At 74.1% G+C, this 56180-nt stretch carries 51 protein-coding genes, 1 tRNA gene and 1 other RNA gene (1 of these 53 running past the window's edge); 39 read left to right on the top strand and 14 right to left on the bottom strand.

Annotation, left to right across the window (positions count from 1 at the left end):
• Window positions 1–175, top strand: the end of a protein-coding gene (locus tag ACFVQZ_RS31845) for a hypothetical protein (protein ID WP_383628240.1). It extends 908 nt beyond the left edge of the window; the window shows 175 of its 1083 coding nt (coding positions 909–1083); the start codon falls outside the window, past its left edge; it ends in the stop codon at window positions 173–175.
• An 80-nt stretch (window positions 176–255) separates the two neighbouring features.
• On the opposite strand, the gene ACFVQZ_RS31840 is transcribed toward ACFVQZ_RS31845, so the two are convergent.
• Complete coding sequence (locus tag ACFVQZ_RS31840; RefSeq protein WP_030496929.1) at window positions 256–438, bottom strand: hypothetical protein; 183 nt, start codon at window positions 436–438, stop codon at window positions 256–258.
• Between the two features lie 235 nt (window positions 439–673).
• Here ACFVQZ_RS31840 and ftsE point away from each other — a divergent pair, with 235 nt between their 5' ends.
• From ftsE to ssrA, 5 genes are all read left to right on the top strand, one after another.
• Window positions 674–1363 (top strand): cell division ATP-binding protein FtsE, encoded by a 690-nt coding sequence (gene ftsE / locus ACFVQZ_RS31835; protein ID WP_030496928.1) that lies wholly within the window; start codon window positions 674–676, stop codon window positions 1361–1363.
• Window positions 1364–1384: 21 nt separating this feature from the next.
• Window positions 1385–2302, top strand: a complete 918-nt coding sequence (ftsX, locus tag ACFVQZ_RS31830) for a permease-like cell division protein FtsX (RefSeq protein ID WP_030496927.1) — start codon at window positions 1385–1387, stop codon at window positions 2300–2302.
• A 78-nt stretch (window positions 2303–2380) separates the two neighbouring features.
• Window positions 2381–3550, top strand: a complete 1170-nt coding sequence (locus ACFVQZ_RS31825; protein ID WP_383628237.1) for a S41 family peptidase — start codon at window positions 2381–2383, stop codon at window positions 3548–3550.
• Between the two features lie 18 nt (window positions 3551–3568).
• Window positions 3569–4105 carry an SsrA-binding protein SmpB gene (gene smpB / locus ACFVQZ_RS31820; protein ID WP_051716858.1) on the top strand — a complete coding sequence of 179 codons (537 nt, stop codon included), beginning with the start codon at window positions 3569–3571 and terminating at the stop codon, window positions 4103–4105.
• 95 nt (window positions 4106–4200) lie between these two features.
• Window positions 4201–4569, top strand: a transfer-messenger RNA (tmRNA) gene (gene ssrA / locus ACFVQZ_RS31815).
• Window positions 4570–4621: 52 nt separating this feature from the next.
• On the opposite strand, the gene ACFVQZ_RS31810 is transcribed toward ssrA, so the two are convergent.
• Window positions 4622–5863 carry an MFS transporter gene (locus ACFVQZ_RS31810; RefSeq protein ID WP_383628235.1) on the bottom strand — a complete coding sequence of 414 codons (1242 nt, stop codon included), beginning with the start codon at window positions 5861–5863 and terminating at the stop codon, window positions 4622–4624.
• An 84-nt stretch (window positions 5864–5947) separates the two neighbouring features.
• On the opposite strand from ACFVQZ_RS31810, the gene ACFVQZ_RS31805 reads away from it, so the two are divergent.
• From ACFVQZ_RS31805 to ACFVQZ_RS31775, 7 genes are all read left to right on the top strand, one after another.
• Window positions 5948–6931: a LysR family transcriptional regulator gene (locus tag ACFVQZ_RS31805; protein WP_383628234.1), complete on the top strand. Its 984-nt coding sequence runs from the start codon at window positions 5948–5950 to the stop codon at window positions 6929–6931.
• Between the two features lie 109 nt (window positions 6932–7040).
• Entirely contained in the window at window positions 7041–8396 is a 1356-nt protein-coding gene (locus ACFVQZ_RS31800; RefSeq protein WP_383628232.1) for a nitrate/nitrite transporter, read from the top strand.
• An 84-nt stretch (window positions 8397–8480) separates the two neighbouring features.
• On the top strand, window positions 8481–9617 hold the full coding sequence (locus ACFVQZ_RS31795; protein WP_383628230.1) for a uroporphyrinogen-III synthase: 1137 nt from the start codon (window positions 8481–8483) through the stop codon (window positions 9615–9617).
• A gap of 31 nt (window positions 9618–9648) precedes the next feature.
• Window positions 9649–10179, top strand: a complete 531-nt coding sequence (locus tag ACFVQZ_RS31790; protein WP_030496920.1) for a GNAT family N-acetyltransferase — start codon at window positions 9649–9651, stop codon at window positions 10177–10179.
• A gap of 62 nt (window positions 10180–10241) precedes the next feature.
• Window positions 10242–12521 carry a HelD family protein gene (locus tag ACFVQZ_RS31785; protein ID WP_383628228.1) on the top strand — a complete coding sequence of 760 codons (2280 nt, stop codon included), beginning with the start codon at window positions 10242–10244 and terminating at the stop codon, window positions 12519–12521.
• Window positions 12522–12887: 366 nt separating this feature from the next.
• On the top strand, window positions 12888–14303 hold the full coding sequence (locus ACFVQZ_RS31780; RefSeq protein ID WP_030496918.1) for an NAD-dependent malic enzyme: 1416 nt from the start codon (window positions 12888–12890) through the stop codon (window positions 14301–14303).
• A gap of 338 nt (window positions 14304–14641) precedes the next feature.
• Window positions 14642–14923: an HU family DNA-binding protein gene (locus tag ACFVQZ_RS31775; protein ID WP_017237029.1), complete on the top strand. Its 282-nt coding sequence runs from the start codon at window positions 14642–14644 to the stop codon at window positions 14921–14923.
• Window positions 14924–15022: 99 nt separating this feature from the next.
• Here ACFVQZ_RS31775 and murA read toward each other — a convergent pair whose 3' ends face one another.
• Window positions 15023–16369 (bottom strand): UDP-N-acetylglucosamine 1-carboxyvinyltransferase, encoded by a 1347-nt coding sequence (murA, locus tag ACFVQZ_RS31770; RefSeq protein WP_030496917.1) that lies wholly within the window; start codon window positions 16367–16369, stop codon window positions 15023–15025.
• Between the two features lie 288 nt (window positions 16370–16657).
• Between murA and ACFVQZ_RS31765 the strand changes: the two genes are divergently transcribed.
• From ACFVQZ_RS31765 to ACFVQZ_RS31725, 9 genes are all read left to right on the top strand, one after another.
• Entirely contained in the window at window positions 16658–17242 is a 585-nt protein-coding gene (locus ACFVQZ_RS31765; protein ID WP_383628225.1) for a YqgE/AlgH family protein, read from the top strand.
• Between the two features lie 30 nt (window positions 17243–17272).
• Entirely contained in the window at window positions 17273–17572 is a 300-nt protein-coding gene (locus tag ACFVQZ_RS31760; protein ID WP_030496915.1) for a DUF3039 domain-containing protein, read from the top strand.
• A 247-nt stretch (window positions 17573–17819) separates the two neighbouring features.
• Entirely contained in the window at window positions 17820–19124 is a 1305-nt protein-coding gene (locus ACFVQZ_RS31755; RefSeq protein ID WP_383628223.1) for an extracellular solute-binding protein, read from the top strand.
• Window positions 19125–19129: 5 nt separating this feature from the next.
• Entirely contained in the window at window positions 19130–20098 is a 969-nt protein-coding gene (locus tag ACFVQZ_RS31750; protein ID WP_383628221.1) for a carbohydrate ABC transporter permease, read from the top strand.
• Window positions 20095–20943, top strand: a complete 849-nt coding sequence (locus ACFVQZ_RS31745) for a carbohydrate ABC transporter permease (protein WP_030496912.1) — start codon at window positions 20095–20097, stop codon at window positions 20941–20943. Before ACFVQZ_RS31750 ends, ACFVQZ_RS31745 begins: the two co-directional genes overlap by 4 nt.
• Window positions 20944–20947: 4 nt before the next feature.
• Window positions 20948–22576, top strand: coding sequence for a beta-N-acetylhexosaminidase (locus tag ACFVQZ_RS31740; RefSeq protein ID WP_383628218.1), 1629 nt, complete (start codon window positions 20948–20950; stop codon window positions 22574–22576).
• 308 nt (window positions 22577–22884) lie between these two features.
• Complete coding sequence (locus tag ACFVQZ_RS31735) at window positions 22885–23760, top strand: FAD binding domain-containing protein (RefSeq protein WP_030496910.1); 876 nt, start codon at window positions 22885–22887, stop codon at window positions 23758–23760.
• Complete coding sequence (locus ACFVQZ_RS31730) at window positions 23757–25205, top strand: (2Fe-2S)-binding protein (RefSeq protein WP_383628216.1); 1449 nt, start codon at window positions 23757–23759, stop codon at window positions 25203–25205. The genes ACFVQZ_RS31735 and ACFVQZ_RS31730 overlap by 4 nt, the downstream gene beginning before the upstream one ends.
• The gene (locus tag ACFVQZ_RS31725) at window positions 25202–27529 is read left to right on the top strand and encodes a molybdopterin cofactor-binding domain-containing protein (RefSeq protein ID WP_030496908.1); all 2328 of its coding nucleotides are present in this window, start codon (window positions 25202–25204) and stop codon (window positions 27527–27529) included. The genes ACFVQZ_RS31730 and ACFVQZ_RS31725 overlap by 4 nt, the downstream gene beginning before the upstream one ends.
• Window positions 27530–27535: 6 nt before the next feature.
• Here the strand turns inward: ACFVQZ_RS31725 and ACFVQZ_RS31720 are convergent, their stop codons facing one another.
• The 4 genes from ACFVQZ_RS31720 to ACFVQZ_RS31705 form a co-directional block, all read right to left on the bottom strand.
• Window positions 27536–29617 carry a PQQ-binding-like beta-propeller repeat protein gene (locus tag ACFVQZ_RS31720; RefSeq protein ID WP_030496907.1) on the bottom strand — a complete coding sequence of 694 codons (2082 nt, stop codon included), beginning with the start codon at window positions 29615–29617 and terminating at the stop codon, window positions 27536–27538.
• Between the two features lie 40 nt (window positions 29618–29657).
• On the bottom strand, window positions 29658–31829 hold the full coding sequence (locus ACFVQZ_RS31715; protein WP_383628213.1) for a protein kinase: 2172 nt from the start codon (window positions 31827–31829) through the stop codon (window positions 29658–29660).
• A 5-nt stretch (window positions 31830–31834) separates the two neighbouring features.
• Window positions 31835–32809: a serine/threonine protein kinase gene (locus ACFVQZ_RS31710; RefSeq protein WP_383628211.1), complete on the bottom strand. Its 975-nt coding sequence runs from the start codon at window positions 32807–32809 to the stop codon at window positions 31835–31837.
• Between the two features lie 82 nt (window positions 32810–32891).
• Complete coding sequence (locus ACFVQZ_RS31705; RefSeq protein WP_321193280.1) at window positions 32892–33275, bottom strand: hypothetical protein; 384 nt, start codon at window positions 33273–33275, stop codon at window positions 32892–32894.
• A gap of 86 nt (window positions 33276–33361) precedes the next feature.
• On the opposite strand from ACFVQZ_RS31705, the gene ACFVQZ_RS31700 reads away from it, so the two are divergent.
• The 3 genes from ACFVQZ_RS31700 (at window position 33362) to ACFVQZ_RS31690 (ending at window position 35324) form a co-directional block, all read left to right on the top strand.
• Window positions 33362–34576 carry a helix-turn-helix domain-containing protein gene (locus ACFVQZ_RS31700; RefSeq protein ID WP_383628209.1) on the top strand — a complete coding sequence of 405 codons (1215 nt, stop codon included), beginning with the start codon at window positions 33362–33364 and terminating at the stop codon, window positions 34574–34576.
• Between the two features lie 122 nt (window positions 34577–34698).
• Window positions 34699–35094: a DUF6415 family natural product biosynthesis protein gene (locus ACFVQZ_RS31695; protein WP_383628207.1), complete on the top strand. Its 396-nt coding sequence runs from the start codon at window positions 34699–34701 to the stop codon at window positions 35092–35094.
• Window positions 35091–35324, top strand: coding sequence for a hypothetical protein (locus tag ACFVQZ_RS31690; protein ID WP_383628205.1), 234 nt, complete (start codon window positions 35091–35093; stop codon window positions 35322–35324). Before ACFVQZ_RS31695 ends, ACFVQZ_RS31690 begins: the two co-directional genes overlap by 4 nt.
• Window positions 35325–35392: 68 nt before the next feature.
• On the opposite strand, the gene ACFVQZ_RS31685 is transcribed toward ACFVQZ_RS31690, so the two are convergent.
• Window positions 35393–35464 (bottom strand) — tRNA-Cys (locus ACFVQZ_RS31685).
• Window positions 35465–35749: 285 nt separating this feature from the next.
• Here ACFVQZ_RS31685 and ACFVQZ_RS31680 point away from each other — a divergent pair.
• From ACFVQZ_RS31680 to ACFVQZ_RS31640, 9 genes are all read left to right on the top strand, one after another.
• Window positions 35750–36163 (top strand): hypothetical protein, encoded by a 414-nt coding sequence (locus ACFVQZ_RS31680; protein WP_383628203.1) that lies wholly within the window; start codon window positions 35750–35752, stop codon window positions 36161–36163.
• Between the two features lie 37 nt (window positions 36164–36200).
• Window positions 36201–38567: a hypothetical protein gene (locus tag ACFVQZ_RS31675; RefSeq protein WP_383628201.1), complete on the top strand. Its 2367-nt coding sequence runs from the start codon at window positions 36201–36203 to the stop codon at window positions 38565–38567.
• A gap of 4 nt (window positions 38568–38571) precedes the next feature.
• Window positions 38572–39243 (top strand): hypothetical protein, encoded by a 672-nt coding sequence (locus tag ACFVQZ_RS31670; protein ID WP_051788179.1) that lies wholly within the window; start codon window positions 38572–38574, stop codon window positions 39241–39243.
• A gap of 41 nt (window positions 39244–39284) precedes the next feature.
• Entirely contained in the window at window positions 39285–39899 is a 615-nt protein-coding gene (locus tag ACFVQZ_RS31665; protein ID WP_383628199.1) for a hypothetical protein, read from the top strand.
• An 80-nt stretch (window positions 39900–39979) separates the two neighbouring features.
• Window positions 39980–41434: an MFS transporter gene (locus ACFVQZ_RS31660; protein WP_383628197.1), complete on the top strand. Its 1455-nt coding sequence runs from the start codon at window positions 39980–39982 to the stop codon at window positions 41432–41434.
• A 38-nt stretch (window positions 41435–41472) separates the two neighbouring features.
• Window positions 41473–41673 (top strand): ribbon-helix-helix protein, CopG family, encoded by a 201-nt coding sequence (locus tag ACFVQZ_RS31655; RefSeq protein WP_030496898.1) that lies wholly within the window; start codon window positions 41473–41475, stop codon window positions 41671–41673.
• Complete coding sequence (locus ACFVQZ_RS31650; protein ID WP_383628194.1) at window positions 41670–42068, top strand: type II toxin-antitoxin system death-on-curing family toxin; 399 nt, start codon at window positions 41670–41672, stop codon at window positions 42066–42068. Before ACFVQZ_RS31655 ends, ACFVQZ_RS31650 begins: the two co-directional genes overlap by 4 nt.
• Window positions 42069–42205: 137 nt before the next feature.
• Window positions 42206–43999: a DEAD/DEAH box helicase gene (locus ACFVQZ_RS31645; protein ID WP_321193278.1), complete on the top strand. Its 1794-nt coding sequence runs from the start codon at window positions 42206–42208 to the stop codon at window positions 43997–43999.
• 417 nt (window positions 44000–44416) lie between these two features.
• Window positions 44417–45058: a helix-turn-helix domain-containing protein gene (locus tag ACFVQZ_RS31640; RefSeq protein WP_030496895.1), complete on the top strand. Its 642-nt coding sequence runs from the start codon at window positions 44417–44419 to the stop codon at window positions 45056–45058.
• Between the two features lie 39 nt (window positions 45059–45097).
• Here ACFVQZ_RS31640 and ACFVQZ_RS31635 read toward each other — a convergent pair whose 3' ends face one another.
• Window positions 45098–46051 (bottom strand): helix-turn-helix domain-containing protein, encoded by a 954-nt coding sequence (locus ACFVQZ_RS31635; RefSeq protein ID WP_383628192.1) that lies wholly within the window; start codon window positions 46049–46051, stop codon window positions 45098–45100.
• Between the two features lie 157 nt (window positions 46052–46208).
• Between ACFVQZ_RS31635 and ACFVQZ_RS31630 the strand changes: the two genes are divergently transcribed.
• Together ACFVQZ_RS31630 and ACFVQZ_RS31625 are read left to right on the top strand one after the other, a co-directional pair.
• Window positions 46209–47306 carry an acetylhydrolase gene (locus ACFVQZ_RS31630; protein WP_383628190.1) on the top strand — a complete coding sequence of 366 codons (1098 nt, stop codon included), beginning with the start codon at window positions 46209–46211 and terminating at the stop codon, window positions 47304–47306.
• Window positions 47307–47362: 56 nt separating this feature from the next.
• Complete coding sequence (locus ACFVQZ_RS31625; RefSeq protein ID WP_030496892.1) at window positions 47363–48145, top strand: S16 family serine protease; 783 nt, start codon at window positions 47363–47365, stop codon at window positions 48143–48145.
• Here ACFVQZ_RS31625 and ACFVQZ_RS31620 read toward each other — a convergent pair.
• From ACFVQZ_RS31620 to ACFVQZ_RS31610, 3 genes are all read right to left on the bottom strand, one after another.
• Window positions 48078–49388, bottom strand: a complete 1311-nt coding sequence (locus ACFVQZ_RS31620) for an MFS transporter (protein WP_383628188.1) — start codon at window positions 49386–49388, stop codon at window positions 48078–48080. The genes ACFVQZ_RS31625 and ACFVQZ_RS31620 overlap by 68 nt on opposite strands.
• The gene (locus ACFVQZ_RS31615; protein WP_383628186.1) at window positions 49385–49942 is read right to left on the bottom strand and encodes an ArsR/SmtB family transcription factor; all 558 of its coding nucleotides are present in this window, start codon (window positions 49940–49942) and stop codon (window positions 49385–49387) included. The genes ACFVQZ_RS31620 and ACFVQZ_RS31615 overlap by 4 nt, the downstream gene beginning before the upstream one ends.
• A 150-nt stretch (window positions 49943–50092) precedes the next feature.
• Complete coding sequence (locus ACFVQZ_RS31610; protein ID WP_030496889.1) at window positions 50093–50572, bottom strand: Lrp/AsnC family transcriptional regulator; 480 nt, start codon at window positions 50570–50572, stop codon at window positions 50093–50095.
• A 121-nt stretch (window positions 50573–50693) separates the two neighbouring features.
• On the opposite strand from ACFVQZ_RS31610, the gene hppD reads away from it, so the two are divergent.
• Window positions 50694–51839: a 4-hydroxyphenylpyruvate dioxygenase gene (hppD, locus tag ACFVQZ_RS31605; RefSeq protein ID WP_030496888.1), complete on the top strand. Its 1146-nt coding sequence runs from the start codon at window positions 50694–50696 to the stop codon at window positions 51837–51839.
• A 51-nt stretch (window positions 51840–51890) separates the two neighbouring features.
• Here the strand turns inward: hppD and ACFVQZ_RS31600 are convergent, their stop codons facing one another.
• On the bottom strand, window positions 51891–53375 hold the full coding sequence (locus ACFVQZ_RS31600; RefSeq protein WP_383628183.1) for a tetratricopeptide repeat protein: 1485 nt from the start codon (window positions 53373–53375) through the stop codon (window positions 51891–51893).
• A 98-nt stretch (window positions 53376–53473) separates the two neighbouring features.
• Between ACFVQZ_RS31600 and ACFVQZ_RS31595 the strand changes: the two genes are divergently transcribed.
• Entirely contained in the window at window positions 53474–54850 is a 1377-nt protein-coding gene (locus ACFVQZ_RS31595) for an FAD-binding oxidoreductase (RefSeq protein ID WP_383628181.1), read from the top strand.
• Between the two features lie 28 nt (window positions 54851–54878).
• Here the strand turns inward: ACFVQZ_RS31595 and ACFVQZ_RS31590 are convergent, their stop codons facing one another.
• Window positions 54879–55370 (bottom strand): SsgA family sporulation/cell division regulator, encoded by a 492-nt coding sequence (locus ACFVQZ_RS31590; protein WP_030496885.1) that lies wholly within the window; start codon window positions 55368–55370, stop codon window positions 54879–54881.
• Window positions 55371–55654: 284 nt separating this feature from the next.
• Here ACFVQZ_RS31590 and ACFVQZ_RS31585 point away from each other — a divergent pair.
• A partial coding sequence (locus ACFVQZ_RS31585) for a DUF2510 domain-containing protein (RefSeq protein WP_383628179.1) occupies window positions 55655–56180 on the top strand: 526 nt, incomplete at its 3' end.

The following is a 56180-nucleotide window of genomic DNA, read 5'->3' as shown; positions in this document are numbered from 1 at the left end:
CCAGCAGGCCGGCTCGCAGCCGGTCCAGCAGGGCGAGGCCAAGGAGGAGCTCGCCGAGACCGGTGCGGCCGAGACCTCGTTCCTCATCATCGGCGCCGCCACCATGATCGCCGGTGGCATCGGCTTCCGCTTCCTGCCGCGCCTGGTCGCGGGCGGGCGCGGCGCCGCCGCCTGAGCGCGACGTGACGTGATGCCGTAGGGCATGCGAGAAGGGCCGGGGAGGCAGTCGCCTCCCCGGCCCTTCCGACGTTCCGGCTACACCGTGCGGACGGCCGCCAGGAGCGCCAGCGTCGCCAGCAGGGCGATCACCAGCGTCAGGACCATCGCGGGGGACAGTCCCTGCGGTGCCAGGCGCTCGCGGCTGGCCCGGCAGACGGGGCAGCGACCCTCGGCGACCGGAGCCGCGCAGCTGGCGCACACCAGTCGGTCGTAGGTCATACGCTCTCCTCCTCCCGCAGGGGGCTCACAGGGACAACGCCCGGCACCGTCCGGACGTTCCCCCTACCACTGTGCCAGCTCCGCGAGGTTCCGGCGCGCCCCCGCCGCGAACGCCCCCGCCCGCCCCGAGAGGGCGAAAAAGGATAAAGGGCGCAAGCCAGGAGCGCGACTGCGCGGGGCTTCCCGGTTCGCGTAAGGTCACGCACACCTACTCCCGGCCGACCGTGGTGCATCCGTGATCCGATTCGACAACGTCTCCAAGTCCTATCCGAAGCAGAACCGCCCCGCGCTCCGGGAAGTCTCCCTGGAGATCGAGAAGGGGGAGTTCGTCTTCCTCGTCGGTTCGTCCGGCTCCGGAAAGTCGACCTTCCTCCGGTTGATCCTGCGGGAGGAGCGCGCCAGCCACGGGCAGGTGCACGTGCTCGGCAAGGACCTCGCCCGCCTGTCCAACTGGAAGGTGCCGCACATGCGGCGCCAGCTCGGCACCGTCTTCCAGGACTTCCGCCTGCTGCCGAACAAGACGGTGGCGCAGAACGTGGCCTTCGCCCAGGAGGTCATCGGCAAGCCGCGCGGCGAGATCCGCAAGGCCGTGCCGCAGGTGCTCGACCTGGTCGGCCTCGGCGGCAAGGAGGACCGCATGCCGGGCGAGCTGTCCGGTGGTGAGCAGCAGCGCGTCGCGATCGCCCGCGCGTTCGTCAACCGCCCGATGCTGCTGATCGCCGACGAGCCGACCGGCAACCTCGACCCGCAGACCTCCGTCGGCATCATGAAGCTGCTCGACCGCATCAACAGGACAGGGACCACCGTCGTCATGGCGACCCACGACCAGAACATCGTCGACCAGATGCGCAAGCGCGTCATCGAGCTGGAGAAGGGCCGCCTCGTCCGCGACCAGGCGCGCGGCGTCTACGGCTACCAGCACTGACGGCGGGGGAACCAGAACACCATGCGCGCCCAGTTCGTGCTCTCCGAGATCGGCGTCGGTCTCCGGCGCAACCTGACGATGACCTTCGCGGTGATCGTCTCCGTGGCCCTGTCGCTGGCCCTCTTCGGCGGTGCCCTGCTCATGCGCGAGCAGGTCAACACGATGAAGGACTACTGGTACGACAAGGTCAACGTCTCGATCTACCTCTGCACCAAGGCCGACGCGGCCAACGGCGACAAGTGCGCCAAGGGCGCCGTCACCGCGGACCAGAAGAAGCAGATCGAAGCCGACCTGAAGAAGATGACGATCGTCGAGAACGTCTACTACGAGTCGGCCGAGGAAGCCTTCAAGCACTACAAGGAGCAGTACGGCGACACCGCCATCGCCTCCGTCATCACGCCGGACCAGATGCCGGAGTCGTTCCGGGTGAAGCTGAAGGACCCGGAGAAGTACAAGGTGATCGCGACCGCCTTCGAGGGGCGGGACGGCATCGAGTCGGTCCAGGACCAGCGGAACATCCTGGAGACGCTGTTCAACATGATGCGCAGCGTGAACTATGCGGCGGTGGCGCTGATGCTGCTGATGCTGGTGATCGCGCTGATGCTGATCATCAACACGGTCCGGGTCTCGGCGTTCAGCCGCCGCCGCGAGACCGGCATCATGCGGCTGGTCGGCGCCTCCAGCTTCTACATCCAGATGCCGTTCATCATGGAGGCCGCCTTCTCCGGCCTGATCGGCGGCGCCTTCGCCTGTGTGCTGCTGGTGGCCGGCCGGTACTTCCTCGTCGACCACGGCCTGAACCTGGCCGAGCAGATGCCGCTGGTGAACTTCATCGGCTGGGACGTGGTCCTCGCGCAGCTGCCGCTGGTGGTCGTCATCGGCCTGCTGATGCCCTCCGTGGCGGCCTTCGTCGCGTTGCGCAAGTACCTGAAGGTGTGAGAAGAGACCACTGACGGCGGATGGCGTCCTGGGGGCAAAGCCCCTGGGGCGCCATCGCCTTGTCCTAGAGTGGGCGCCATGTCGGCCGGCCCCGTGCCCCTCTGTCCCCGGCCCCGCGGTGTCGTCCGCGGGGCCGTTCTCACGCTGGTCTTCGCCGGAGTCCTCGCCACCGCCGCCGCGACCGGCGCGCTGCCGCGGGACGACGAGCCGGGGCCGGAGGCCCGGGCGGGCGGCGACCGCGCCGTCTTCGACCGGGCGGCGCTCCACCGCGCCGCCGCCGAGGCCGCCGCCGACGGCAAGTCCGGCAAGCAGGCCGCCGAGGAGTTCGTCAGCCGCAGCGGCGACCGCTGGGGCGCGGTCTACGACCGGCGGGAGTACGCCGAGTTCGAGCGGTCCCTCGACGGCGCGTACACCGGCGTCGGCCTCACCGCGCGCCGTACGTCCCAGGAGGGCGGTGTGGAGGTCGCCCGGGTGCGGAAGGGCGGGCCGGCCGAGCGGGCCGGGCTCCGGTCCGGCGACCGGCTGCTCGCGGTCGGCGGACGCGCCACCGCCGGCCTCTCCGTCTCCGAGGTGGTGTCCCTGCTGCGCGGCGACGGCGTGCCCGGCTCGACGGTGGCGCTGCGGATCCGGCGGTCCGGGATGACCTGGACGCAGACGCTGGTCCGGGAGCGGCTGGCGACCGACCCCGTCACCGTCAGCCGCCCCGACCCGCGGACCGTCGTCATCCGGGTCTCCGCCTTCAGCAAGGGCGCCGGGACGCGGGTGCGGGAGGCGGTCCGCGCGGCGCCGCCCGGCGCAGGCGTCCTGCTCGACCTGCGGGGCAACTCCGGCGGCCTGGTCGCCGAGGCCGCCGTCGCCGCCTCCGCCTTCCTGGACGGCGGCCTGGTCGCCACGTACGACGTCGAGGGCGAGCAGCGGTCGCTGTACGCGGAGCGGGGCGGCGACACCGGCCGGCCGCTGGTCGCGCTGGTCGACGGCGGCACCATGAGCGCGGCGGAGCTGCTGACCGGCGCGCTCCAGGACCGGGGCCGGGCGGTCACGGTCGGCTCCAACACCTTCGGCAAGGGGTCGGTGCAGATGCCGAGCACCCTGCCCGACGGTTCGGTCGCCGAGCTCACCGTGGGCCACTACCGCACCCCGGCCGGGCACGACGTGGACGGGCGCGGCATCGTCCCCGACGTGCCGGCGAAGGAGGGCGCGGAGGAGCGGGCCCGCACGGTATTGAGTGGCCTCGGAGGGGGCTCGTAGTGCGAAAATGACCGCACTATGGCTAAGGGACTCGTCAACGTGCAGGGCAAGCCTGCCAAGAAGGCCCAGGACAAGGGGCCGGAGCGCAAGCTCATCGCGCAGAACAAGAAGGCGCGCCACGACTATCTGATCCTCGACACGTACGAGGCGGGCGTGGCGCTCATGGGCACGGAGGTGAAGTCGCTCCGGATGGGGCGGGCCTCGCTGGTGGACGGCTTCGTCCAGATCGAGGGCCACGAGGCGTGGCTGTACAACATCCACGTCCCCGAGTACATGCAGGGCAGCTGGACCAACCACTCGGCGAAGCGGAAGCGGAAGCTGCTGCTGCACCGGGCGGAGATCGACAAGCTGGAGCAGAAGGCGTCGGAGACCGGTCACACGATCGTGCCCCTGGCGCTGTACTTCCTGGGCGGCCGGGTGAAGTGCGAGATCGCGCTCGCCAAGGGCAAGAAGGAGTACGACAAGCGGCAGACGCTCCGGGAGAAGCAGGACACCCGGGAGACCGCGCGGGCGATCGCGGCGGCGAAGCGGCGCCAGCGCGCCCAGGAGCGCTGAGCGGCTCGGCGTCAATCCGCTGGCAACCGTGCCCACGGTTCCCGTACCATGGGCAGCGCACCCCACCGAGGGTGCGCGGTTTGAAAAATCAACATGGGGATGATCGGTTTCGACAGCGGATGTCGAAGCAGGGGAAGCGTGTCGAGGAAGCGGCAATGATCTCGTAAACCACGCGCCGAAACCAATAATCGCCAACACCAAGCGCGATTCCTTCGCCCTCGCTGCCTAAGTAGCGACTTGCGAAGTGTCAGCCCGGGGCTGTTCCCGACCCGGATCCTGGCATCAGCTAGGGAACTAAACCTCGATCCCGGTCACGGGGTGAAGAGGGAAATCAAACAGTGACTGAGCCCGTTCCGGACTTGTCTGGGTGATCCGGAGGGCTGAGAAACTCGTACCAGACTGCACACGGAGAAGCCCTGGTTCCGCACCGTTGGACGCGGGTTCGATTCCCGCCATCTCCACTCATCCCATGTGGGCGCAGGCCCGGTGGTCCTTCCCAGGACCACCGGGCCTTCGTCATGCCCGCGGCCCCGTGCGGAGCGTCAGCACGGACAGGGTCAGGGCCAGGGCCGCCGACAGCACCGGGAGGGTGAAGCCCAGGACGGGGGTGGGGGCGTGGTCGGCGGTCCAGCCGGCGGTCGCCGAACCCGCCGCGATGCCCGCCAGCAGGGCCGTCACCGCCAGGGTCATGCCCTCGTTCAGCCGGGACGGCGGGACGATCCGCTGGACCAGGGCCATGCCCGTGACCATCGTCGGGGCCGTCGCCATGCCCGCCACCAGCAGGCCGGCCGCCAGCGCGAGCAGCGAGCCGGTCAGCGCCGCCAGCAGCGGGGCCGCCATCAGGACCGTCATCGCCGCCAGGCAGGTCCGCAGGGACGCGGTGCGGCGGGCCCGGCCGTAGAGGAGGCCGGCCGCGCAGGAGCCCGCCGCCTGGAGCGCCAGCACCGGGCCGGCGACCGGGCCGTCCACGTACGCGAGGGCCGTCACCTCCATCGCGCCGAAGACCGCGCCCGTGGCGGCGAACACCGCCAGCAGCGGCACCGTCCCCGGCAGCCGCAGCGGCGAGCCCGCGGACGTGCGCGGGGCCACCGGCGGCTCGGTCGACCGCTGCGCCGCGAACAGCACCACCCCGGTCAGCAGCAGCACCGCCGCCACCAGCGTGCCCGCCTCCGGGAACAGCGCCGAGCAGAGCACCGCCGCCACCACCGGGCCCAGCATGAAGCACAGCTCGTCGGCGGCCTGCTCGAACGAGTTCGCCGTGTGCAGCGCCGCCGCGTCCCCGCGCAGCAGGTGCGCCCAGCGGGCCCGGGACATGCCGCCCGTGTTCGGCGCCGCCCCGGTCAGCGGGACCGCGCAGAACAGCGCCCACGCGGGCGCGTGCCCCCGGACGCACAGCAGCAGCGCCACATGGCCCAGGACCGCGACGGCCGCCGCCGGGACGGCGACCCGGGCCTGGCCGTGCCGGTCGACGAGACGGGCCACCCACGGCGCCGTCAGCGCGCCCGCCACCAGCCCGGTCGCGCTGACCGCGCCGGCCAGCGCGTACGAGTCGTACGCCGCCGAGACCATCAGCACCGCGCTGATCCCGAACATCCCCGACGGCAGCCGGGCGACCAGGTTCCCGGCGGTGAACGCGCGCGTGCCGGGCAGCGCGAAGAGACGCAGGTACGGGTTGCGGGGGAGCGCGGCGGGGCGCTCCCGGTAGCGGGGGGCGAGGCCGGGGCCCGCGGGGGTGGGGACGAGGTGCTGCGAGGACATGCCGCAAGGCTCCGGCCGCGGGGCCCGGACCGTCCAACACCTGTCCGGTTCCGATTCACGCACCCGTGTTGTTGAATGCGGCGGGTGGCCACACCGCACGACATCGACCCCCGGCTGCTCCGCGCCTTCACCGCCGTCGCCGAGGAGCTGCACTTCACCCGCGCCGCCGGTCGGCTCTTCGTCGCCCAGCAGGCGCTCAGCCGGGACGTCCGGCGCCTGGAGCGCGAGCTCGGCACCCCGCTGTTCGTCCGCACCACCCGGCAGGTCGCCCTCACCCCGGACGGCGAACGGCTCCTTCCGTACGCCCGCCGGGTCCTCGACGCCCACGACGCGCTCCGCGACGCCTTCCGCGCCGAGGCCCGCCCGCTGCTCGTCGACCTCAACACGCCCGGCCTCGTCCAGGACCGGATCCTGCGCCGCGCCCGCGAGCTGGCCCCCGAGCACGAGCTGATGGCCCGCTTCGAGTCCGGGCTCACCGGTGCCGTCCGCGAGATCCTGGCCGGCCGGCTCGACGCCTCCTTCGGCCGGTACGGCGGCCTCCCGCCCGCCCTGCGCGACCGGCTCGACTCCTGCCTCGTCCGGTACGAGCCGATGGCCGTGCTGCTGCCCGACGGCCACCCGCTCGCCGCACTGCCCGAGGTGCCGCTCGGCCGGCTCGCCGGCGAACACCTCTACGCCGGCGCCGGGAACGACCGCACCACCGAGTGGACCGACCTCGCCGCCCGGCTCTTCGCCGGCCGCGGCATCCACCTCGCGCCGCCCGCCCCGCTCGCCGTCGGCAAGGAGGAGTTCCAGCGGATCATGGCCAAGCACCGGCACCCGGTCCTCGCCGTCACCGGCTTCCCGCCGATGCCCGGCTGCGTCCTGCGCCCGCTCGTCGACCCCGTCCCCCTCTCGCCCGTCAGCCTCGTCTGGCGCCGCGGCCTGCGCCACCCCGCCCTCGACGCCCTCCGCGCCGCCGCCGCCGAACTCGGCGCCCACGAGGGCTGGCTGCGCCGCCCGCCCGGCTCCTGGCTCCCCGACGGCGAACCCGGCCTGCCACTCACAGCGGGCGCCGGTCCCGGGTGAGAGCAAGGTTCCGCCGACGTCACCTCACGGCACCGTCCTGAAACGCGGTCTTCCTAGCGTCGGGGGCACCAGGATCCGGAACCGGATCCGGACACCGTGGAGGTGCGAGATGGGCGGGCGCTGGATCGACGTGTGGGAGCCCGAGGACGAGACGTTCTGGCGGGAGAAGGGCGAGCGGATCGCCCGGCGCAACCTCGCCTTCTCCGTCCTCTCCGAACACATCGGCTTCTCCGTGTGGAGCCTGTGGTCCGTGATGGTCCTCTTCATGGGGCCGCAGTACGGCATCGACGCCGCCGGCAAGTTCTTCCTCATCGCGACCGCCACCTTCGTCGGCGCGCTGATCCGCATCCCGTACACCTTCGCCGTCGCCCGCTTCGGCGGCCGCAACTGGACCGTCTTCAGCGCCCTGCTGCTCCTGCTGCCGACCGGCTTCGCGTACGCCGTGATGGAACCCGGCACCTCCTACGGGACCTTCGTGCTGGTGGCCGCCCTCACCGGCGTCGGCGGCGGCAACTTCGCCTCCTCCATGACCAACATCAACGCCTTCTTCCCGCTGCGGAAGAAGGGCTGGGCGCTCGGCCTCAACGCGGGCGGCGGCAACATCGGCGTCCCCGTCGTCCAGCTCGTCGGCCTCCTCGTCATCGGCACCGCCGGCGCGATGCACCCGAGGATCGTCCTCGGCGTCTACCTGCCGCTGATCGTCGTCGCCGCCGTCTGCTCCGCGCTCTTCATGGACAACCTCACGCCCGTGAAGAACGACACCGGAGCCGTCCGCGAGGCGCTGCGGGCCCGCCACACCTGGATCATGGCCTTCCTGTACGTCGGCACCTTCGGCTCCTTCATCGGCTACAGCTTCGCCTTCGGCCTCGTCCTCCAGACCCAGTTCGGCCGCACCCCGCTCCAGGCCGCCTCGCTCACCTTCATCGGCCCGCTGCTCGGCTCCCTCATCCGCCCCTTCGGCGGCTCCCTCGCCGACCGGCACGGCGGCGCCCGCATCACCCTCGGCACCTTCGCCGCCATGTCCGCCGCCACCGGCGTGGTCATCTACGCCTCGCTCGCCGCGTCCCTGCCGGTCTTCCTCGTCGGCTTCATCGCCCTCTTCGTCCTCAGCGGCCTCGGCAACGGCTCCACGTACAAGATGATCCCGGCGATCTTCCTCGCCCAGGGCCACCGCAAGGGCCTGAGCGGCGAGCCCGCCGAGGCGTACGGGCGGCGGCTCTCCGGCGCCTCCATGGGCCTCATCGGAGCCGTCGGCGCCCTCGGCGGCCTCGGCATCAACCTCGCCTTCCGCCAGTCCTTCCAGACCGCCGGCACCGGCACCGGCGCATTCGTCGCCTTCCTCGCCTTCTACGCCGCCTGCATGGCCGTCACCTGGGCGGTATACCTTCGGCGCCCGCCCGTCGTCCCCGACACCGCCGCCCCCGCCGAGGAGCCGGAGCACCGCCCCGGATACGCGAAGGTGTGAGCCGCGGTGCCGGACGCGTACCGTAACGGGCAGGAAATACGCGTGAACCCCGACCGTCACGCGTCCGCGCCACCCTCGATGACCATGGACCAGCACGAACACGGACCCCTGGCCGGCTTCACCGTCGGCGTCACCGCGGCCCGGCGCGCGGACGAACTCATCGCCCTGCTGCGCCGGCGCGGAGCGGCCGTCGTGCACGGCCCCGCCCTGCGGATCGTCCCGCTCGCCGACGACACCGAACTCCTCGCCGCCACCCGGGAGATCATCGACGCCACGCCGGACGTCGTCGTCGCCACCACCGCGATCGGCTTCCGCGGCTGGGTCGAGGCGGCCGAGGGCTGGGGACACGGCACCGCCCTCCTCGACGCCCTGCGCGGCGCCGAACTCCTCGCCCGCGGGCCCAAGGTGAAGGGGGCCGTACGGGCCGCCGGGCTCACCGAGTCCTGGTCGCCGTCCTCCGAGTCGATGGCCGAGGTCCTCGACCGGCTCCTCGCCGAAGGCGTCGCCGGGCGGCGGATCGCCGTCCAGCTCCACGGCGAACCGCTCCCCGGCTTCGTCGAGGCGCTCACCGCCGCCGGCGCGACCGTCCTCGGCGTCCCCGTCTACCGGTGGATGCCGCCCGAGGACCTCGGACCGCTCGACCGGCTCGTCGACGCCGTCGTCGCCCGCTCCGTCGACGCCGTCGCCTTCACCAGCGCCCCCGCCGCCGCCTCGCTCCTCGCCCGGGCCGGCGAACGGGGCGTGCGCGAACGGGTCGTCGACGCGCTGCGGCACGACGTCCTCGCGGTCTGCGTGGGACCCGTCACGGCGCTCCCGCTCCAGGCCGAGGCCGTCCCCACCCACCAGCCCGAACGCTTCCGCCTCGGACCGCTCGTTCAGCTGCTCTGCACCGAACTGCCCGCCCGGTCACGGACGCTGCCCGTCGCCGGGCACCGGCTGGAGATCCGCGGGCACGCCGTCCTCGTCGACGGCGCGCTGCGGCCCGTACCGCCCGCCGGGATGGCACTCCTCGGCCTGCTGGCCCGGCGGCCCGGCTGGGTCGTGTCCCGCGCCGACCTGCTGCGGGCCCTGCCCGGCGCCGGACGGGACGAGCACGCCGTCGAGACGGCGATGGCGCGGCTCCGGGCCGCCCTCGGCACGCCCAAGCTCATCCAGACGGTCGTCAAGCGCGGCTACCGCCTCTCCCTCGACCCGCTCGCCGAGGAGCCCCCGGCCCCGTGACGGCCCCCGCGCGGCGGGCTACCGTACCGGCATGGATCACCAGGTGGAGGTCAGGGAGGCGCGCGCGGACGACGCCGGCGCGCTGGCCCGCGCGCTGCTGCGGAACCGGGACCACATGCGGGCCACCGAGCCGTACCGCGCTGAGCGGTACTACACCGCCCAGGGACAGGCCGAGCGGCTGGCCGACGGCGGCCGGCGGTGGTTCGCCGTCGAGCAGGACGGCGACGGCGAGCGGATCGTCGGGACCGCGATCCTCTCCGGCATCGTGCTCGGACCGTTCCGCAGCGCGTCCCTCGGCTACTGGGTGGACGGGGAGCGCACCGGCCGCGGCATCGCCTCCCTCCTCGTCGCCGAGGTGCTGCGCGCCTCCCGCGACAAGCTCGGACTGCACCGGATCGAGGCGTCCACGCTGCTCGACAACCACGCCTCCCAGCGCGTCCTCGCCAAGGCCGGGTTCGAGCGGATCGGCACCGCGCCCCGCTACCTGCACATCGCCGGCGCCTGGCGCGACCACCACCTCTTCCAGCGGATCCTGCACGACGAGCCGCCGCCCCGCGCCTGACACGGCGGCCCCCGGTCGCGTACCTTTGACGGCTGCCCAGTGCACGTCAGAAGGGGGCCTCAGTGGCCGCGCAGGAAGCCGTCGACACGGTCAGAGACCGTGAGATCGGCATCGAGCAGGAACATCTGGACCAGGTCTACCGCCGCCTGGAGGAGAAGATCCACGAGGCGGAGTTCCTGATGAACGACGCCGCGCGGAAGGGCCACGTCGGCACGCCCGGCGCGCTCGCCGAGCGCGACGCCCAGGTCTTCCGCGCCGGGATCCACCTGAACCGGCTCAACAACGAGTTCGAGGACTTCCTGTTCGGCCGGATCGACCTCCTGTACGGCAAGGACGGCGTCAAGGGCCCCGACGGCGCGTACACCTCCGTCGAGCCCGCGGACGACGCCATCCGGCCCGACAACACCGCCGACATCGGCGAGACCCTGCACATCGGCCGCATCGGCGTCCTCGACGCCGACTACTCCCCGCTCGTCATCGACTGGCGCGCCCCCGCCGCCGCCCCCTTCTACCGCTCCACGCCCGTCGAGCCGGGCCGGGTCGTCCGCCGCCGGGTCATCCGCTCCAAGGGCCGCCGGGTCCTCGGCGTCGAGGACGACCTGATGCGTCCCGAGCTGAAGGCCACCCTCGGCGGCGCCGAACTGCCCGTCATCGGCGACGGCGCCCTGATGGCCGCCCTCGGGCAGGCCCGTTCCCACTCGATGCGGGACATCGTCGCGTCCATCCAGGCCGAGCAGGACCTCGTCATCCGCGCCCCCGCCGCCTCCGTCACCTACGTCGAGGGCGGGCCGGGCACCGGGAAGACCGCCGTGGCGCTGCACCGCGCCGCGTACCTGCTCTACCAGGACCGCAGGCGGTACGCCGGCGGCATCCTCATCGTCTCGCCGACCCCGCTGCTCGTCTCGTACACCGAAGGCGTGCTGCCCTCGCTCGGCGAGGAGGGGCAGGTCGCCATCCGGGCGCTCGGCAACCTCGTCGACGGCGCCGAGGCCGACGCGTACGACGAGCCCGCCGTCTCCCGGGTCAAGGGCTCCTCCCGGATGCTCGCCGTGCTCCGCAAGGCCGCCCGCGGCGCCCTGGAGGGCCCGGACACGCCGAAGCTGCTCCGGGTCGTCGCCTTCGGGCGCCGGCTGGAGCTGGAGGAGGCCGAGCTGCGGCGGATCCGGCAGAACGTGCTCTCCGGCACCGCCCCCGTCAACCTGCTCCGGCCCCGCGCCCGCCGGCTCCTCCTCGACGCCCTCTACGCCAGGTCGGGCGCCGCCGGCCGGCACAGCGACCCCGAGCTCGCCGCCGAGCTGCGCTCCTCCTTCGACGAGGACGTCTCCACCGAGGACTCCTTCACCGGCTTCCTCGACGCCTGGTGGCCGGAACTGGCCCCCCGCCAGGTCCTGGACGCCATGGCCGACGAGAAGCGGCTCGGCCGCTGGGCCCGCCGGGTCCTCAACCCCGGCGAGGTCCGCCGGGTCGCCCGCTCGCTGCGCCGCCCGGGCCTCTCGGTCCACGACGTCGCGCTCCTGGACGAGCTGCACACCCTGCTCGGCGCCCCGGCCCGGCCGAAGCGGAAGCGGGAGTACGACCCGCTGGACCAGCTCACCGGCCTGGAGGAGCTGATGCCGGTACGGGAGGAGACCCAGCGCGAGCGGGCCGAGCGGCTGGCGGCGGAGCGCACCGAGTACGCCCACGTCATCGTGGACGAGGCGCAGGACCTCACGCCCCTGCAGTGGCGGATGGTCGGCCGCCGCGGCCGGCACGCCACCTGGACGATCGTCGGGGACCCGGCGCAGTCGTCCTGGTCCGACCCGGACGAGGCCGCCGCCGCCCGCGACGAGGCGCTGGGCTCCCGGCCGCGCCGCCGCTTCGAGCTGACCGTGAACTACCGCAACCCGGCGGAGATCGCCGAGCTCGCCGCCAGGGTGCTCGCCCTCGCCATGCCGGGCAAGGAGGCGCCGAGGGCGGTCCGCTCGACCGGCGTCGAGCCCCGGTTCGTCGCCGTCGGCAAGGGCGACGACCTGGCCGGAACCGTGCGGTCGGAGGCGGAGCGGCTGCTCGCCGGGGTCGAGGGCACGGTCGGCGTGGTCGTCGCCATGGACCGGCGCGCGGAGGCGGCCCGCTGGCTCGACGGGCTGGGGGACCGGGTGGTCGCGCTCGGCTCGCTGGAGGCGAAGGGCCTGGAGTACGACGCCACCCTCGTCGTCTCGCCGGCCGAGATCGCCGACGAGTCGCCGGCCGGGCTGCGGGTGCTGTACGTGGCCCTCACCCGTTCGACGCAGGCGCTGACGGTGCTCTCGGGCGCCCGGGACCTGCCGGACGAGGCGGGGGTTCCGGACCTGCTGCGGGACTGACCGAAAGTCGGCCCGCGCCGGGGGAATCGCGTCCGGGGGGTGTTTGTTAGCCTTGTCGTGACACCGGCTCGATCCAAGCCCCCGGGCCCAACCTTCGTCCCTCAGAGGGACCACTTGCCGCGAGGCGAGCATGGCGGGTCGGTGTCACTTAGACGTACATACGAAGTTGAGGCCCCGGTCGTCTTCCGATGACCGGGGCCTCTTCTGTTGGTCCGCCATCTCTCGTATGGTGGAAACTACTTTCCGAAAACAAAATGACCGCATTACCTGCTACCGGTGGGTAGGTGCGACGATCGGAGGGCGCCGCCGGGGCAACCAGCCGGGGCGGCGTAGCAACGAAGCTAGGGAAAGCAGAGGAACCCGGCCATGGCAACGGCGCCCAGCGTCTCGTACTCGATGACGGTCCGCCTGGAGGTGCCCGCGAGCGGCACCGCGGTCTCGCAGCTCACGGCGGCGGTCGAGTCCCACGGAGGCTCCGTCACCGGCCTCGACGTCACCGCCTCGGGCCACGAGAAGCTCCGGATCGACGTCACCGTCGCCGCGACCTCCACCGCCCACGCCGACGAGATCGTCGAGCGGCTGCGGGACATCGAGGGCGTCGTCCTCGGCAAGGTCTCCGACCGTACGTTCCTGATGCACCTCGGCGGCAAGATCGAGATGGCGTCCAAGCACCCCATCCGGAACCGTGACGACCTCTCGATGATCTACACCCCGGGCGTCGCCCGCGTGTGCATGGCGATCGCCGAGAACCCCGAGGACGCCCGCCGCCTCACCATCAAGCGCAACGCGGTCGCGGTCGTCACGGACGGCTCCGCCGTCCTCGGCCTCGGCAACATCGGCCCGAAGGCCGCGCTGCCCGTCATGGAGGGCAAGGCGGCCCTCTTCAAGCGCTTCGCCGGCATCGACGCCTGGCCGATCTGCCTGGACACCCAGGACACCGACGCGATCGTCGAGATCGTCAAGGCCATCGCCCCCGGCTTCGCGGGCATCAACCTGGAGGACATCTCGGCGCCGCGCTGCTTCGAGATCGAGGCCCGGCTCCGCGAGGCCCTGGACATCCCGGTCTTCCACGACGACCAGCACGGCACCGCCATCGTCGTCCTCGCCGCCCTCACCAACGCGCTCCGCGTGGTCGGCAAGGGCATCGGCGACGTCCGGGTCGTCATGTCGGGCGCCGGCGCGGCCGGCACCGCCATCCTGAAGCTGCTGCTCGCCGCCGGCGTGAAGCACGCGGTCGTCGCCGACATCCACGGCGTCGTGCACGCCGGCCGGGCGGACCTGGTGGACGCCACCCCGGACTCGCCGCTGCGCTGGATCGCCGACAACACCAACCCGGAGGGCGTCACCGGCACCCTCAAGGAGGCCGTGGTCGGCGCGGACGTCTTCATCGGCGTCTCGGCCCCGAACCTGCTGGGCGCCGAGGACGTGGCCGCGATGGCCGAGGACTCCATCGTGTTCGCGCTCGCGAACCCCGACCCGGAGGTCGACCCGGCCGCCGCGCGGCAGACCGCCGCCGTCGTCGCCACCGGCCGCTCGGACTTCCCGAACCAGATCAACAACGTGCTGGTCTTCCCGGGCGTCTTCCGCGGCCTGCTGGACGCCCAGTCCCGCACGGTGAACACCGACATGATGCTGGCCGCCGCCGCGGCCCTCGCGGACGTCGTCACCGAGGACGAACTGAACCCGAACTACATCATCCCGTCGGTCTTCAACGACAAGGTCGCCGGCGCCGTCGCGGGCGCCGTCCGGACCGCCGCCAAGGCCGCGGGCGCGGGCGCCTGACGTCACCGGCGAGCGGTACCCGGAGCGTGTCGCGATTCGCGGAGCCGTAAACCCGCCTTTAGGGTGGCTTTTCGGCTCCGCACCGTTTGCGGGGAGTCGACGCTACGTCACCACCAGGGGGCTCCGGCGCTTTCCGTGTGACCCGAGGGGGTGCCGGATTGGCGTTCCCGCCGCTGGTGGGGGCAGGATGCTCCCCCGAGGACTTCGTCCAGGGGGGAACCCCCAGGGCGCGAGGGATCCACGAGAGACAGACCCGGTTCCGGGGACTGTCCGAGGCCCCTGGCAGCATCGGCTTCGATCTCACGCCTCACAGGCAAGAAGAACACGGGAGTAACAACATGAACCGCAGTGAGCTGGTGGCCGCGCTGGCCGACCGCGCCGAGGTGACCCGCAAGGACGCCGACGCCGTGCTGGCCGCCCTCGCCGAGACCGTCGGTGAGGTCGTCGCCAAGGGCGACGAGAAGGTCACCATCCCCGGCTTCCTGACCTTCGAGCGCACCCACCGTGCCGCTCGCACCGCTCGTAACCCGCAGACCGGCGACCCGATCAACATCCCGGCCGGCTACAGCGTGAAGGTCTCCGCGGGCTCCAAGCTCAAGGAAGCCGCCAAGGGCAAGTAAGCGGCCTGTAGGCGCACACGAAGGGCGGCCACCCCCCAGGGGGTGGCCGCCCTTCCGTTCGTTCGGCAGAAGGCCCCGCAGGGCCTCCCGCGGGGGGTCCTAGACCAGCGCGCCGCCCGGCAGCTCGACCTTCGCGCCCAGCTCCACGAGCTTCTCCATGAAGTTCTCGTAGCCGCGGTTGATCAGCTCGATGCCGTGCACCCGGCTGGTGCCCTGGGCGGCGAGCGCCGCGATCAGGTACGAGAAGCCGCCGCGCAGGTCCGGGATGACCAGGTCGGCGCCCTGGAGGCGGGTGGGGCCGCTGACGACCGCCGAGTGCAGGAAGTTCCGCTGGCCGAAGCGGCAGTCGGAGCCGCCCAGGCACTCGCGGTACAGCTGGATGTGGGCGCCCATCTGGTTGAGCGCCGAGGTGAAGCCGAGCCGGGACTCGTACACCGTCTCGTGGACGATGGACAGGCCCGACGCCTGCGTGAGGGCGACGACCAGCGGCTGCTGCCAGTCGGTCTGGAAGCCCGGGTGGACGTCGGTCTCCAGGTGGATCGCGTTGAGCGAGCCGCCCGGGTGCCAGAAGCGGATGCCCTCGTCGTCGATCTCGAAGGCGCCGCCGACCTTCCGGTAGGTGTTGAGGAAGGTCATCATCGAGCGCTGCTGGGCGCCGCGCACGTAGATGTTGCCCTCGGTGGCGAGCGCCGCGGACGCCCAGGAGGCCGCCTCCAGGCGGTCCGGGATCGCCCGGTGGGTGTAGCCGTCGAGCTTGTCGACACCGGTGATCCGGATGGTCCGGTCGGTGTCCATGGAGATGATCGCGCCCATCTTCTGCAGGACGCAGATCAGGTCCTCGATCTCCGGCTCCACGGCCGCGTTCGACAGCTCGGTGACGCCGTCCGCGAGCACCGCCGTCAGCAACACCTGCTCGGTCGAGCCGACCGAGGGGTACGGGAGGCGGATCTTGCAGCCGCGAAGGCGCTGCGGGGCCTCCAGGTACTGCCCGTCGGCCCGCTTCTCGATGGTCGCGCCGAACTGGCGGAGCACGTCGAAGTGGAAGTCGATCGGCCGGCCGCCGATGTCGCAGCCGCCGAGGCCGGGGATGAAGGCGTGGCCGAGGCGGTGCAGCAGCGGGCCGCAGAAGAGGATCGGGATGCGCGACGAGCCGGCGTGGGCGTCGATGTCGGCGACGTTGGCGGACTCGACGTGCGTCGGGTCGAGCACCAGCTCGCCGGGCTCCTCGCCGGGGCGGACCGTCACGCCGTGCAGCTGGAGCAGTCCGCGGACGACGCGGACGTCGCGGATGTCCGGCACGTTGCGCAGTCTGCTGGGGCCGCTGCCGAGGAGGGCGGCGACCATCGCCTTGGGCACGAGGTTCTTCGCGCCGCGAACGCGGATCTCGCCTTCCAGCGGGGTTCCGCCATGGACGAGCAGTACATCATGGCTGTCTGTGCCGGTCATGAATCTCGCGTTCCGGAGTCGTCGGTCGGGTGGCCAGAGAAAAGGGTAAGGGGCCATGGAACCCCGATCGGGCCCCTCGGGGTGCCTGGCAGATGTAATGAATTCGGCACAACACCCTCCGTTTCCGCGATCTTGCGGACTGTCACCGTCCGGTTGTCTCCGCAGGGCGGTCCGGCCCGTCCTGTCCCGCCCCTCCCGACCTGCGCGGCTCGTCTCGGCTTCCGCGGGTTTCCCGGCATTGCGCCCGAGAACCCCCGCCCGCGCCGAAGATGCGGGATCATGTGTCGCATGACCGAGGTGTCCTCGCTCACAGGACGGCTGCTCGTGGCCACCCCCGCCCTCGCGGACCCGAACTTCGACCGCGCGGTGGTGCTGCTGCTCGACCACGACGACGAGGGCTCCCTCGGCGTCGTGCTCAACCGGCCCACCCCCGTGACCGTCGGCGACGTGCTCGCGCCCTGGGCGGAGCTGGCCGGCGAGCCGGGCGTCGTCTTCCAGGGCGGCCCCGTCTCCCTCGACGCGGCCCTCGGGCTCGCCGTCGTCCCCGGCGACGGCGGCCCGGCCCGCCCGGACCGGGAGGACCCCGTCGGCTGGCGGCGGGTCCACGGCGCCATCGGCCTGGTCGACCTGGAGACCCCGCCCGAACTGCTCGGCCCCGCCCTCAGCGCGCTCCGCATCTTCGCCGGCTACGCGGGCTGGGGCCCCGGCCAGCTGGAGACCGAACTGACCGAGGGCGCCTGGTACGTCGTCGAGTCCGAGCCCGGCGACGTCTCCTCGCCGACCCCCGAGACGCTCTGGCGGCAGGTGCTGCGCCGGCAGCGCGGCGACCTCGCGATGGTCGCGACCTACCCGGACGACCCGTCGCTCAACTGAGTCCCGCCGCTCCCAGTACCCTTGGGTGCCATGAGCACTCTCGAGCCCGAGCGCGGGGCAGGTACGGGGACCCTCGTCGAGCCGACGCCGCAGGTGTCCCACGGTGACGGCGACCACGAGCGCTACGCCCATTACGTCCAGAAGGACAAGATCATGGCGAGTGCCCTCGACGGCACTCCCGTCGTCGCCCTGTGCGGGAAGGTCTGGGTGCCGGGGCGCGACCCCAAGAAGTACCCCGTCTGCCCCATGTGCAAGGAGATCTACGAGTCCATGGGCTCGGGCGGCGACAAGAACGGCAAGGACGGCAAGGGCGGCGGCAAGGGCAAGTAAGCCCCTGGCGCGAAGAAGCGGCCCCGGCCGGGAACGGCCCCTGCGGCGCGCACCTCTGGTGCGCTCCACAGGGGCCGTTCGGCGTTTCCGGAGACGCTTCCGCGGCGTGCCCGGGACCGGCCGGCCGCCGGGAAGTGGTCGAGACCTCTTGTCGTGATCGGCGGGCGCGCCTAACCTCACCGCTGTTGTTGTGCAGCACGAAACGCCCGTTGCGCATGCTGCAACGCCCGCTCGGAGGGGAACCGCCATGAAGCTTCCTGCCCGATTCACCGCCCCCGTCGCCCTGCCGCTCGCCGCCCTCGTCCTCGCCGCCTGCGCCCCCCAGACCTCCGCCCCCGCCGCCGGCGGCGACGCGAAGAACGGCACCCTGCGCGTCTGGCTCTTCCAGGAGGTCGCCAACCAGCCCAAGGAGAAGGTCGTCGACGAGGCCGTCGCCGCCTTCGAGAAGAAGCACCCCGGCACCGAGGTCGAGGTCGAGTACATCCCCGTCGAGACCCGCGCCCAGCGCGTCAAGGCGGCCTTCAACGACCCGAAGTCCGCCCCCGACGTCATCGAGTACGGCAACACCGACACCGCCGGCTACGTCAAGGACGGCGGACTCGCCGACATCACCGCCGAGTTCAGCGCCTGGGACGAGGCCGCCGCCACCGACCCCACCGCCAAGGAGTCCGTCACCGTCGGCGGCAAGGTCTACGGCGCCCCCTTCTTCGTCGGCGTACGCGCCCTCTACTACCGCACCGACGTCTTCCGCGACCTCGGCCTCACCGCCCCCAAGACCCAGGACGAACTCGCCGCGACCGCCCGGAAGATCCGCAAGGCCAGGCCCGAGCTGTACGGCATCGCCGTCGGCGGCGCCTACACCTACGGCGCCCTCCCGTTCGTCTGGGCCGCCGGCGGCGACCTCGCCGCCAAGGACGCCTCCGGCGCCTACAAGGCCGCCCTGAACAGCGACGCCGCCGTCCGCGGCCTCACCGCCTACACCTCGCTCCTGCGCGACGACAACTGCCCCGCCGCCACCTGCGCCCAGATGGGCGGCAACGCCACCGTCACCGCCTTCGCCGCCGGCAAGGCCGGCATGGCCATCGGCGGCGACTTCAGCCACGCCGCCGTCGAGGCCGGCAAGGTCAAGGGCAAGTACGCCGTCGTCCCGCTGCCCGGCACCACCCCCGGCTCCGTCGCCCCCGCCTTCGCCGGCGGCAACAACATCGGCGTCCTCCGCTCCACCGGCCACCGCACCCTCGCCGTCGAACTGACGAAGACCCTCGCCGGCAAGGACACCCAGGCCAGGCTGTTCGACGCGATGGGCTTCCTGCCCACCTTCACCGACGTCCGCGCCGACGCCGCCCGGCGCAAGCCGTTCGTCAAGCCCTTCATCGACACCCTGGCCGCCGGCGCCCGGTTCGTGCCCGCCACCGCCGCCTGGGGCCGCATCGACTCCTCGCTCGTCGTCCCCACGATGCTCCAGGAGATCGCCAGCGGCCGGAAGGACGTGAAGACCGCCGCCACCGACGCCGCGCGCAAGATGGACGCGGCCTTCGCCGAGGCGGGCTGAACCGGATGACCGCCACCGCCACCGCGCCGCCCGCACCCGCCGGCGCCGCGAAACAGCCCGCCCGCCGGCCCCGGAGCCGTACCGCCGGGGCCCGCACCGGCACCTCCGCCTGGACCCCCTGGCTCTACCTCCTGCCCGCCCTCGCCGTCCTCGGCGCCCTCCTCGTCTACCCCGTCTACCAGCTCGGCCTCATCTCCTTCCTGGAGTACACCCAGGCCCAGGTCAGCGGCGGCGAACCCACCTCCTTCCAGGGCCTCGGCAACTACACCGCCCTCGTCACCGACCCCCAGTTCCGCCAGGTCCTGCTCGCCACCGTCGTCTTCGCCGCCGCCTGCGTCGCCGGCACCCTCGCCGTCGGCTGCGCCCTCGCCGTCCTCCTCACCCGGGTGCGGGCGCTGCCCCGCCTCGCCCTGATGCTGGCCGCGCTCGGCGCCTGGGCCACCCCCGCCGTCACCGGCTCCACCGTCTGGGTCTTCCTCTTCGACGCCGACTTCGGCCCCGTCAACAAACTCCTCGGCCTCGGCGACTTCTCCTGGACCTACGGGCGGTACAGCGCCTTCGCGCTCGTCCTCCTCGAAGTCGTCTGGTGCTCGTTCCCGTTCGTGATGGTCACCGTCTACGCCGGGATCCGGGCCGTCCCCACCGAGGTCCTGGAGGCCGCCGCCCTCGACGGCGCCTCCCAGTGGCGGATCTGGCGCACCGTGACCGCGCCACTGCTCCGCCCGATCCTCGCCGTCGTCACCATCCAGTCCGTCATCTGGGACTTCAAGGTCTTCACCCAGATCTACGTGATGACGAACGGCGGCGGCATCGCCGGCCAGAACCTCGTCCTCAACGTCTACGCCTACCAGCAGGCGTTCGCCTCCTCCCAGTACAGCCTGGGAGCCGCCATCGGCGTCGTCATGCTGCTCATCCTGCTCGCGGTCACCCTGGTGTACCTGCGGCTGCTGCGCCGTCAGGGGGAGGACCTGTGACCGGCCTCCGCCTTCCCCGGGTACGCCGTCCCGGGCGGCTGCTCGCCGAGGCGGCGGCCCTGCTCACCGCCGTCGTCGTCGCCTTCCCGCTCTACTGGATGGTCCTCTCCGCCCTCAAGCCTGCCGGCGAGATCCAGTCCACCGAACCCCGCCCGTGGACGCTGTCGCCGTCCCTCGACTCCTTCCGGCGCGTCTTCGAACAGCAGGACTTCGGGCGCTACTTCCTCAACAGCCTCGCGGTGGCGACGGCCGTCGTGCTCGCCTCCGCCGTCATCGCCTTCCTCGCCGCGACCGCCGTCACCCGCTTCCGCTTCCGGTTCCGCACCACGATCCTGGTCATGTTCCTGATCGCCCAGATGGTGCCGGTCGAGGCCCTGACCATCCCGCTGTTCTTCCTCATGCGCGACGCCGGACTCCTCAACACCCTCGGCTCGCTCGTCCTCCCGCACATCGCCTTCTCGCTGCCCTTCGCCATCTGGATGCTGCGCGGCTTCGTGCGGGCCGTGCCGGAGGCACTGGAGGAGCAGGCCCGGATCGACGGGGCGAGCCACACCCGCTTCCTGTGGACGATCCTCTTCCCGCTGGTCCTCCCCGGCCTCGTCGCCACCAGCGTCTTCTCGTTCATCTCCACCTGGAACGACTTCCTCTTCGCCAAGTCGTTCCTCATCAGCGACACCTCGCAGTCCACCCTCCCGATGGCGCTGCTGGTCTTCTTCAAGCCCGACGAGAACGACTGGGGAGGCATCATGGCCGGCTCGACCGTGATGACCCTGCCGGTGCTCGTCTTCTTCGTACTCGTACAGCGCCGCCTGGTCTCCGGACTGGGCGGGGCGGTGAAGGACTGACGTCATGACAGAGACGGACCTGATCCCGGCGCCCCTGACGGCCCACCGGCCCGGCGGCACCCTCCCGCTCGGCGCCGCCACCGCCCTCGACGCCGGACCCGGCACCGAGGGCACCGCCCACTGGCTCCGCTCCGTGCTCGGCGCCGCCACCGGCCTCCCCCTGCCCGACGGCACCGGCCCCGGCGCGATCCGGCTCCGGATCTCCCCGGAGACCGCGAAGGAGCACGGCCCCGAGGGCTACCGCCTCTCCGTCACCGGCGACGGCGTCCTCCTCGACGGCGGCGGCCCCGCCGGGCTCTTCTGGGGCGCCCAGACCCTCCGCCAGCTCCTCGGCCCCGACGCCCACCGCCGCGCCCCCGTCCGCCCCGGCGCGGCCTGGGAGCTGCCGTACCTGACCGTCGCCGACCGGCCCCGCTTCGGCTGGCGCGGCCTCCTCCTCGACGTCGCCCGCCACTTCACCGCCAAGGACGACGTGCTGCGGCTCATCGACCTGATGGCCGCCCACAAGCTGAACGTCCTCCACCTCCACCTCACCGACGACCAGGGCTGGCGGATCGAGATCCGGCGGCACCCGCGCCTCACCGAGGTCGGCGCCTGGCGCGCCCGCACCAAGCGCGGCCACCGGGCCTCGCCGCTCTGGGACGACACCCCGCACGGCGGCTTCTACACCCAGGACGACATCCGCGAGATCGTCGCCCACGCCGCCGCCCGGCACATCTCCGTCGTCCCCGAGATCGACCTCCCCGGCCACGCGCAGGCCGCCATCGCCGCGTACCCCTGGCTCGGCAACACCGACGTCGTCGACACCTCCGCCCTCACCGTCTGGGACACCTGGGGCGTGAACCCGAACGTCCTCGCCCCCACCGAGGAGGTGCTGCGCTTCTACGAGGGCGTTCTGGAGGAGGTCCTGGAGCTGTTCCCCGGCACCTTCGTGCACATCGGCGGCGACGAGTGCCCCAAGGACCAGTGGAAGGCGTCCCCGGCCGCCCAGGCCCGGATCGCCGAGCTCGGCGTCGGCGACGAGGACGGCCTCCAGTCCTGGTTCATCCGCCACTTCGACCGCTGGCTCACCGCACGCGGCCGCCGCCTCATCGGCTGGGACGAGATCCTGGAGGGCGGCCTCGCCGACGGCGCGGCCGTCTCCTCCTGGCGCGGCTACGCCGGCGGGATCGCCGCCGCCGAGGCGGGACACGACGTCGTCATGTGCCCCGAGCAGCACGTCTACCTCGACCACCGGCAGCACGGCGGCGACGACGAACCCGTGCCGATCGGCTTCGTCCGCACCCTGGAGGACGTCTACCGCTTCGAGCCCGTCCCGCCCGGCCTCTCCGAGGCGGCGGCCCGTCACGTCCTCGGCACCCAGGCCAACGTGTGGACCGAGGTGATGGAGAACCGCGACCGCGTCGACTACCAGGTCTTCCCCCGCCTCGCCGCCTTCGCCGAGGTCGCCTGGTCCGCGCTGCCCGCCCCCGGCGAGCGCGACACGGCCGGCTTCCTGCGCCGCATGGAGACCCACTACCGGCGCCTCGACGCCCTCGGCGTCGCCTACCGCCCGCCCGCCGGCCCCGCCCCCTGGCAGCGCCGCCCCGGTCTCCTCGGCCGCCCCATCGACGGACCGCCCCCGATCGTGTGAGCCACCTCGCTCCCCGGGGTCACCCGGGAGCGGCGAAACGGGAGTTACCTTCTCTGTCGGGGCGTCCCCGGGCGACCCGGGGGGTCTCCGGACATCCCGGGCGTCCCGGGAACCCCCGGGCGGCCCGGAGGAACGGGGCACGCGCGGCCCCTCGCTCCGGACGGCTCGGAAGATGTGCCAGAGTTGCCACGTCCGGCCTGTGAGCACGTACGGTACGCCCACACACAGGCGCGCCGTGCGCCCGCTCGCAGGCGCGGCGGCCGGGCACAGTCGGGGACGGACCGGGACAACCGGGAAGGGGCAGCGGGTTGACCACGCACGCACCACAGACGGCGCAGTCCGTGACGCTGCCCGCCTCGCTCGACGAGGCCGTGGCCGCGCTGACCGCCATGCCGGCCGCCGTGCCCGTCGCCGGCGGCACCGACCTGATGGCCGCCGTCAACCGCGGCCAGCTCCGCCCCGCCGGACTCGTCGGCCTCGGCCGCATCAACGAGATCCGCGGCTGGCAGTACCAGGACGGCCACGCCCTCCTCGGCGCCGGCCTCACCCACGCCCGGATGGGCCGCCCCGACTTCTCCGCGCTCATCCCGGCCCTCGCCGCCGCGTCCCGCGCCGCCGGCCCGCCCCAGATCCGCAACGCCGGCACCCTCGGCGGCAACGTCGTCACGGCCGCCCCCACCGGCGACTCGCTGCCCGTGCTCGCCGCGCTGGAGGCCGACCTCGTCGTCGCCGGCCCGCTCGGCAGCCGCGAGATCCCCGTCTCGCACCTCCTCGCCGGCCGCGACCTGCTGGCCCCCGGCGAACTCGTCGCCTTCGTCCGCGTGCCGCTGCTGCACGCCCCCCAGGTCTTCCTCAAGGCCACCGGCCGCACCGGCCCGGCCCGCGCCACCGCCTCCGTCGCCGTCGTCCTCGACCCGGCCCGGCGCGGCGTCCGCTGCGCGGTCGGCGCGGTCGCCCCGATGCCGCTGCGGCCCCTGGAGGCCGAGCGCTGGATCGCCTCCCTGATCGACTGGGACAACGACCGGGCGCTCGCGCCCGAGGCGCTGACCGCCTTCGGCGAGTACGTGGCCGCCGCCTGCGTCCCGGACCCGCCGGACGGCGCACCGCTGCCGCCCGCCGTACAGCACCTGCGGCGCACCGTCGCCACTCTCGCCCGCCGGGCACTGGGGAGGGCCCTGTCGTGAACACCGGCAACCACGAGCAGAACGAGACCGCGGTCCCGGCCGCGCCGGGCGGCTGGGAGCCGATCCCGCAGAGCGAGGGGTACGACGAGGGCGCGACCGCCTTCGTGCACCTGCCGCCGGAGTTCATGCTGGACGGCGTCCCGCTGGAGGCCCCGGGCCACGGCTACACGCCGCCGATGATCGTGCCGCTCCAGCCGCTGGCGCAGCCCCCCGAGGGCGTGGAGCCGTTCGCCCCGGAGCAGGGGCCCGAGCCGCTGCCGCACGGGTACGGAGACGAGAGCGCGGGGGCGCCGGTGGCCCGCCCGTACGTGGAGCACGACCCGAACGCCACGGCGGAGTGGCACTTCGGCGGCACCGGCCAGTGGGAGATCCCGGCCGACGAGCCCGCCGGCTACCCGGCGGCGCCGCCGGTGGCCCCGGGGCTCCCGGAGGTCCCGGCGCACCCGGAGGCCGCGGGGCTGCCGGTGACGCCCGAGGTGCCGGTGGTGCCCGAGGTACCGGGGGTGCCGGTGGGGCTTGAGGCTCCCGCCGCGCCGGAGGCCGCCGCGCTGCCGGTGGCGCCCGAGGTCCCCGTCGCGCCCGAGGCTCCCGTCGTGCCCGGCGTGCCCGTCGCTCCCGATGTGCCCGTCGGCCCGGAAGCCGTCGACGCCGGTGTCCCCCTCGACGTGCCCGAGGCCGTCTCGTACGAGCAGGCCCCGCCGACGCTGCCGGGCGGCGCGCCGGCGCCCTGGGCCGTCGCCGAGCCGGAGGCCGCGCCCGCCGCCGGGGAGCCGGAGCCCGACCACGCGCACGAGGCCGGACACCCCGACGGGGCGGACGCGGGCCCCGCCGGGCCCGCCGCCGTGCCGGACGCCCCGGTGCCCTCGTACACCTCCGTCGACAGCGACGAGCACCCGCACACCTCGTACGTGCTGCGGGTCAACGGCGCCGACCGGCCCGTCACCGACTCCTGGATCGGGGAGTCGCTGCTGTACGTGCTCCGCGAGCGGCTCGGGCTCGCCGGGGCCAAGGACGGCTGCTCGCAGGGCGAGTGCGGGGCCTGCAACGTCCAGGTGGACGGGCGGCTCGTGGCGTCCTGCCTGGTCCCCGCCGCGACCGCCGCCGGGTCCGAGGTGCGGACCGTCGAGGGGCTCGCGGTCGACGGCGAGCCGTCCGACGTGCAGCGGGCGCTCTCCCGCTGCGGCACCGTCCAGTGCGGCTTCTGCATCCCGGGCATGTGCATGACCGTGCACGACCTGCTCGAAGGCAACCACGCCCCCACCCCCCTGGAGGCCCGCCAGGCCCTCGCCGGCAACCTCTGCCGCTGCTCCGGCTACAAGGGCGTCCTCCAGGCCGTCGAGGACGTCGTCGCCGAGCGCGCCGCCACCGCCGCCGAGCACGCGACCGCCGGCGAGGACGACGCCTCCGCCCGTATCCCGCACCAGCACGACGGAGGCCCGGCGTGAGCAGCGACGCGACGACCGCCATCCCCACCCTCCCCTTCGCGGAGGCCGCCGGGGCCGCACCGGAGACCGAGGCCCCGCGCCAGGGGCTCGGCGCCTCCCTCCCGCAGGCCGACGCGCGGGCCAAGGCCGAGGGCACCTTCCCGTACGCCTCCGACCTGTGGGCCGAGGGCCTGCTGTGGGCCGCCCTCCTGCGCTCCCCGCACGCCCACGCCCGGATCGTCTCCGTCGACACCTCCGCCGCCGAGGCCATGCCCGGCGTCCGGGCCGTGGTGACGGCCGCCGACGTGCCCGGCGCGGCCACCTACGGCCGGCGCGTCGCCGACCGGCCCGTCTTCGCCGACGGGCTCGTCCGGCACCACGGCGAGGCCATCGCCGCCGTCGCCGCCGACCACCCCGACACCGCCCGGCTCGCCACCGCCGCCATCCACGTCGAGTACGAGCTCCTGGAGCCCGTCACCGACCCGGAGAAGGCGTTCGAGGCCGAACCCCTCCACCCCGACGGCAACCTGATCCGGCACATCCCGCTCCGCTTCGGCGACCCGGAGGCCACCGGCGAGGTCGTCGTCGAGGGCCTGTACCGGATCGGCCGCCAGGACCCCGCCCCCATCGGTGCCGAGGCCGGCCTCGCCGTGCCCCGCCCGGACGGCGGCGTCGAGCTGTACACCGCCTCCACCGACCCGCACACCGACCGCGACCTCGCCGCCGCCTGCTTCGGCCTCACCCCCGACCAGGTCAAGGTCGTCGTCACCGGCGTCCCCGGCGCCACCGGCGACCGCGACGACCCCGGCTTCCAGATCCCGCTCGGCCTCCTCGCGCTGCGCACCGGCTGCCCGGTGAAGCTCACCGCCACCCGCGAGGAGTCCTTCCTCGGCCACGCCCACCGCCACCCCACCCTGCTGCGCTACCGGCACCACGCCGACGCCGAGGGCCGGCTGGTGAAGGTCGAGGCGCAGATCCTCCTCGACGCCGGCGCCTACGCCGACTCCTCCTCCGAGTCCCTGGCCGCCGCCGTCGCCTTCGCCTGCGGCCCGTACGTCGTCCCGCACGCCTTCGTCGAGGGCTGGGCCGTCCGCACCAACAACCCGCCCTCCGGGCACGTCCGCGGCGAGGGCGCGATGCAGGTGTGCGCCGCGTACGAGGCCCAGATGGACAAGCTCGCGGGCCGCCTCGGCCTCGACCCCGCCGAGCTGCGCATGCGCAACGTCATGTCCACCGGCGACCTGCTGCCCACCGGCCAGACCGTCACCTGCCCCGCGCCCGTCGCCGAACTCCTCGCTGCCGTACGGGACTTCCCGCTGCCCGCCCTCCCCAAGGACACCCCGGAGGAGGACTGGCTGCTGCCCGGCGGACCCGAGGGCGCCGGCGAACCGGGCGCCGTGCGGCGGGGCGTGGGCTACGCGCTCGGCATGGTGCACATGCTCGGCGCCGAGGGCACCGACGAGGTCTCCACGGCCACCGTCCGCGTCCTCGACGGCGTCGCCACCGTCATCTGCTCGGCGGTGGACACCGGTTCGGGCTTCACCACCCTCGCCCGCCAGATCGTCCAGGAGACCCTGGGCGTCGACGAGGTCCACGTGGCCCCCGTCGACACCGACCAGCCGCCCGCCGGCGCCGCCACCCACGGCCGGCACACCTGGGTCTCCGGCGGCGCCGTCGAACGCGCCGCGAAGATGGTCCGCACCCAGCTCCTCCAGCCGCTGGCCCACAAGTTCGGCATGTCGACGGAGCTGCTGCAGATCAGCGACGGCCGGATCACCTCGTACGACGGCGTCCTGTCGACCACCGTCGCCGAGGAGATGAACGGCAAGGAGCTGTGGGCCACCGCCCAGTGCCGCCCGCACCCGACCGAGCCGCTGGACGGGTCCGGGCAGGGCGACGCCTTCGTCGGCCTCGCCTTCTGCGCGATCCGCGCGGTCGTCGACGTCGACGTCGAACTCGGCGCCGTCCGGGTCGTGGAGATGGCCGTCGCCCAGGACGTCGGCCGGATCCTCAACCCCGCCCAGCTCGCCACCCGCATCGAGGCCGGCGTCACCCAGGGCGTCGGCGCGGCCCTCACCGAGAACCTGCGCACCGCCCGCGGCCTGGTCCGCCACCCGGACCTCACCGGCTACGCGCTGCCGACCTCGCTGGACGCCCCGGACATCCGGATCGTGAAGCTCGTCGAGGAACGGGACGTCGTCGCCCCCTTCGGGGCGAAGGCGGCCAGCGCCGTCCCCGTCGTCACCTCGCCGGCGGCGGTCGCGGCGGCGGTCCGCGCGGCCACCGGCCGCCCGGTCAACCGGCTGCCGATCCGGCCCCAGGCGGCGGTCGCGGCGACCCCCTAGCGGGCGTCAGGCCGTCGGCATCGCCACGATCCTGCCCCGGCTGAGGAGGAAGACCCGGTTCCCGGCGGCGGCCACCGCCCACGGGCCCGGGTTGTCCCGCTCGTACGTCCAGACCCGGTCCTTCCCGGACCGGGACAGCGCCGAGACGCCCGCCTCCGTGTGGTTGCCCTCGACCACCCAGATCCAGTCGCCCTGCGTCACCGGCGGCTGCATCGACGGGTACGGGCTGACCAGCGTGACGATCCACAGGTCGGTGCGGGTGCCGTCCTTGCGGTAGCGGTACGCCAGCCCGCCGCTGGTCACCGTCAGGCCGTCCGCGTCGGGCACCGGCGGTCCCCAGTCGCCGTACCCCTTCTCCTCCCAGCGGCGCCTCCCGTCCGGGAGGGCGAACGCGCTCAGCACCTCGCCGCCCGCGTACACGGTGTCGCCCTCGATCGCCGGCTGGAGCGCCTTCGACGACTTGCCCGGCACCCGCCACGCCGTCCGCCCGTCCGCCGTGTCCACGGCGGTGAGGTCGCCGTTCGTGCCGGAGACGACGAGCCGCCCGCCGCCCGCCGCGGCGAGCGGCACGGAGGCGCCCGCCGGGTCCTCCGCCGAGTCCACCGTCCAGCGGATCCGCCGCCCCGCCGTGTCCACGGCCCGCAGCCGCCCCGCCGAGGTGAGGAAGTAGACGCCCTCCGGCGTCGCGGCGAGCAGCAGCGCCGCCTCGGCGCCGTCCACCGCCCACGCCTCCTCGCCCGTCGACGCGTTCCGCACCGACAGCCGGCCCGACGCGTCCGCGCACGCGAACTCGTCCTCGTTCACCGCCACCTGGCCGGCGCGGGCGGCGAGCTGCCGGTGCGTCCACTTCGCCGTGCCGTCGACCACCCGCAGCGCGGTGAGGCCGCCGTCCCGGGCCGCGAAGACCACCACGTCCCGCAGCACCACCGGCGTCGGCAGCGGCCCCGAGGCGGCGGCCTCCAGCGGCCCCCACAGCGGCTTCGGCAGGATGCCGGCGCTCGTGCCCTCCAGGAGCGCCGCGTCCGGCGCGTCGCCCGCCGCCGGCGGCGCCGCCTCCCCCGGACCGGCCAGCCACCAGGCCGTGCCGCCGCCCCCGGCGAGCAGCAGCGCGCCGCCCGCGCCCCACGCGGCGAGGAACCGCCGCCGGCTCGGCCCGGCCGGCCCGTCGCCGCCGGCGCGCGGCACGACGGTGGCCGCCGTCAGCCGCCGGATCTCCGCCTCCCGGGCCTTCGCCTCCGCGTGCAGCGGGCCCTGCCGCCACACCGCCTTCGCCTGCCGGCCGCCGGTGCCGCCCGGCGCGAACGCCGCCGCGATCCGCGCGGGCGCCGGGCGCAGCGCCGGATCGTGCTGGAAGCAGGGGGCGATCAGCGGGTGCAGCGCGGGCGGCAGCCCGCCGAGGTCCGGCCGCTCGTGGACCACCGCGTACTGCACGGCCGCCACGTGCGACCCGGTGTAGGCGCGCCGGCCGGTCGCCGCGTACACGAGCACCGCGCCGAGCGAGAACACGTCGGCGGCGCCCGTCACCCGCTGCCCGAGGACCTGCTCGGGCGCCCCGTAGCCGGGCGTGACGGGGATCTGGCCGGTGGTGGTGAGGGTGAGGCCGTGCTCGGGGCGGGCGATGCCGAAGTCGATGAGCCGGGGCCCGCCGGCGGTGAGCACGATGTTCGCCGGCTTCACGTCCCGGTGCACGAGCCCGGCCGCGTGCACGTCCCGCAGCGTCTCGCCGAGCGCCGCCGCCAGCAGCCGTACCGCCGTCTCGTCCAGCGGCCCGTACCGGGCGACGGCCTCCTCCAGCGTCGGCCCGGACAGGAACTCGGTGGCGATCCACGGCCGTCCGCCCTCCACCTCGGCCGCGAGGACCCGCGCCACCCCGGGACTGTCGACGGCCGCCGCGGTGTGCGCCTCGCGGACGAACCGGCGGGCCAGGTCCTGGTCGTGGGCGAGTTCGGGGCGCAGCACCTTCACGGCGGCGGGCCGGCCGTCCCGCCCGGCCGCGAGGTACACCTTGCCCATGCCGCCCTCGCCCAGCACGCCGACGAGGCGGTACGGCCCGAGCCGGAGCGGGTCGCCGTAGCCGAGGGGGTTCATGGTCGGGTCACGTCCTTGTCGCGGGGCCGGGAGAGGCGGATCAGTCGAGGGGGAGGGCGAGCAGGGAGCCCGAGGCGACGCCGAACATCCGCTTCCGCTCGGGGAGTTCCACGAGATGCCCGGCGTCCGTCTGGTACACCCAGGACCGGGCGCGGGTCGCCAGGTCGACCGCGGCCAGGCCCAGCCGGCTGCGGTAGAAGAGGTGCCCGGGACCGATCGCGAGGTACTGCTCCGAGGGGTACGCGGGTGGGTTGTCCTGCGGCGCGCGCTCCCGCCACCGCTCCTTCCCGGAGTCCGCCGCGACGGCGTGCGCGCCCTGCTCCGACACCGTGTACACGGTGCCGTCGCGCAGGACGGGCGCCGCGTACGGGTCGCTGCCGGTGCCCGGCAGCCGCCACGCCTCCTTCCCGTCGGCCAGCCGGTACGCGACCAGGTCCGGCCCGCCGACGTACACGTGCGTGCCGTCCAGGCAGGGGCGCTCGGACGCCCAGCGGACCGGCTGCTTCCAGCGGACCGCGCCGGTGGCGGCGTCCCGGACGACCAGCAGCGGCGGCGCGAAGTTCTGCAGGTCGGCGGAGCGTTCGAAGGCGACGAGCCGCCCGTCGCGGACCGCCGCGCCGAGGAACGGCGGGGTGTCCTCCCGCGGATCGACCGGCCGGGTCCGCCACAGCTCCCGCCCGCCGCGCACGTCGACGGCCACGATCGCCGCCTCGCCGAAGTCGGCGCGGGTCCCGGTGGCGCCCGCCAGGTACACGACCCCGTCGGCGGCGCAGCCGAGCTGCGTCGTCCACATGTTCGCGTTCAGGCCGCGGACCCGGACGCCGGGCTGCCGCAGGGCGTACCGGCCGGTGTCGACGGTGTGCACCGCCAGGTCGTGGTGGACGGCCTCCGGTTTCCGCGGCACCACGTACACCTCGCGGCCGTCGGTGGCGAGGGCCCGCCACACGGTGTCGACCGTGCAGACGCCCGCCGTCTCACCCGAGCCGGCGTCCGTGAAGACGACGCCGAGCCCGGCGAGCACCGCGACCCGGTCGCCCGCCACCAGCGGGAAGCCGCGCTCGTCGGCCGCGTCGGGAAGCTCCATGTTCGCGTTCCAGAGCGAGTCGGGGGCGTCGCCGAGCAGTGGGGCCTTCGGCAGCTGCGCGCCGGTGGACGCCTCCCGGTCGCGGGTCGCGAACAGCGCGCCGCCCGCCCCGGCGGCGGCGAGCAGCGCACCGCCGCCGAGCGCGAGGAAGCGGCGGCGCGACGACCGGCGGCGGCCGTCGGCGGCGGGGGTGGCGGGCCGGGTCTCGGCGTACGGGTCGCCCTCCGGGGCCGGCAGCCGGTCCGGGAGCGGCAGCCACACGTCGGTGGCCCGGCGGGCGATGTCCGCCAGCACCACCGGCGGCAGGTGGTCGGCGAACTCGCCCTGCCCGTCGTGCAGCCGGGCCGTGAGCACGTCCGTGGTGGGGCGGGCCGCCGGGTCCTTCGCCAGGCACGCGGACAGCAGCGGGACCAGCGCCGGCGGCAGGCCGGTGAGGTCGGGCTCGGCGTACCGGACCCGGTACAGCAGGTCGGCGGGGGAGCCGGCGCCGAACGGGCCGTGGCCGGTGGCGGCGAAGAGCAGCACCCCGGCGAGCGCGAACACGTCGCCGGCCGGGGTGTGTTCGAGACCGCCTGCCTGCTCCGGCGACATGTAGGCGGGGGTGCCGGCCGCCGAGCCCGCGCGAGTCAGGTGGTCGTCGCCGGCCGCGCGGGCGATGCCGAAGTCGATGATCTTCGGCCCGTACGCGGTGACCAGCACGTTCGACGGCTTCAGGTCCCGGTGCACCACGTCCGACGCGTGCAGCCGCCCGAGCGCCCCGGCGAGCGCCGCGCCCAGCGCCCGTACCGTCGGCTCGGGCAGCGGCCCGCCGAGCCGCACCGCCTGGTCGAGCGGCGGCCCGAGGACGTACTCGGTCGCCAGCCACGGCGTCTCCGCCAGCGGATCGGCGTCCACGACGGCCGCGCCGTGCCGCCCGCCGATGATCCGGGCCGCGTCCGTCTCCAGCCGGAACCGCCCCCGGAACACCGGATCGGCGGCGAGCCGGGCGTGCAGCGTCTTCAGCGCGACGGTACGGCCACCGGGGGAGCGGCCCAGATAGACCGTGCCCATGCCGCCGGAACCGAGGCGGGCGAGCAGCCGGTACGCGCCGATCGCGGCGGGGTCGTCGTGGGTCAGGGGCGACAGCATCGGCTTCAGGTCCGTCGGGGAGCGTGCGGAGGGGCAGGGGCAGCGGCTTGCGTGGGGAGCCCGGCGAGGTGCCGGGCGGCCTCGCCGCCGGGATCCGGAGGCGTCTCCGCCGCGAGGAGTTCGGCGGACTGGCGGGCCAGCGCGGCGACCACCCGGCCGGGCAGCCAGCCGGGCGCGAGCAGCGACGCGGCGGAGTTCAGCACGGTCGCGTGCGGGGCCGGCGGCGCCAGCGCGGACAGCAGGGCGGCGGCGGTGGGCCGGTGCGCCGGGTCGCGGGTGAGGCAGGAGAGGACGGCGGCCCGCAGGGCGGGCGGCAGTTCGGCGCTCTCCGGGACGGTGTGGCCGGTCGCGGCGTACGCGAGGACGGCGCCGAGCGCGAACACGTCACCCGGCGGGCGCGGCCGGCCCCCGGTCGCCTGCTCGGGCGCGAGCGACCCCGGGTCGAGCCCCGGCAGACCGGCGCGCGGCACGCCGTCGGGCCCGGCGGCCCGCACCGCGCCGTGGCAGCCGAGCCGGGGCCCGTCGGCGGTCAGCAGCACGGCGGCGGGCGAGACCCCGGCGTGCGTGAACCCCTGCGCGTGCGCGGCGGCCAGCCCCTCGGCCAGCGCCGCGCCGACGGCCCGTACGGTCGCCTCCGGCAGCGGCCCGCCGTGCACGGCGAGGGCGACGGGCAGCGGCAGCGCGGGCCGGAACGGCGAGGCGTACCACGCCTGCCGCTCCCCGGCCCCGGACACCCGCCCGACCGGCTCGAACCACGGCGCCGGCAGCCGCCGCGCCGCCTCCGCCTCGGCGGCGAACGCGACCGGGTCGCCGCCGGACCGCACCACGCCGAGCAGCACCGTCCCGCCGTCCGCGCCGCGCGCCACGAACCGCCGGCACGGCAGGGCGGGCGACCCCGGCGGATCGAGCCGGGTGATCAGCCGGTACGGCCCGATGCGCCCGGACGCCCCGGCAGCCCCCCGCCCCCGCGCCGTCTCCACCTGTGCGTCCCCCCGCCGTCGTCCACGCCCCGCGGCGACGGGGCGGGCACGAGCCTACCGAGGCGGCGGAACGCCCCCGCCGTCAGTCCGCCGCGATCTCGGTCCGCGACGTCAGCTGCGAGGCGACGACCATGGCGGTACGGGTGACCAGCGCGGCGAGCAGAACCGCCGCCCACCCGTCCACCCGCAGCTCCGACACCTGCGGCCCCAGCCAGGACAACAGCCACCAGATCAACGCGTCCTGCACGAACCCCAGCGCCCCGAACACGGCGAGCATCCGCGCCGGAACCCGCCCCGAAGGCCCGATGAACACCAGCTGGGTCAGCACCACCAGCACGACGCTCGCGACCACCCAGGAGAACAGCACATCGGCCGTCTCCGCCCCCATGCCCACCCCGGGCACCACCCACCCGGCCAGCCCGACTCCCGCGAGAACACCGGCTCTTCGTCTGACTCTCTCGTCCATGCGGCGGACTGTGACACACCACGAGCCGCCTGGGAAGATCAGGCGGCTCGCGGTGGCGACCCGCCCGGGCGGCGTACCGTGGCGGCGTGACGACCGAAGACCTCGGCAAGACCCTGCGTCGTCTGCGCCGCCTGGCGGGGCTGACCCAGGAGGAGCTGGCGGAGCGCTCGAACGTCTCCGTCGACGTCATCCGCCAGCTCGAACAGGGACGGAAGCACTCGGCACGGCTCCCCACCCTGCACGCCCTGGCGAACGGCCTCGGCGTGGAACTGACGACGCTGCTGGGAGATCCGCCAGCGGTCTCGTCCACGGGCGAGAGCGACGGGCCGAAGTTCGTGGCGGTGCGGCGCGCCGTCATGCCGGCTCTCTGGGGCCCCGAACCCCGGGAGCCGGCCGCCGGCTTCTCCCTGGACGACCTGCGCGAGCGCATCGCCGACGGCTGGACCCGCTACCACGCCGCCGAGTTCGACGCGGTCATGCAGGCGCTGCCCGGCCTGATCGCGGAGGCCCGCGCCTTGACGGCCTCCGCCGATGCCGCGGAACGCGAGGAGGGGTACGCCGCCCTGGGGAAGGCCCTCCAGCTCGCCGGGCACGTCGCCGTGCGCATGGGGAAGACGGACCTCGCGCTGATCGGCCTGGAACGGGCGACCGACGCGGCGGTCCGCTCCTCGAACCCGCTGCTGCTCCCCATGCTCGTCAACTCCATCGCCTGGACGTACCAGCGGCAGGGGCGACTTGCGGACGCACTGGCCATCGCCCTCCGCGCCGCCGACGACATGAAGGGCGCGGGCCTCACCGGCACGGCGGACGGCTTGAAGGTGTGGGGCGCGCTGACGATGAGCGCCGCCACGTCGGCGGCGCGCAGCGGCGACTACGGACGGGCGGCGGACCTCATGTGCCACGCGGAGGAGGAGGCGGGCCGCGTCTCCAGGCTGCCGGACGGAGGCGACAGCCGCATGGTGAGCGTGTTCAGCCCCTCGTCCGTCCGCATCGAACGGGTACGCCTCGCCGTCCAGTACGGCCACCCCCACGACGCGCTGGCGCTCGCCAAGGGCATGCGGCTGAGCAAGGACACCCCGCCGTCCTGGCGGACGTGGCTGCTCCTGGACGTGGCGCGAGCCCACACGGACATCGGCGACGCGACCGGAGCGGTCAAGACACTGGAGTCCCTGCGCAAGGTGGCACCGGCGTGGATGCAGCACCACACGCTGGCCGTCGCGATCGTCCGCGACCTGTGGTCGCTCCCCAACCACCCGCCTGGCCTCCGCCCCTTGGCCGCGTTCCTGGGAGTCGTCGGCTAAGCGGCAGGAACTAGGACGTTCCGTCCCTGTCGGCCCGTCGATCCGGCCGCTTGCATGGGAGACCAGCGCTCCGGTGCACGCGTGAACGCCCCGGAGCCCGGCCGACCGCAAGGAGTCGACACGTGAACGCCACCGCCCAGGGCGCAGCGCGGCAGATCCCCGACCAGGCCCGCGAGCGGGCGACCCCGCTCGATGCGCGAACGATGCGGGAGACAGCCCTGAGAGCGCTGGGCGGCGCTGCGGAGAGCCTGCCCCCGGATGATCTGGACAGCGTCACCCAGGCGCTCCGCGGGATGCTCCTGTTGCTCGTCCCCGAGGTGACCGAGGCGGCCGGCAGGTATCCGAAGGGGGACGTGGCCCGTGTCGGCGCCCTGGCGGCTGTCGAGGAGGCCCAGCGTCGGCTCAGGGCCCGCCCGGTCGCCGCGGGCTCTCCGTGGGCCCTGAGGTACACGCGGAGGCTCGCCCGCGCGGTCATGGCTCTGATGGACCACTACGTGCACCTCGGCGGTGAGGGATGACCGGGACGCTGCGCTTCTGCCGGGGCTGCGAGGGCGTGATCACGGAGGAGTCGGACGCGGTGTTCCTCTGGCACGAAGCGGGCGGCAGCGGCCCGGGCAGGGACGTGTACGCCCACCGCGAGCACGTCCACCGGGTTCGGGAGGACGAAACCGCCGTCCGGCTTCTGGCCCGTGTTCTGGTCAGGCGCCTGACGACCCCTGACGCCGAGTGGCGGCGCGGGCGACCCTGAGGCCGCCTTGTCGCTCGTACGAGCGGTGTCCCACACCCGTAGGCACAGGTGTGGGGCACCGCTTCCGGAGACCGTGGTCGGATTCGAACCGACGTCACTCGCTTTGCAGACGAGCCCCTGAACCACTCGGGCACACGGTCGTGTTGCCGCTCTTCGCTCCTGCGCGGTGCGGCGACGAGAACGACGTTAGGGGCCGTGCGGAGGGGGCTCAAGGGGGAGCTGGGGTGTGCCACGGGACCGCAATGGCGCTGCCACACGCCGTTCACAGTCGGGCGCGGGCGCGGGGCGCGGATCGCGGGAGTGAACGTTCCGGCAGTGGCACGGCGGCCCGTCGATCCGCGTGCGGCCGGATCTCGACGCGTACGTCTGTGCGTGGTCGTGTGCGTGCGTAAACTCCGGGGCCTCACTGGCGGACGGGGAGCGACGTGTCCTTCGATGACGAGTGGGCCGCGGCGAAGGGTGCCGCCGCGATGCGGCTGAACCAGGCGCCGGCCGACCCGGGGCGGTGGAGTCCCGGTGTGGACCTGTCCGTGAAGCAGGACCACCTCGGGGCGATCGGCCACGCGGCGTACGAGCTGCACGGCCGGCTGGCGCGGGACGGCAACCACGCGCGGATGGACGGCCACGAGGCGGCCACCGCGCTGTCCGCCCACGGGTTCCGTACGGGAGGGGCGCTGCAGACCGTCCAGCAGACGTGGGGCTTCCAGCTCCGCACCCTGCTGCACGCGGTCGCGCACATCTCCAACCACCTCGACTACAGCGTGGCGTCGCACGCGAAGGACGACGTGGAGATCGCCGCCTCCCTCTCCGTGTCCAAGATCAGCGAGTGCTTCAAGTGATTCCCGTTGGTTCCCGTGAGAGGGGGGTGGGTACACCGTGCTGACCTTCGACGCCGTGTACCGGGCGCCGCTCGGCAAGCTGAAGGACGCGGCGGACCGCTGGTCCGAGATGAAGCGCAAGCTCGACGCGCTCGCCGAGGACGCCCGCCGGACGATGGCCGACCAGACCCGGGCGGAGGACTGGAGCGGCCTGAACGCCGAGGTGACGAAGCCGTTCATCGACAAGACCGCCAAGGAGTTCGCGGACGCGGCGAAGGCGGCCGAGGGCATCCACCTGGTCCTGGAGGACGGCTACCGGACGTTCAAGAAGGCCAGGGACGAGCTGGTGAGGATCGTCGAGACCGACGCCCCCGGGCAGGGACTGGTGGTACGGGCCGACGGCACGGTCGAGGCGCGCGAACCGGTCAGGGAGGACGAGGCCGCCCGCCACGACCCGGACGCCGGGCTCGCCGCCCGCAAGGAGAACGCGCGGATCGCGGCCCTCCAGGCGCGCGTCGACGCCGTCGTCGAACGCTGCGACGACGCCGACCTGGCCTGCGCCAACGCCCTGCGCGCCGACATCACGAAGGACGCGCACGACTTCAGCGCCCCCAAGTACCGGAGCCTCGACGCCGAGGAGGCCGACCGGGCGGTCGCGCTGGCCCGCAAGGGCCGGGACCTCACGCACGCGGAGCTGCGGCAGCTCAACGAACTGCTCGCGGACAACCAGAAGGTCGGCTGGTTCTCCCGTACCTTCTACGACCGCCTCGGCAGCAGGGGCGCGCTGGAGTTCTTCGGCGAACTCACCGCCGACACCGGCGGCCAGGGCTCGCAGGCGCGGGACGAGCAACGCCTCGCGGACGTCCAGGCCCTCCAGCGGAACCTGGGCCTCAACCTCGCGAACGCCACGCGCGGCGACGAGGGATGGGCCAGGGAGTGGTCCGCGGACCTGCGGAAGCTCGGCACGGAACGGGTCCCGCTCCCGTCCCGATCCGACGGCACGGGCCCGTACGGCTACCAGCTCCTCGGCGGCCTCCTCCGCCACGGCGACTACCACCCGAAGTTCCTCGTCCCCATCGCCGAACACGTCACCCAGCTGCACGCCAAGGAACCGGACCTCTTCCGCCCCGACCGCACGACGATGGGCCCCCGCGCCCAGGGCACGTTCAACCCGTCCGGCACGAACGGCCACGGCTTCGACCCGGTGATCCCGGTCCTGGAGGCCCTGGGCCACAGCCCGGAGGCCGCGAAGGAGTTCTTCTCGGCCAAACCGACGGCGTACGAACGGGACGGGAGCGTGGGCGGGACGCTGGACCTGGGGAAGGACAAGGACGGCAAGGCGGTCAGGGAGTACCTCGACTTCTTCGCCAACGAGAAGTACGCGTCCTTCGCGGACCACACCCCCGGCGAGGACGCCGCGAAAGCCAAGGACTACATGCCGGACGCGCTGGGGCACGCGCTGGAGGCGGCGACGCTGGGGCACGCGTGGGACGACCCTCGCCCCGAACTGCACCGGGACGCCACGACGGCCGAGATCATGTCGGACGTGGTGGCGACGTACGGGGGCGACCCCGAGCTCGTGAAGAAGCACCACTCGGCGCTCGCCGACAGCCTGGGAGTCATGGGCGCCGGATACATCGACGACCTGAGCTGGGCGTTGTCCGAGAACAGTCCCGCCTCTCCGTTCGCGCCGGATGTAGCGGGCAAGTCGCTGAGGGAAGCCGCCGACATCGCCGCTCTCCACCCGAAGTTCGGCCAGGGGGCCGCCGTCGATTTCCTGTCTGTTCTGGGGCAGCATCCGGACGCGTACGCGACGATGTCCACGGCGGATCGTCTCCATACGGTGAGCGTGCTGGAGGCGCAGGCCGGGCCCGACGGGCGGATCAACGAGCCCCAAGCCGTCAGGGCCGCAGTCACCGGGGCACAACTCCAGGGCGTACTGGATGTGGCACGGGCGGAGCAGATCAAGGCCGAGGGCGAGAAGGCCATCGAGGACTACGAGAAGGCGCAGGAAGAGCGCGGCGCGTGGGTGCAGTTCGGAGCGACTGCCGCCATCGCAGCGGGTGTCGCCTTTCTCCCGGCCACCGCCGCTGCCGCAGGCGCTGCCGCGATCCTCGTCCCGCTTGCGGTCGACACAGGCTCCGGCGCTCTGGAGACGCTGGCGGGGGTGGTCGTCGGAGACTGGTCCGAGAAGGCCAACAAGGAGTACAAGGACGCGACGGAGGACAGGGTCGACGAGGACAAGGAGAGTGTCTACCGGGACGGCAGACACAGCGCCGGCTCTCCGGTGAAGCACTTCGCCGAGGCGCACCGTGGCCAGGGGAGCGAGAACTTCGAGGTGGACCTTGAGGCGGCCGTGAGAGGCGGGTATGCCGACGGCAACTTGCTTGCCGGGCAGATCGGCCACGGGCCGGAGACAGGGTGATCGCGTGAGGCTGTCCGGGAAGTCCGCGGCAAGCACGCGGAGGACCGCTGTCCTCGCGCTGGCCGTGTGTCTCCTTGCCGCTGCCTGCGGCGGGTCGGAGAAGCCGGAACCGGAGCGGGTCACAGCCGCGCAGCAGTGCGACGACACGCTGTCGCCCGAGGCGGCCAGGGCCCTGGAGACGGTGCTGGGGACGCAGTCGTTCGGGGACGTTCCGGCGGGCGGTCTGGAGCGGGTCGCACGCCAGTTGGTCGCGGATTTCCCCGTGTCCGAGGGACGGACACCCAGGCGTTCTCTGTGCACAGTGAGCCCGTCCACGGGTGGGCTGGACCGGGTCACCGTCGAGTACCGATTCTGGAGGGACATCAACCTCCACGGGGACGAGCACTCGACGGGTCTGCACCCGTACGACATGGGCGTGGAAGCGCTGTCCGGGTCGGAGGGCGCTCACCTCTACGTCAGGTGCGTCAGCCCGCGGTTCCCGGGGTCCGAGAAGCGCCCCGCACGGATCTGGGGCGTCTTGAGGGTCGGCTGGAACATGATCCCCGACACCGTACCCGTCCGCGAGGCCACCCTCACCATCCTCCACTCCACCACCCTCGCCGTCGTCCGGAAGCTCGGTTGCGTGAACGACGCGGGGCTCGACGCGAAGCCGGCGTTCAAGCCGTTGCCCGAGTAGGGGGCTTCGTGCGGAGGCTTGCCAGGTCGGCGGTGTCCGGGGTGGTCGCGGTGCTGTTCCTCAGTGCGTGTGGTGGGACGGAAGAGCCGGAGCCCGCGCGCGTCACGGCCGCGCTGCAGTGCGACGAAACGCTGTCGCCGGAGGCGGCCCGGGCGCTGGAGAGTGTGCTGGGGACGAAGCGGTTCAGGCCGGCCGGAAGCGGCGGCCTGGAGCGGGTCGCGGGCGAGCTGGCCGAGGACTATACGAAGTTTCCGCGGTGGACCCAGGGGCGCTCCCTGTGCCGGGTCGACCACCCGGGGAACACCGACGGGATCAGGATCACGGTGCGCCTTCGCAGGGAAGAGGGCCGTTTGTGGGACCGGCACGCGGCGGATCTTCATCCGTACGCCATGGGGGCGGAAGCGTTGGCCGGACCGCAGGGCGCACGCCTCGTCGTGTCCTGCGTCAGTCCCCAGTTCCAGGGCTCCGACAAGCGTCCCGCCCGCATGCAGAGCTCGCTCACCTTCCGTAGGTCCGAGCTCCCCGACACCGTCCCCATCCGCGAAGCGAACCTCACGATCCTGCATTCCGCCACCCTCGCCGTCGTGCGGAAGCTCGGGTGCGCGGAGGACGCGGGGCTGGAGGCGGAGCCGGTGTTCAAGGCGTTGCCGGAGTAGGAGGCGTACGTCCGGGGGCGGAGGGACGGATACGGCTCGCGACAGGGGTCATATCTGGATACGGCCCTTACCCTGGGGCCATGAGTGCGCTTGAACCCCGTGATCGTGATGTCGAGACCGTCGCCGGACCGCCCGCGCGCGCCCGGGGGTCCGTGCTCGATGCCGGGCACCGGGCGCTCAGCGTGGGGATCGTGTCCGTCGTGCTGCTGATCGCGTTCGAGGCGACGGCCGTCGGGACCGCGATGCCGGTCGCCGCGCGGGAGCTGGACGGGGTGGGGGTGTACGCGTTCGCGTTCTCCGCGTACTTCACCACCAGCCTCTTCGGCATGGTCGTCGCCGGGCAGTGGTCCGACCGGCGCGGGCCGCTGGCGCCGGTGACGGCGGGGATCAGCGCGTTCGCGGCGGGGCTGGCGCTGTCGGGGACGGCCGGGGCGATGTGGGTGTTCATCCTCGGGCGCGCGGTGCAGGGGCTCGGCGGCGGGCTGGTGATCGTCGCGCTGTACGTGGTGGTCAGCCGCGCGTACGCGGAACACCTGCGGCCCGCGATCATGGCGGCGTTCGCCGCGAGCTGGGTCGTGCCGTCCGTGGTCGGGCCGCTCGCCGCCGGGACGATCACCGAGCACCTCGGGTGGCGGTGGGTCTTCCTCGGCATCCCCGTGCTCGTCGTCCTGCCGCTCGCCCTCGCGCTCCCCGCGATACGCCGGACCGCCTCCGGGCCCGCCGACCCGTCGGCGCCCGTCGCGGCCTGGGACCGGCGGCGGATCCTGCTGGCGCTCGCGATCTCGGCGGGCGCCGGGCTCCTCCAGTACGCGGGGCAGGAGCTGCGCTGGCTGTCGCTGCTGCCCGCCGTCGCCGGCGCGGCGCTGCTCGTGCCGGCGGTACGGGGGCTGCTGCCGCGCGGCACGGTGCGGGCCGCGCGCGGTCTGCCGTCCGTGGTGCTGCTGCGCGGGGTGGCGGCCGGGTCGTTCATCGCGGCCGAGTCGTTCGTGCCGCTGATGCTCGTCACCCAGCGCGGGCTCAGCCCCACGCTCGCCGGGCTGTCGCTCGCCCTGGGCGGCCTGACCTGGGCGCTCGGCTCGTGGATCCAGTCGCGGCCGTGGACGGAGCCGTACCGGGAGAGGCTGGTGGTGCTGGGGATGCTGCTGGTCGCCGCCGCGATCGCCGCCGCGCCGAGCGTGCTGCTGCCGGCGGTGCCGGTGTGGGTGGTCGCCGTCGCTTGGGGGTTCGGCTGCCTCGGCATGGGCGTGGTGATCGCCTCGACGAGCGTGCTGCTGATGAAGCTGTCGCCGCCGGAGGAGGCGGGTGCGAACTCGGCGGCCCTCCAGATCTCCGACGGGCTGTCGAACGTGCTGCTGCTCGCCGCCGGCGGGGCGGCCTTCGCGGCGCTCGGCGGCGGGGCGGTCGGGTACGCGGTCGCCTCGGCGGCGGACCGGGCGTCGCATCCCGGCGCCTTCGCCGCGGTCTTCCTGCCGATGGCCGCGGTCGCGGCGGCGGGGGCGTGGGTGGCGACGCGGCTGCAGGCGGCGCCCCGATAACCAGTACCAGATTGACCCCATGGCGGTACCATTCTGGTATGGCCATGAACCTGCGTCTCCGCGACGACCAGACCGAAGCCCTCAAGGCGCGAGCCGAGCAGGAGGGCGTCAGCATGCACGCGATACTCCTCCGGGCCGTGGACGACTACCTGGCGCGCACCGCCCAGGAGGCGATCGTGCGGAAGACCGCCATGGAGCAGGCGTCCAAGTGGCACGAGCTGATGGAGCGGCTGAAGTGAGCTGTGTCTACCTCTCCACGGAGGACGTCCTGGTCGTCGCCGACCACGCGGTCGACGACCAGAAGGTCGTCCTCCGGGACGCGGGACTGCTCGATTCGGCCGTGCACCGCCCGTCGGCCGCCATGTTCGGCGAGGAGGCGTATCCCGACCTCGTGACCAAGGCCGCCGCCCTGCTCCAGTCGCTCACCGTGAACCACCCGTTCGTCGACGGGAACAAGCGCACGGCCTGGCTGTCCTGCGTCACGTTCCTCGCCATGAACGGCGTCCACCTCCGGCCGGACATCGACGCCGCGGAACGCCTGGTCATCGCCGTGGCGACCGGCGAGGAGGACGACGTCGAGGTGATCGCCGAGGGGCTGCGCGGGCTCATCGACCCCACCGGACGCGACGCGTGACACGGGCGTGAGGTGAGTCGCAAAGGCGGCGCCTCCGCCTCGTCGCGATCGAGGTTCCGGCGGCGCCGCCGGTAAGGTGGCCCGGTTGTCATATCTGGACGAGCGTCTGGACGAGCGTCGAACCGTGACCGGAGATCGTGACTACCACCGCCGCCTCCTCTCATCACCTCTCTCCCGCCTTCCCCGGCCGTGCTCCCTGGGGCACCGCCAACAAGCTGCGAGCCTGGCAGCAGGGCGCGATGGAGAAGTACATCCAGGAACAGCCCCGTGACTTCCTCGCCGTCGCCACGCCCGGCGCCGGCAAGACCACCTTCGCCCTGACCCTCGCCTCGTGGCTGCTGCACCACCACGTCGTGCAGCAGGTCACCGTCGTCGCCCCCACCGAGCACCTGAAGAAGCAGTGGGCCGCCGCCGCCGCGCGGATAGGGATCAAGCTGGACCCGGAGTACAGCGCCGGGCCGCTCAGCAAGGAGTACGACGGCGTCGCCCTCACCTACGCGGGCGTCGGCGTGCGGCCCATGCTCCACCGCAACCGCTGCGAGCAGCGCAAGACTCTCGTCATCCTCGACGAGATCCACCACGCCGGAGACTCGAAGTCCTGGGGCGAGGCGTGCCTGGAGGCGTTCGACCCGGCGACCCGCCGGCTCGCCCTCACCGGCACGCCGTTCCGCTCCGACACGAACCCGATCCCCTTCGTGACGTATGAGGAGGGGAACGACGGCATCCGCCGCTCCTCCGCCGACTACACCTACGGCTACGGGAACGCGCTCGGCGACGGCGTCGTCCGCCCGGTCATCTTCCTCTCCTACAGCGGCAACATGCGCTGGCGCACCAAGGCCGGCGACGAGATCGCCGCCCGCCTCGGCGAGCCGATGACCAAGGACGCCGTCTCGCAGGCGTGGCGCACCGCGCTCGACCCGCGCGGCGACTGGATGCCGAACGTGCTGCGCGCCGCCGACCAGCGCCTCACCGAGGTGCGGAAGTCGATCCCGGACGCCGGCGGCCTCGTCATCGCCTCCGACCAGGACTCGGCCCGCGCCTACGCCAAGCTGATCCGCGAGATCACCGGCACCAGGGCGACCCTCGTCCTCTCCGACGAGGCCGCCGCCTCCGAGCGCATCGACGAGTTCAGCAACAACACCGACCGGTGGATGGTCGCCGTCCGGATGGTGTCCGAGGGCGTCGACGTGCCCCGCCTCGCCGTCGGCGTGTACGCGACGACGATCTCGACGCCGCTGTTCTTCGCGCAGGCCGTCGGCCGCTTCGTGCGATCCCGCAGGCGCGGCGAGACCGCGTCCGTGTTCCTTCCCACCATCCCCAGCCTCCTCGGCTTCGCCTCCGAGATGGAGGTCGAGCGCGACCACGTGCTCGACAAGCCGAAGAAGGACGGCGGGGAGGAGGACCCGTACGCCGAGTCCGAGAAGGAGATGGCGGAGGCGGAGAGGCAGCAGGACGAGGACACCGGCGAGCAGGACATGCTGCCCTTCGAGGCGCTGGAGTCCGACGCCGTCTTCGACCGCGTCCTCTACAACGCCGCCGAGTTCGGCATGCAGGCCCACCCCGGCAGCGAGGAGGAGCAGGACTACCTCGGCATCCCCGGCCTCCTCGAACCCGACCAGGTGCAGCTGCTCCTGCAGAAGCGGCAGGCCCGGCAGATCGCGCACAGCCGCAAGAAGCCGGACACCGAGGCGGACCTCCTGGAGCTTCCGGCCGAGCGGCGCCCCGTCGTTTCCCACAAGGAGCTCCTCGAACTGCGCAAGCAGCTCAACACCATGGTCGGCGCCTACGTCCACCAGAGCGGCAAGCCGCACGGCGTGATCCACACCGAGCTGCGCCGGGTCTGCGGCGGCCCGCCGAGCGCCGAGGCCACCGCCGGCCAGATCCGCGAGCGGATCAAGAAGGTCCAGGAGTGGGCCACCCGGATGCGGTGAGCCCCTTCCGGGAGACGTGAGAGAGGCCCGTACGACGGCGGTCGTACGGGCCTCTCGGCCGTTCCGCGCGGGGCGGGACGGCGCCGGGGCCGGCCCCCACGGACGGCCTTCCGGCACCCTCCACGCTACGGGCACGACATAGCGGCATCTGTCCGCCAAAGTCCCGAGGAGGGCCGACGAAGGTCCTGAACCGTCCACATCCGGTCGCCCGCGCCCGGATTCTGGACGAGGTCTTCCGCTGAGCGGAGCGGGTCGCTACTGTCCCGGCACAAAGCAACCGCCCCGTGGCAGCGCCGCCGCGGAGCGCAGCCGGTGTACCCCTTCCTGCCGGCGGCCTCTGACGTGCGTCGCCGACGGGACCGGCGCCGCGAACCCCGTGGGAGCCGCCGCCACTCACTTTCCGAAGGAGAGGGCGTCGTGACCGCGGAGACCTCCCAGACGCTCGACCGGGGACTCAGAGTCCTCAAGCTGCTCGCCGACACCGACCACGGCCTGACCGTCACCGAGTTGTCCAACCGACTCGGCGTCAACCGGACCGTGGTCTACCGTCTGCTCGCCACCCTGGAACAGCACGCCCTCGTCCGCCGCGACCTCGGCGGCCGGGCCCGCGTCGGCCTCGGCGTGCTGCGCCTCGGCCGCCAGGTCCACCCGCTGGTGCGGGAGGCGGCTCTGCCCGCGCTCCGCTCGCTCGCCGAGGACATCGGCGCGACCGCGCACCTCACGCTCGTCGACGGGGCGGAGGCGCTCGCCGTCGCCGTCGTCGAGCCCACCTGGACCGACTACCACGTCGCCTACCGGGCCGGCTTCCGCCACCCGCTGGACCGGGGCGCGGCCGGCCGCGCGATCCTCGCCGCCCGCCAGGGCACCCTGATCGACCCCGGCTTCACCCTCACCCACGGCGAGCTGGAGGCCGGGGCGAGCGGCGCGGCGGCGCCGCTGGTCGGGGTGACCGGCATCGAGGGCAGCGTCGGCGTGGTCATGCTGGCCGACGCGGTGCCGGAGCGGGTCGGCCCCCGTGTCGTGGACGCCGCCCGCGAGGTCGCCGACGCCCTGCGGTAGCCGTCCCGCGCGCACCGGACCGGCCACCGCGGCGGCGGCTCAGCGGAGCAGCAGCTCCGCCGCCGCCGTGCGGCTGTGCCGGACCGAGCGGCCCGTGCGGGCCGTGGCCAGCAGGCCGGCCCCGCGGAGGGCGGCGGTGTGCGCGGAGACCGTCGCCGCCGACACGCCGAGCGCCCGCGCCAGCTCGGTGGTGGTACGGGGCGCGGCCAGGGCGCGCAGCAGCGCGGCCCGCGTCGCGCCCAGCACCCCGGCCAGCGGCTCCCCGGCCCCGCCCGGCCCCTCCTCCGGTACGAGCGGCAGCCCCGGGCCCGCCGGGTAGGCGACGACCACCGGCCGGCCCGGCACGTCCTGCACCAGCGGGCCGCCGCGCCAGTGGAAGGTCGGCAGCAGCACCAGCCCCCGCCCCCCGAGCCGTACCTCCCCGGCACCGGACGGCCACTCCCACACCCCGTCCCGCAGTCGCGAGCCGGGCGCCACGGCCGTCAGGGCCGCCCCGGGCCCGCCCTCCGCCACCGCCACCGCGTACCGCGCGAACTCCGCCCGGTGCAGGTCCCGCACCCGGTCCCACACCGGCGCCAGGACCGCCCCGTGCGCGGCCCGCTGCGCCGCCTCCAGCGTCCGCCAGCCCTCCGCGCCGCCCGCGTGCAGCGCCCGCACCCACGCCGGTGCCGGGCCCCGTCCCGCGTACACCCGCTCCAGCTCCGCCCGTACGCGCTCCGGTGCCGCCGCCCGGATCTCCGCGAAGCCCTCCTCCCGGGTCTCGCCCAGCACGTCCAGGAACGACGGGGCCGAGCCGCCCGGCACCAGGTCCGCCAGCGGCCCCGCCGCGGCCGGCAGGGCCCGTGCCGTCCGCGCCCGCCACCGGCCGAAGAGCGCCCCCTCGTGCGGGGCGCCGAGCATCAGCAGCGCCGCGTGCAGCTCGGGCACGGGCGAGGGCCGCGGCGCGCACCGCAGCCGCGTCCAGTCCTCCGCCGTGAAGTGGATCCGCAGCACGCCCCCGCCTCTCGCTCCGCCCGCACCGAACCGCCCCGCTCAGCACCCACCCCACCCGACCGACCCGACGCGCCCCGGCCCTGCCGTGCGCGTCGAGCCTTTCGGGCCCGGTCGAAAAGATCGTCCGGGCGGGCCGCCGGGATCCAGGATGCCGGGCATGAGCACTCCTTCCCGCCGCACCCTCGCCAAGGCCGCGCTGCTCGGCCTCGCCTCCGCCTCCCTCGCCGCCGCCGGCTCCCCGGCGCGGGCCGCCGCCGGGCTCGTGCCCGTGCTGCCCGCGCCCACCGGGCCGTACCCGGTCGGCACCGTCCGGCACGCGTTCACCGACCCGTCCCGCACCGACCCGTGGAACCCGGAGCTCGGCGCCCGGCAGGTCGTGGTCAGCGCCGTGTACCCGGCGCGGACCGTCGCCGGCTTCCCCCGGGTCCCGCAGCTCACCCCGGGCGAGGCGAGGGTGTTCGGGGCGCTGGCGCCCCTGGTCCGGGGGCTTCCGGCGGCCGGCGTCGACTGGGCCGGCACGCTCACCCACGCGCACGCCGGCGCCCCGCCCGCGTCCGGCCCGCGCCGGCCCGTCGTGCTGTACACGCCCGGCGGCGGCGACGCCCGGACCCTAGGCAGCGGCCTCGCCGAGGAGCTGGCCAGCCACGGCGCCGTCGTCGTCCTCGTCGACCACCCCGGGGAGGCGAGCCAGGTGGAGCTGCCCGACGGGACGGTCCGGGAGAGCGTCCTGCTCGGGCCGCCGGACCCGGCGACCTTCCGCACCATGGTCGACACCCGCGTCGCCGATCTCCGGCTGGTCCTCGACCGGCTCGGCGACCTGCCCCTCGGCACGCTTCCCGACCCGCGCCGCACCGGCGTCTACGGGCACTCCGCGGGCGGCACCGCCGCCGCGCTGCTCGCCGCCCGCGACCCCCGGGTACGGGCCGTCGCCGACCTGGAGGGCTACCTCGACCTGGAACCCTGGCCGGGCCACCGGCCGCTGCTCCTGCTGGACACCGACGGCTTCGAGGGCGCGGAGCGGATCGACCGCTCCTGGGCGGGCCTGCGGGCCCGGCGCCGTACCCTGCGCGCCGCGAACCACTGGGTCTTCACCGACCACGCGGCCGTCGTCCCCCGGCTGCACGCCGCCGGGCTGGTCACGGACGCGGTACGGGACGGGCTGGTCGGCCCCGGCGACGCGGCGGCGTCCTTCGCGGCCGTCCGCCGCGAGCTGCGGGCCTTCTTCGCCCGCGCGCTGGCGGTGCCCCGCCGCTGACCCGGCCCGTACGCGGCGCCCAGTAGATTGGACGCGTGCTCTCGCGTCTCTCCCGTATGCCCCGGTCCCGTGTGCTCGCCGCGTGTGCCGTGCCCGTCGTCGCGCTGGTCGCCGTGGCTGGGCTGGCGCCGCTGCCGTTCGCCATCGCCCAGCCCGGGTCCACCGCCGACGTCCTCGGGAAGGACAAGGGGCGGGAGGTCATCACGATCACCGGCGCGCCGGTCCGGCCCACCACCGGCGAGCTGCGGATGACGACCATCCTCGCCACCGGGCCCGGCACGGACGTGGACCTCGCGGACGTGGCCGACGCCTGGTTCCGCACGGACCGGGCGGTGCTGCCGCACGACTCCGTCTACCCGCCGGGGAAGTCCGACGCCGAGATCGAGAAGCGGAACCTCGGGCAGATGAAGCAGTCCCAGGACGCCGCCGCCGTCGCCGCGCTGAACCACCTGAAGCTGGACCCGGCGAAGGTGAAGGTCGAGCTGCACCTCGCCGACGTCGGCGGCCCGAGCGCCGGGCTGCTCTTCGCCCTCGGCGTCGTCGACAAGCTCGACGGCGACGGCGACGGCGGCGACCTCACCGGCGGGAAGACCGTCGCCGGTACGGGCACGATCGCGCCGGACGGCAAGGTCGGCGCGGTCGGCGGCGTCTCCCTCAAGACGCAGGCCGCCGCCCGCGACGGCGCCACCGTCTTCCTCGTCCCGAAGGCCGAGTGCTCCGACGCCGAGGCCGAACTCCCCGACGGGATGCGGCTGGTGCCCGTCAGCACGCTCAGCGACGCGGTGGCGTCCCTGCGGGCGCTGGGGCAGGGGCAGGAGGCGAAGGTTCCGGCCTGCTGACGGCCGCCGCGTCCATCCCGCGCCACGCCGGGAACACCACCGGCGCGAGCGCCACCAGGAGGTAGAGCCCTGCGGTGCCCAGCAGCGCCGCCGTCAGCCCCGACCGCTCGACCAGCAGCCCGGTCACCAGGCCGCCCAGCGGGGTCGCCATCAGCACGCCCGCGGTGGTGGCGCCGGCGACCCGGCTGCGCAGCTCCTCCGGCACCCGCTCGAACATCACGGTCGCCAGGATCGGGTTGAGCACCCCGGCGCCGAGCCCGCCCGCCACGGCCGTCGCCAGCAGCGGCGCCACCGACGAGGTCGTCGCCGCCACCAGGTACATCGGCGGGCCGGCGAGCAGGAACCCGGCCGTGAGGACCGCCCGGCGCGGGAAGCGGTGGCCGACGGCCCCGTAGAGCAGCGCGGCGGCGAGCGCGGAGCCCGCGAAGACCGCGACGACCAGGCCCTGGGCGGCCGGACCGCCCAGGTGCTCCTTGGCGTGGACCGGCAGCAGCACCGAACTCCAGCTCAGCGCGAGCCCGTTGGTGGCCATGACGAGCAGCGTGATGCCGAGCATCAGACGGTCGCCGAAGAGGTGGGCGTACCCCTCGCGCAGGTCGGCGCGGTAGCGGGCGGGGGAGAGCGGCGGCCCGTCGCGTCGCGGCGCGGCGGCGGCGACCCCGCGCAGCCCGGCGGCGGTGAGCGCGGCGGAGGCGGTGAAGGTCGCGGCGTCGAGGAGCAGCACGGTGTCGGCGCCGACCACGGCGACCAGCACGCCGCCGAGCGCGGCGCCGCCCATCCGGGCGCCGCGGTTGACCGCGTCGAACAGGCTCGTGGCCCGGGCCAGCGGGGTCCCGGCGCGGGCGGCGAGGTCCGGCACCATGACGTACCGGGCGGTCTCGCCGGGTGCGTGGAACAGCCCGGTGACGCCCATCAGCACGCACAGCAGCCCGTACGACAGCAGTCCGGCGTGGTGCAGCAGCGGGATCGCGCCGAGGGCGGCCGCGCAGACCAGGTCGGAGGCGATCGCGACCCGCCGCCGCCCGATCCGGTCGACGACCGGCCCGCCCACGATCGCCGACACGACCACGGGCAGCGCGGCGCAGAAGGCGACGAAACCGGCCTTGCCGGGGCTGCCGGTGGTCTCCAGGGCGAACCAGGGGACGCCGATGAGGGTGAGCGCGTTGCCGGCGATGGAGACGGCGTTGGCGGTCAGGACGGCGAACAGCGGTCTCCGGTCGCCCTTCCCGGTACGGCTCCTCATGCGCGCTCGCCGCGCTGCGGGAACGCGTGCAGGTGGAGCCGTACGCGCGCCGCGTCCGCCGCGTCCGCCGACGGGTGGTCCCGGTACTCCTCGATCACCGCGTGCAGCCGTTCGCCGAGTTCGCGCGCGGCGGCCGGCGGCAGCCGCAGGGTGAAGTCGCTCATGTCGGAGGCGCCGGCCCAGGCCGGGTCCCAGTCGTGGCGGGTGGCGATCCAGGTCGCCAGCTCCTGGTGGTGGTGGGCCGCGACCTCGTGCGTGAGGAGGTCGGCCGCGCCCCGCACCGCCGGGTCGGGGTCGTGGTGCAGGGACTCGTCCCAGCTGATGCCGTTCTGGACCGCCTTCCACCACCGCTCGCGGCCCCGGCCGCGCGAGGGGTCGTCCTCGACGAAGCCGTGGGCGGCGAGCTGGCGGAGGTGGTAGCTGGTGGCGCCGCTGGACTCGCCGAGGCGTTCGGCGAGCCCGGAGGCGGTGGCGGGGCCGTCGTGGCGGAGGGAGCGGAGGAGCTGGATGCGGAGCGGGTGGGCGAGGCCGCGCAGGGATCGCGGGTCGAGCACGCGGGTGTCCTGCGGCCACGGCGCCCGCCGGGGCTCGGGATCGGTCGGGATGGCCCGAGCGTAGAGATGCAAAGAACCCGTTGCAAGGGGTTCTTTGCAACGGGTTCTCCGGAACGGGGTCTTCGAAAGGAAGTGGTCCAACCGCCGTGCCTACTCGGCCGGTTCGCCGCCCGCCGCCTGCTCCACCAGCGGGATGATCCGCAGCGGCACCGCGTTCTCCATCACGATCGCCGTCGACGCCCGCACGATCCCCTCGAAGGCGACGACCTTGTCGATGACCCGCTGGAGGTCCGCGTTCGACCGCGCCACCAGCCGGCAGAGCATGTCCCCGTGCCCCGTCGTCGTGTGCAGCTCCAGCACCTCCGGGACGGTCGCCAGGTGCTCGCGGACGTCCGCGCCCTGGCCCTGCTTGATCTCCAGGGTCGCGAAGGCCGTCACCGGGTAGCCGAGGGCAGCCGGGTCCACCTGCGGGCCGAAGCCGCGGATGACGCCGCTCGCCTGGAGGCGGTCGAGGCGGGCCTGCACGGTGCCGCGGGCCACGCCGAGGCGCCGGGACGCCTCCAGGACGCCGATCCTCGGCTCCTTCGCCAGCAGCACGATGAGCCGCCCGTCCAGATGATCGATCGCCACGGGACCCTCCGAGTGGTCACGATGTACAAGTCGTCCGTCGATACTCGCTGGTCGCTGTGCACATTGACCAGTCGAACAGCAAACTATTGCGCACCTTGCGGGTCGGCGGGACGCTGCTGCCATGACTGAGACCCTGGATCACACCCCTTCCACCGCGCGTGAGGCCGACCCCTTCCCGGTGAAGGGCATGGACGCGGTCGTCTTCGCCGTCGGGAACGCCAAGCAGGCCGCGCACTACTACTCCACGGCCTTCGGCATGAAGCTCGTCGCCTACTCCGGACCGGAGAACGGCAGCCGCGAGACCGCCAGTTACGTCCTCACCAACGGCTCCGCCCGTTTCGTGTTCACCTCCGTCATCAAGGCGACCACCGACTGGGGCCGGTTCCTCGACGCGCACGTCGCCGAGCACGGCGACGGCGTGATCGACCTGGCGATCGAGGTCCCGGACGCCCGCGCCGCCTACGCCCACGCGGTCGCGCAGGGCGCCACCGGCCTGGTGGAGCCGTACGAGCTGAAGGACGAGCACGGCACCGTCGTCCTCGCCGCCATCGCCACCTACGGCCAGACCCGCCACACCCTCGTCGAGCGCTCCGGCTACGACGGCCCGTACCTCCCCGGCTACACCGCCGCCGCCCCGATCGTCGAGCCGCCGGCCAAGCGCACCTTCCAGGCGATCGACCACTGCGTCGGCAACGTCGAACTCGGCAAGATGAACGAGTGGGTGGCGTTCTACAACGACGTCATGGGCTTCACGAACATGAAGGAGTTCGTCGGCGACGACATCGCCACCGAGTACTCCGCCCTCATGTCGAAGGTCGTCGCGGACGGCACCAAGAAGGTGAAGTTCCCGATCAACGAGCCGGCGATCGCGAAGAAGAAGTCGCAGATCGACGAGTACCTGGAGTTCTACAACGGCCCCGGCGTCCAGCACATCGCCCTCGCCACCAACGACATCGTCGCCACCGTCCGCGCGATGCGCGCCGCCGGCGTCGAGTTCCTGTCCGTCCCGGACGCGTACTACGACACCCTCGGCGAGTGGGTCGGCGACACCCGCGTGCCGATCGACGAGCTGCGCGAGCTGAAGATCCTCGCCGACCGCGACGAGGACGGCTACCTGCTCCAGATCTTCACCAAGCCGGTGCAGGACCGCCCGACCGTCTTCTTCGAGATGATCGAGCGCCACGGCTCCATGGGCTTCGGCAAGGGCAACTTCAAGGCCCTCTTCGAGGCCATCGAGCGCGAGCAGGAGAAGCGCGGCAACCTCTAGTCCGGCACGCGCGTCCGGAGCGGGTTCACGGGGCCCGCTCCGGACGCGCGGTCACGCCCGCGCCGGCTTCTCCGCCGGTTGCTCCGCCGGCGTGCCCGCCGGCTTCGGCGCGCGCTGGGGAAGCCCGTCCTTCGCCGCCCCGCCCCCGCCCGGCCCCAGCGCGTCCTCCGGCACCGCGTCCGGGTCCGGCTCGCCCAGCTCCGCGAGCGCGGCCCGCGCCCGGGGCGCGTGCAGCGGCGAGAACGACGGATGGATCCGCAGCGCCTCCTCCAGGTGCCGCCGCGCCGGACCCGTCCGCCCGAGCGCCCGCTCGATCTCGCCCAGGTGGTACGTGTACGGGGCGCTGCGCGGCCCCTCGTCGACGGCGCGCCGCGCGTACGGCAGCGCCTCCGCAGGCTCGCCCGCCCGGTGCAGCGCCCAGCCGAGCGCGTCCGCCACCGCCACCGACCGGTGGCCCGCCGCCCACGCGGCCCGCAGCCGGGTCACCGCCGCCGCCGGGTCCCCGTGGTCCGCGTCCAGCATCCCGAGGACCACCTCGGCCGAGCCGGACGCCCACTCCCCGGCCCGCAGCCGCTCGTACGCCGCCCACGCGTCCCCGTCCAGGCCCAGCGCCTCGGCCAGCTCCCCGGACTCCAGCACGTACTCGGGCAGCGGCTGCCGGGCCAGCGCCGCCTCCCACGCGCGCGCCGCCTCCGCGGTCCGTCCCAGCGCGGCCAGCGCCCGCGCGCGGCCCGCGAGCGCCGGGCCGTGGTCCCGGACGAACCGCAGCGCCGTCCCGTACCGCTCCAGCGCCTCCGCCGGCTCGCCCCGCTCCCACGCGAACCGCCCGAGCCGGGCGTACGCGTCCGCCCGCTCCGCGTCGGTCGCCGCGAGCGCCGCCGCGTCCAGCGCCGTGGCGTCCGCGTCCTCCCGCCAGCCCCGGTCCCGGTACGCCTGCGCCGCCCGGCCCCGCACCACGGACCCGCCGCGCAGCTTCTCCAGGCTCTCCAGCGCCTTCCGGGCCGCCGGGAGGTCGCCGAGCCCGTTGTACGCGTCGATGAGCAGCGGATACGTGTTCCACCGCCGCGGGGCCGCCGCGCGGACCCGCTCCCCCCACGCCTTCGCGCCCTTCCAGTCGCCCCGCGCCCCGGCGAGGACCCCGAGCCCGAGCTGGGCGTCCAGGTTCCCGCGGGCGGCGGGCCGTTCGGCGAGCGACCGGTCGAGGGCCCGCTGCGCCCGCGGCAGGTCCCGCACGTCACCGAGCCGCACGCCCCGCTCCGTGTACGCCGCGCCCAGCACCGCCCACGACGCCGCGTCGTCCGGGTGCTCGCGCAGCCACGCCTCCCGGTCGCCGATCAGCGCCACGAGGTCCGGCAGCGCCGCCGGGGCTCCCGCGTGCGCCGCGCTCGCCGCCCGCTCGGCGGGTCCCGGCGGGCGCGGCGGGGCGCCGCGGTCCAGGAACTCCGGCAGGTACAGCAGGGCCGTCGCCGCGAGCACCGCGCCCGCCCCGGAGGCGAGCACGAGCCGCGATACGTTCTGGCTCTTCAGGGGGCTCATGCGCCCCACTGTGCGCCCGCCCGCGCTCGTACGAAGAGCACACCGGCCGCCCGCTCCGGCGGGTTCACACCGATGGCTCCCGGTGCCAGGCTGGAGGCATGGACGATCTTCAGACGCTCCTCGCGGACCTGCACGCGGGACTTCCCGCCGACGCCGTCCTCACCGACCCCGACGTCACCGCCTCCTACGCCCACGACATGGCGAGCTTCTGCACGGCCGGCACCCCCGCCGCCGTCGTGCTCCCGCGCACCGTCGACCAGGTCCGGCACGTGATGCGGACCGCGACCGCCCACCGGGTCCCGGTCGTGCCACAGGGCGCCCGCACCGGACTCTCCGGGGGCGCCAACGCCTCCGAGGGCTGCGTCGTGCTGTCCCTCGTCAAGATGGACCGGATCCTGGAGATCGACCCGGTCGACCGCATCGCCGTCGTCGAACCCGGCGTCGTCAACGCCGTCCTGTCCCGCGCCGTCGCCGCACACGGCCTGTACTACCCGCCGGACCCCTCCAGCTGGGAGTCCTGCACCATCGGCGGCAACATCGGCACCGCCTCCGGCGGCCTGTGCTGCGTCAAGTACGGCGTCACCGCCGAGTACGTCCTCGGCCTCGACGTCGTCCTCGCCGACGGCCGCCTCCTCAGCACCGGCCGGCGCACCGCCAAGGGCGTCGCCGGATACGACCTCACCCGCCTCTTCGTCGGCTCCGAGGGCAGCCTCGGCGTCGTCGTGAAGGCCGTCCTCGCCCTCAAGCCGCAGCCGCCCGTCCAGCTCGCCCTCGCCGCCGAGTTCCCCTCCACGGACGCCGCCTGCGCCGCCGTCTGCGCGATCATGGAGCGCGGCCACACCCCGTCCCTCCTCGAACTCATGGACCGCACCACCGTCCAGGCCGTCAACGGCATGGCGCGGATGGGCCTCCCGGAGTCCACCGAGGCACTGCTCCTGTGCGCCTTCGACACCCCCGACCCCGCCGCCGACCTCGCCGCCGTGGGGGAGCTGTGCGCCGCCGCCGGGGCCACCGAGGTCGTCCCCGCCGCCGACGCCGCCGAGTCCGAACTCCTCCTCCAGGCGCGGCGGCTCTCCCTCACCGCCCTGGAGACCCTGAAGCCCGCCACGATGATCGACGACGTCTGCGTGCCCCGCACCCGGCTCGCCGAGATGCTCGCCGGCACCACCGCCATCGCCGAGAAGTACGCGCTCACCATCGGCGTCTGCGCCCACGCGGGCGACGGCAACACCCATCCCGTCGTCTGCTTCGACCCCGCCGACGAGGACGAGTCCCGGCGCGCCCGTGAGTCCTTCGACGCCATCATGGCGCTCGGCCTGTCCCTCGGCGGCACCATCACCGGCGAACACGGCGTCGGCGTCCTCAAGAAGGAGTGGCTGGCCCGCGAACTCGGCCCGGTCGGCGTGGAGCTCCAGCGCGAGATCAAGCGCGTCTTCGACCCGCTGGGGCTGCTCAACCCCGGAAAGCTGTTCTGACCCGGCCGGTCCGGACACCGGCACGGGCTCACAGCTCGCCGTCCTGCGCGTCGTCCGACGGCCACGGGTCGCGCAGCCACAGGTCGTCGCCGACCACGGTGGTCGCGAGCAGTTCGGCGAGCCCGTCGTCGATGCCGAGCCGCTCCGACTCGGTGCCCGGCGGCACCACGCGCAGGGTCCGCTCCAGCCAGGCGGACACCTGCGCCGACGGGGCCTCCAGCAGCGCGTCGCCGTCGGGCGAGGAGAGGGCCATCAGGATCACGCTGCGGCCGTCGACCTTGGTCGGCCAGATCCGCACGTCGCCGTGGCCGCACGCCCGGAAGACGCCCTCGACGAGCAGCTCGCGGGCGAAGGTCCAGTTCACCGGGTGCTCGGAGCCGATGTGGAAGGTCATGTGCACCGCGTACGGGTCGTCGGTGCGGTACGCCAGCCGCGCCGGCACCGGCACCGAGCGCTCGGGGGACAGCACCAGCTTCAGCTCCAGCTCGCGCTCGACGGTGGTGTGCTCGGTGTTCCGCATGACGGACTGCCTCTCGCGTAGGGGCCCCGGACGGGCCTTCACCTGGAGAGAGCGCGGCGCCCGCCGTTCATTACGCGACTTCGGGAAGTTTTTTCCGGGAAGTTTTCTCCGGCCCCTCCGAAGCCCCGGCCCCGGGCCCGAACCTCACATGGAGTGAGCGATTCCGTCCTCCTTCGCGTGAAGGCGGGCTTTCTCGCGGGCTCTTTCCTCCCCCGCGGAGGTTCTTCGTTACTGTGCCTCCTTAGTGTGGTGACGGAACGTTGTGACTGAACGGAGTCGGGGCAGTGGCTACTCCTCCCGGAGGCGGCGGCGAGGTACCGCAGGCGGGGTACTACCCGGACCCGTCGATCCCCGGATACATCCGGTACTGGAACGGCGGCGCCTGGGTGCCGGGCACGAGCAGGCCCGCACCCAAGGACGGCGAGGCGGCACCGGTCCCGCCCGCCTCGGCCATGCCGGCCGGGCCGATCCTCGCCCCGAGCCCCGCACCCGCCCCGGCCCCGGTGCCGGCGCCCGCCCCCGAACCGGCCCCGGCCGCCGCGTCCGCGCCCGCCGCCGTCGAGGAGACCGGGCCCGTCTTCCTCGACGAGGAACCCCCCGCCAGGGAACCGGCCACCGCCTGGCGCGCCGACGCCGCCCGCCAGTCCGCCCCCGCGGACGCGCAGGACCGGCCCGCCGCCTGGAACGCCCCCCGGCCCGCCGCGCCCGCGCCCGCCGCCGAGCCCGCGCCCGCCGTGCCCGACCCGCGGTCGCCGGTCGAGTGGCCGGCCGCCCCGGCGCAGGCCGAGGCACCCGCGCCGGCCGCCGACC

The organism is Streptomyces sp. NPDC057854, assembly GCF_042797055.1.
Lineage (GTDB): Bacteria > Actinomycetota > Actinomycetes > Streptomycetales > Streptomycetaceae > Streptomyces.
This window is presented reverse-complemented; position numbering and strand designations above follow the sequence as displayed.

Excerpts from the sequence above, each read along its gene's own strand:
- ACFVQZ_RS31780 (WP_030496918.1), top strand. The coding sequence starts at position 12,888 with ATGGCAACGGCGCCCAGCGTCTCGTACTCGATGACGGTCCGCCTGGAG.
- ACFVQZ_RS31795 (WP_383628230.1), top strand. The coding sequence starts at position 8,481 with ATGGACCAGCACGAACACGGACCCCTGGCCGGCTTCACCGTCGGCGTC.
- ACFVQZ_RS31810 (WP_383628235.1), bottom strand. The coding sequence starts at position 5,863 with ATGTCCTCGCAGCACCTCGTCCCCACCCCCGCGGGCCCCGGCCTCGCC.
- ACFVQZ_RS31720 (WP_030496907.1), bottom strand. The coding sequence starts at position 29,617 with ATGAACCCCCTCGGCTACGGCGACCCGCTCCGGCTCGGGCCGTACCGC.
- ACFVQZ_RS31690 (WP_383628205.1), top strand. The coding sequence starts at position 35,091 with ATGACCGGGACGCTGCGCTTCTGCCGGGGCTGCGAGGGCGTGATCACG.
- hppD (WP_030496888.1), top strand. The coding sequence starts at position 50,694 with ATGACTGAGACCCTGGATCACACCCCTTCCACCGCGCGTGAGGCCGAC.
- ACFVQZ_RS31705 (WP_321193280.1), bottom strand. The coding sequence starts at position 33,275 with ATGGACGAGAGAGTCAGACGAAGAGCCGGTGTTCTCGCGGGAGTCGGG.
- ACFVQZ_RS31765 (WP_383628225.1), top strand. The coding sequence starts at position 16,658 with ATGACCGAGGTGTCCTCGCTCACAGGACGGCTGCTCGTGGCCACCCCC.
- ACFVQZ_RS31760 (WP_030496915.1), top strand. The coding sequence starts at position 17,273 with ATGAGCACTCTCGAGCCCGAGCGCGGGGCAGGTACGGGGACCCTCGTC.
- ACFVQZ_RS31825 (WP_383628237.1), top strand. The coding sequence starts at position 2,381 with ATGTCGGCCGGCCCCGTGCCCCTCTGTCCCCGGCCCCGCGGTGTCGTC.
- ACFVQZ_RS31660 (WP_383628197.1), top strand. The coding sequence starts at position 39,980 with ATGAGTGCGCTTGAACCCCGTGATCGTGATGTCGAGACCGTCGCCGGA.
- ACFVQZ_RS31595 (WP_383628181.1), top strand. The coding sequence starts at position 53,474 with ATGGACGATCTTCAGACGCTCCTCGCGGACCTGCACGCGGGACTTCCC.
- ACFVQZ_RS31590 (WP_030496885.1), bottom strand. The coding sequence starts at position 55,370 with ATGCGGAACACCGAGCACACCACCGTCGAGCGCGAGCTGGAGCTGAAG.
- ACFVQZ_RS31840 (WP_030496929.1), bottom strand. The coding sequence starts at position 438 with ATGACCTACGACCGACTGGTGTGCGCCAGCTGCGCGGCTCCGGTCGCC.
- ACFVQZ_RS31740 (WP_383628218.1), top strand. The coding sequence starts at position 20,948 with ATGACAGAGACGGACCTGATCCCGGCGCCCCTGACGGCCCACCGGCCC.
- ACFVQZ_RS31655 (WP_030496898.1), top strand. The coding sequence starts at position 41,473 with ATGGCCATGAACCTGCGTCTCCGCGACGACCAGACCGAAGCCCTCAAG.
- ACFVQZ_RS31775 (WP_017237029.1), top strand. The coding sequence starts at position 14,642 with ATGAACCGCAGTGAGCTGGTGGCCGCGCTGGCCGACCGCGCCGAGGTG.
- ACFVQZ_RS31800 (WP_383628232.1), top strand. The coding sequence starts at position 7,041 with ATGGGCGGGCGCTGGATCGACGTGTGGGAGCCCGAGGACGAGACGTTC.
- smpB (WP_051716858.1), top strand. The coding sequence starts at position 3,569 with ATGGCTAAGGGACTCGTCAACGTGCAGGGCAAGCCTGCCAAGAAGGCC.
- ACFVQZ_RS31625 (WP_030496892.1), top strand. The coding sequence starts at position 47,363 with ATGCCCCGGTCCCGTGTGCTCGCCGCGTGTGCCGTGCCCGTCGTCGCG.
- ACFVQZ_RS31600 (WP_383628183.1), bottom strand. The coding sequence starts at position 53,375 with ATGAGCCCCCTGAAGAGCCAGAACGTATCGCGGCTCGTGCTCGCCTCC.
- murA (WP_030496917.1), bottom strand. The coding sequence starts at position 16,369 with ATGACCGGCACAGACAGCCATGATGTACTGCTCGTCCATGGCGGAACC.
- ACFVQZ_RS31755 (WP_383628223.1), top strand. The coding sequence starts at position 17,820 with ATGAAGCTTCCTGCCCGATTCACCGCCCCCGTCGCCCTGCCGCTCGCC.
- ACFVQZ_RS31715 (WP_383628213.1), bottom strand. The coding sequence starts at position 31,829 with ATGCTGTCGCCCCTGACCCACGACGACCCCGCCGCGATCGGCGCGTAC.
- ACFVQZ_RS31750 (WP_383628221.1), top strand. The coding sequence starts at position 19,130 with ATGACCGCCACCGCCACCGCGCCGCCCGCACCCGCCGGCGCCGCGAAA.
- ACFVQZ_RS31630 (WP_383628190.1), top strand. The coding sequence starts at position 46,209 with ATGAGCACTCCTTCCCGCCGCACCCTCGCCAAGGCCGCGCTGCTCGGC.
- ACFVQZ_RS31620 (WP_383628188.1), bottom strand. The coding sequence starts at position 49,388 with ATGAGGAGCCGTACCGGGAAGGGCGACCGGAGACCGCTGTTCGCCGTC.
- ACFVQZ_RS31790 (WP_030496920.1), top strand. The coding sequence starts at position 9,649 with ATGGATCACCAGGTGGAGGTCAGGGAGGCGCGCGCGGACGACGCCGGC.
- ftsX (WP_030496927.1), top strand. The coding sequence starts at position 1,385 with ATGCGCGCCCAGTTCGTGCTCTCCGAGATCGGCGTCGGTCTCCGGCGC.